The following is a 57,671-nucleotide window of genomic DNA, read 5'->3' as shown; positions in this document are numbered from 1 at the left end:
CCTGTCGCAGACCGCCTACCGGGGTGGTCTCGGCGCGCCGCTGGCCGTCGTGACGCTCGCCAATCCGGTCGCCGCCGCGGCCATCGGCCTCTTCCTGCTCGGCGAGCAGCTCCAGGGCGGCTCCGCGGGCCTGCTGCTGGCGGCGGTCGGCGCGGGGGTGGCGGCCTGGGGCGTGGTGACACTGTCCCGTTCGGTGCCGGAACCCGCGCTGCCACAGCCCGTGGTGGACGACGAGCACCCGGTCGCCGCGGTGCTGGCGCTGGAGCCCGGATGGGCGGCGTACGAACCCTCGTTGCTGCCGAAGCAGCCCAACCCGGGGCATCTGACGCGCCTGTAGAGAACCCGCGTATGGAGAAGGGCGGTTGCGGAGATCCGCAACCGCCCTTCCTCATGTCACTTCTTGTCGCTGTCAGCCCAGTCCTCGGGAGTCCTGCTTGAGCGCCGTGTCGACGGTCAGCGCCGTCGCGACGACGAGGCTCAGCAGCGGCTCGGGGAGCTGGTAGTGGATCTGCAGGACGTAGTTGTCCGCAGTGGTGAACATCGTCTTGGCGAGGCCTTCCCAGGTCTTGGTGATCCGTGCGACCTCGTTGTCCGCGTGGTCGACGATGGCGAAGTTCCAGGCGCGCCAGTTCTCCGCCTTGATCGCGCCGACCTGCTGGCCGTTGACGTTGATCGCGAAGTTGATCTTCCCGATCATGTTCTGCTGCACTATCTCGCCGACCGGCTGTCCGTCCGGACGCTCCACGATGACCCGCGACTTGATGAGCTTCGCGGGACGCGTGAGCCGCAGCACCGGCTGCCCGTAGGCGTCACGGATCTCCAGCTTGTGCGTCATGTACTGGTCGAGGCTGGAGACGAAGCGGAGCACCTTCTTCAGGCCGCTCTGGCCGACCTCGACGACCGCGCCGAGCTGGTTGCCCTGCTGGTCCATGACCTTGTACTCGTTGGTCAACTCGATCAGCTTGGCCTTCTGGTTCACCACCAGGACCGGCTCGGTAAACAGGGTGCCACCGCCCGCGCCACCGCCCGCGACACCCGCCTGCTGCTGCACCTGCTTCTGCACGCGCGGGTCGGGGCCGGCCGTCGGCTGTCCGTACGGCTGCTGGGCCTGCTGCGGAACCGTCTGCCCGGCCGGGGCCGCCTGGTCCGCATTGGTGTGCTCGGTCCACTGCGAGCCGTCCCAATAACGCAACGTCTGGGGCGCCCCGTGCGGATCCGGGTACCAACCTGCAGGAGTGTTCGAATGCGTGGTCACCGGGGCACACTACCGTGAGCCGGCTGGAAATTGACCAGAGGTGAGATATCCATCAGCCGGTGACGATCGCCGGGTCGCTCACACCCGGCCGGCCGTTCTCGACATGTCCGGCGAACCGGCGCAGGAAGCCCGCGTCCGCCGCGGACTCGACGGTCAGGTCGTACCAGCGTCGGCTCGTCCGCAGGTCCACCATGTGCCGCACGGTCGCGCCCGCCCGCACCTGGAACGAAATCGGCCGCCCTCCATAGCCGTTGGTGAGCTTGAGCTCGACCGTGCCGGAGCCCTTGTTGGTGAAGGTCAGCTCCACGTTCCCGCCGACGTGCCGAGCGGTGACCTCGGGACCCGCGGTCTTCCCGGGGCCCTTGAAGACACGCAGGAAGCCGTTGGGACCGTGCACCGTCAGGTCGTACGAGCCGCTGGAGTACGCCGAGTTCCAGGCGTCCGAGACGGTCTTGCCGGCCTCGGTGGTGTAGGTCCAGGGACCGTCGGTGCGGTTGCCGGAGGTGACGAAGAAGGCGGCACCGGCCTTGGCCCCCGAGCCGAAGGTGAGCGTGAACTTCCCGGCCGCCGCGCCCGCCGAACCGTCCACCAGGGGCGCGTACTTGAGCGGGCGGGCCGGACGCTGGCCGCGCTCCTGCTTGGGCAGGACGGGGTTCGCGGGCGGGGTCGGCACATAGTCGGGGTGGCGGTCGTGGTCCGGCGGCCGGTAGCCGTCGGTGTCCGGCAGCGCGACCGGCTTGGTGTCCTTGCAGGAGAAGTCGAACGCGGCGGTGAGATCGCCGCTGATCGCACGCCGCCAGGGCGAGATGTTGGGCTCGTGCACCCCGAAGCGGGCTTCCATGAACCGGATGATCGAGGTGTGGTCGAGGGTCTCGGAGCAGACGAAACCGCCCTTGCTCCAGGGCGAGACGACGAGCATCGGCACCCGCTGGCCGAGTCCGTACGGTCCGGCGGCGCGGCTCGCGTCACCCTTGTAGAGGTCCGGGCCGACGTCGACCGTGGACTTGCCCTGCGCGGCGGACTGCGGCGGGAACGGCGGCACGAGGTGGTCGAAGAAGCCGTCGTTCTCGTCGTACGTGACGAACAGCGCCGTCTTCGCCCACACCTCGGGGTTGGAGGTGAGCGCGTCCAGGACCTGCGCGATGTACCAGGCACCGTAGTTCGCGGGCCAGTTGGGGTGCTCGGTGAAGGCCTCGGGCGCGACGACCCAGGAGATCTTCGGCAGCTTCTTGCCCTGCACATCGGCCTTCAGCTGGTCGAAGAAGCCCTCGCCCTTGCGGGCGTCGGTGCCGGTGCGGGCCTTGTCGTAGAGCGGGTCGCCGGGCTTGGCATTGCGGTACTGGTTGAAGTACAGCAGCGAGTTGTCCCCGTAGTTTCCGCGGTAGGCGTCCGGGATCCAGCCCCAGGAGCCGTTCGCGTCGAGGCCGTCGCCGACGTCCTGGTAGATCTTCCAGGAGACCCCGGCCGCCTCCAGCCGCTCCGGATACGTCGTCCAGTCGTAGCCCACCTCGTCGTTGCCGAGGACCGGGCCGCCGCCCTTGCCGTCGTTGCCCGTGTATCCCGTCCACATGTAGTAGCGGTTCGGGTCGGTGGAGCCGATGAACGAGCAGTGGTACGCGTCGCAGATGGTGAACGCGTCGGCGAGCGCGTAGTGGAACGGGATGTCCTCACGCGTCAGATACGCCATCGTCGTCGACGACTTGGCGGGCACCCACTTGTCGTACTTGCCCTGGTTGAAGGCGGTGTGGCCGTCGCTCCAGCCGTGCGGGAGGTCCTGGATGAACTGCAGGCCCAGGTTGTCGGCGGCGGGCCGGAAGGGCAGCACCTCCTTGGTGCCGTCCGACTGGTGCCAGACCGACTTGCCGCTGGGCAGGGTCGACGGGCGCGGGTCGCCGAAGCCGCGGACGCCTCTGAGTGAGCCGAAGTAGTGGTCGAAGGACCGGTTCTCCTGCATCAGCACGACGATGTGCTCGACGTCGTCGATCGTGCCCGACCGGTGGTGCGCGGGCAGTGCGGCGGCACGCTCGATGCTGTTCGACAGGGCGGTGAACGCCGCGGTACCACCGGCGAGTTGGAGGAAGCGGCGTCGGTTCACTTGAGGCATGGCTGGGTGACCTCTTGTCCTGACGTGGTGCTGTGGATGGGACCTGCGCGGGGGGAGTGTTCCAAGAGGACCGAATGCCGGGGAAGACCCCGTGGCGTGGGTATGACGGACAGGCGTCTGTGACGCGAACAGAACCGGCCGTGGTTCCCGCGCCGAGTGCGCCGCTCAAGCACCCTTGCGGAGCACGGCGGTGATCTCCAGGCCGGTCTCCCGGTCCAGCCTGCCCGGGCCGTCCACGCCCAGCGCGAGCGCCAGCTCTCGGCCGGGAGGTCCACCGCGGACTCGACCAGCAAGGCGAAGGTGTCCATCGCGGCCCGGCCCCGACGCAGGCCGACGCCCGCAAGCCCCAGCGCGATCAGGGGTTACGCCCCGGCCTCGCCTCAGCCTCATCGAGTCTCCTGAAGCCAATCACTGTGCTGCTGAGTACCCTGCGGTGGCGCACCCGGGCTTACACCGCGCGGGCGTACGACGAGCAGGTCGACTACGTCCTGCATGTCAAGGACCAGGTCCTGACGCCGGCGCAGGTCGCCGCCAAGGTGGCGGCGTACCGCAGCGCGGGCACCACGTTCGAGGACACCGTCCCCAGCGGCTGAACCCCGCCAAGGGCCGGGGTCGGTAGTGACGCCCGCAGGCCGGCGTCACTACCGACCCCGGCCGGCGGATCAGCTCGGTTCCAGCCCCGACGCCCGCACCGTCCAAGCTCCGGGCCATGCGCGTATCGGTCTTGGAGGACGATCCCGAGCTGGGGCCCTCGCTGGACTTCACCACGACGGCACTGCTCGCCTTCGCACTGACCGCACAGGCCGACGGCGAGTAGCCGAGCCTCTGAGACTGCTCAAGTCGCTTGGCTTACATGGAACATGACGGTCAGGCTGATCCACATGACAGGAATCGCGGGACTGAGCAAGAAGAACAACTTCGTGTTGGCCATCCGGGACGCCGACGTGGTCGCGGCTGCCCTGCGTCAGGCACTGGCCGGGGCCTCGCCGGAGGAGCGCCCGGGCCTGGAACGCGCCGCCGCACTCGTCGAGTGCACCGCCGCCGCCACCGAAACCCAGCTGCGCGCCCGCTGGGTCCGCTACCGGCTGACCGCCGTCGGCTTCACCGGGGATATCACCTCGGTCGCGGCGGTGCGGGCACTGCGCCAGGCGGAACCGAAACTGAGTCTGCTGGCGGCGGTGCAACTGCAGAAGGAGGCTGTGGCCCATACGGAGTGATCCGGCAGCCCCCGAACACGCGGGGACGGAGGCTGCCGGAGGCGTTGCGCTGCTCAGGACGTGAGGTAGCAGGTCTTGCTCACGCCGGGCAGCGGATCGGTGCCGAACGCCGCCGTCGTGCAGCCGGTGCCACCGGTGAACGACTTGTAGAGGAAGCGGCCCCGTGCGCCGTAGGCGACTGTCTGCTGTCCGCTGAAGGCGCACGTGCCGCCTTCAGCGGAGCAGGCGGTGGCGTAGCCGGTCGGACCGCCGGTGGCGGTGTAGCAGGCCTTCGACTCGCCGGGGATCGGGTCGCCGAACGTGGCGTCGGTGCACGGGGTGTCGCCGGTGGCGGTGAGCGTGGTGAACGCTCCGAAGGCGCCGTACATCACCGGCTGTCCCGCGGCGGCCGAGCAAGTGCCGTTCTGGGAAGCGCACTTGGTCCAGCCCCCGGCCGGGGCTCCGTCGGGTGGCAGGTAGCAGGACTTGGCGACGCCGTCGATGGGATCGCCGAAGTGGGCGTTGGTGCAGGCGACGGAGCCGTTGGTGACCTGGTGGACGAAGTTGCCGTTGGCGCCGTAGGCGACGTCGCGGTTGTAGCCGGGCACGGCGCAGGTGCCGCCCTCGGCCGCGCAGGCGGTGTATCCGGGCGGGCCGCCCGCGTCGGCGACGTAGCAGGACTTGACGAGGTTCGACGCCGGGTCGCCGCCGAAGGAGTCGTTGGTGCAGGCAGTGCTGCCGGTCACCGTCTTGTACGTGTACGTTCCGGCGCCGTAGGCCACCGAGCGGGTACCGCTGAAGGAGCAGGTGCCGCCCTCGCCGGCGCATCGGGTGAAGCCGGCTCGCAGGGCACCGGTTCCGGGATCGGCGGGTGCCGACGGGTTGCCCAGTCCGGTGGCGGACACGGTGTAGCTGCCGGGGGCGACGCCGGTGAGGTAGACGTAGGTGTCGTCCTGGCTCGCGCCGGTGATGCCGGAGGTGGGTGTGAAGGTTCCGTTGCTCCAGACGGTGGTGCCGTTCACGGACACCGAGATGTTGCCTCCGCCGAGCTTCGGGACGCCGATGCGGCCGGTGGTGCCGGACGGGCTGGTCAGGTGCGCCGCGTAGGTGCCTGCGGCGGGGTCGCGGGACCAGGACGCGTTGATGGCGCCCTGTGGCATGGTGATGCGGCCCTCGGCGCTGGTCAGGTCGCCGGGGTGCGGGACGAAGCGGTAGGTGCCGTTCGCCGACTCCGGTGCGGTGCCCAGCACGTCGAAGGTGAGCGTGGAGGTGGGCGCGGTGGACCAGCCGTGGGCCAGGCTCATGAACGAACCGCCGTAGGCGAGGCCGCCGTCGGACTTGACGCCTTCCCAGAAGGTGCTCTTGGTGCCGATGTCGCTGTCGAGCATGTGGCCCCAGGTGCGGCGGATCTGGTCCAGGGCGGTGTAGTCGTCATTGGCGGTGAAGCGGGCGTTCAGCTCCATGCCGCCCGCGAAGGGCGACACGTTGCCGCCCCATTCGGGGGTGGTGGGGCCGTAGATGCCCCAGTTCTTCCCGAGCCCGGCGATGACGCTCTTCGACCTGGCCGTGGAATCGGTCAACCCATACCAGACGGCGAGGGAGTTGCCGTCCTGCGGGTAGAGCCCGCTGGTGGGGTTGTCCTTGTACATGCCCTTCGAGGCGTCCCACAGCAGTGAGTTGGCCGCGGCCTTGATGGCGGCCGCCTTGCCGTTCCAGCTCGCGGCGAGCGCGCTGTCGCCCTCGGCCGTGGCCAGGGTGGCGCCGCCCTTGAGCGCCGCGTACAGCAACGCGTTGGCGGAGACGTTCTCGCCGCCCTGACCGACCCGGGCCCAGTCCTGGGTGCGGGTCACGTTGAGCAGGTTGTTGCCGTCGATCTTGTTGGTGATGAAGGCCATCCCGCGCTTGTAGTTGGCCCATTCGGAGTCCAGCCACGCCCGGTCGGCCGAGTAGGTGTAGTACGTGGACGTACCCAGCAGCGTCCAGGTGTGGTAAGTGTCCGAGCCGGTGAGGTTGAACGGCGGTCCCGACCAGGGGATCTCACCCTGCGCCGACTGCGCGTTGTACATCGTGGTGAGCGCGTTGCGGGTCGAGGTCAGGTCGTTGGAGTACGCGTACTGCGTGGGTACGGCGATGCCCATGTCGCCGGGCCACACCGTACGGTCGCGCTTGGCCCCGTCGACCAGGACGGAGTCACCGACACCGACGGCGGCGCTGTTGTCCCACGCCGAGGCCGGCGGGGGCCAGGCGCGGCCCTGGTCGGAGGCGATCGTGTTGAGCTGCACGGTGTACGCCCCGGCGTACCAGATGCGGTTGAGCAGATCGTCGCTGGAGGAGAAGTAGTTGGCGTAGTCGGCCGGGTCGGCCTTCCCCGGAGCCGCGGTGAAGTCGAGGCTGACGCCGTTGAGGTCCACCCAGCCCGAGGTGTCGAGGAAGACGGTGAGGTAGCGGAAGCCGCCACGCAGTTGCGCCGTGGGCATCGTGTAGGTGCCGTTGGCGGAGGCCGTGGCGTACAGGGCCCCGTCCTCGCCGTCGCGGCCGCTGCTGCGGTCGCTGTTGTTGCCGACGTACAGGGACGACTCGCTGAAGGCCAGGCCGACCCGTTGGCCGTTGTCGCTGGTACTGCCGAAGGACAACGTTGCCAGGCCGCCGACCTCCTTGCCGAAGTCGAGGGTGATGGCCGACTGCGAGCCGGAGATCCGTGTCGACTGCCCGCTGAGGACGTTCTGCGGGTTCGCGACGCTGCCCGACGTCCGGTAGACGGCGGTCGGCTTGAGGGTGCGTGAGGTTGGCGAGTAGTTCGAGGCAGCAAGATCCGCCAGAGGTCTGGACGTTGTGGCAGCCGACGCCGCCTCGGACGAGGGAGAGGCTGCACTGGCAGACGGCGCGGGAGCCACGGCCAGCGCGGCGGCCACGAGCACGGCGAGGCCAAGTAGGCGCCCTGGACAGGGCATTCGGTTCAGCGGGGGCCGGCGGCGGCGCATGAGTACCTCCCGGATCGGATACGGAAATTGACTGCTCGAATCGGCGACCAGCCGCTTGAATCGATTCAAAAAGATCGCCCGAGAAGGCCTGGGATTGAAGGGGCAGCGGGTGTGCGAGATGACTCGCCGAAGTTCGCACCGATGATGGGCGCACGAAAAGCGGGTGTCAACCCATCGCGACATCTGTCAACTCCATTGAAAAAGCTGCCCCTTGCGGCATTGACAGAGCATCGCCAAGCCAGTTCACTGCCTCGGGGAGAGGTATGGACCAGTGCTCGATTCCCGCCCGGCTCGGCGAGAGCCGACGGCCCCAGCCGCCACGTCCTTCAACCGGCGTCCCCCATCGTGAAATCGAGGCGAGTTCCGGTGTCCTTACGAAGCTCCGACATCGTTGTCAGATCACGGCTTCTCAGCTTCCTGCTGACGGCCGCTCTCGCGTTCGTGGCACTGGTCCCGGCCGCCACGCCGGCGACCGCGGCCGCCGCCACCCAGGTGTGCGTACTGGCCTGTGACACGCTGGACCCCTCACAGGCCCGGCAGGAGAGCTTCCCCGTGCCGAACAAGGACCTCAACGGCCGTCGCCTCGAACTCCACGTGTCCGACGCGGACGACATGGCCTGGGCCAGCATCGACAACGGCGTCACCGGCGACTCGGTGTGGCTGGACCGCTCCTGGGACGGCGGCGCCACCTGGGAAGGACTGCTCGGCAAGGCGAGCATCCCGAGCACCTGGACCGGCACCAGGACACTGATGTACAACATCACCGACCCCCGCAACCACAGACGCGGGCTCGTGCGGGCCTGCGGCGACGCCGCCGGCGTCGGCTGCACGAACTGGGTCTACCCCACCGTCTGCGACACGCTCTGCGACGGCACCGACGCCGGCCAGGCGGCCGGCGACGACCAGCCGGTGCCGTCGACCACCCTCTACGGCCGCACGATCCGGCTGCACGTCGACCAGAAGAACTCCATGGCCTGGGCGAGCATCGACACCGGTGGCGCCGGCGACGAGATCTGGCTCGACCGCTCCTGGGACGGCGGCGCGACCTGGCCGGACGGCTCCTCACTCGGCCGCACCAGCACCCCGTCCGGGGCCACCACCACCCGGACCGCGATGTACGCCACCCGCGACCCGCGCGGCCTCCTCCACGGCGGCGCGGTCCGCGCCTGCGGCCGCGAGGCCGGCCACAACGAGGGCAGTTGCACCGCGTGGGTCAGGTCCACGCCGACCAGAGCGCGGGCCGCGGCGGACGCGCTGATGTCCTCGTACGACCCCTACAACGGCTGGTGGCCCAGCAGTTGGTGGAACTCCGCCGCCACCCTCACCTCCCTCATCGACTTCGCGAAGACCACCGGCACGCACGACTACGACTGGGTCATCGCGCGCACCTTCGACCAGAACAAGGGCACCTTCGCCGCCGGCGTGCGCAGTTCGGACGCGATCGAGGGCGACTTCATCAGCCGTTCCATCGACGACTCGGGCTGGTGGGCCATCGCGTGGATCGACGCGTACGACTACACCGGCGACTCCCGCTACCTCAACGAGGCCGTCACCATCGCCAACTACGTCCAGCAGTACTGGGACACCGGCACCTGCGGCGGCGGCGTGTGGTGGGACCGCGAGCGCACCTACAAGAACGCCGTGACGAACGGGCAGTACCTCTGGCTGACCACCGCGCTGCACCAGCGCATCCCGGGCGACACCGTGTGGCTCCAGCGGGCCAAGACGTCCGCCGCCTGGTACCGGTCCAGCGGGATGATCAACGCCTCGGGGCTGGTGAACGACGGGCTGACCTCGGCCTGCGCCAACAACGGCAGCACCGTGTGGAGTTACAATCAGGGACTGGCCATCGGCGGCTTCACCGAACTGTGGAGGACGACCGGGGACAGTTCGCTGCTGGCCACCGCGCGGACCCTGGCCGACGCCGCCGTCAGCAGCCCGACGCTGACCGCCGGCGGAGTGCTCACGGAGTCCTGCGACGTCGGCTCGGCCTCCTGCGACGACAACCAGAAGCAGTTCAAGGGCATCTTCATGCGGAACTTCGCCGACCTCGCGAAGGTCACCGGCTCCAGCACCTACCAGAGTTACGTCCAGAAGCAGGCGGACACACTGTGGGCGAAGGACCGCAACTCCCTCAACGCGCTCGGTGAACGCTGGGCCGGCACCAGCCCCAACCAGACCGACTGGCGTACCCAGGCCGGCGCCCTCGGAGCGCTCACCGCCGCCGCGGGCTGACTACCGGTTCCGGGAGCTGACGGCACGCGCACCCGACCCGGGTGGGAGCGGGTGCTCGGGCCGTCCGTGCCGCTCGCCGCGCACTGGCCGAGCCACAGCCAGGAGGGACCGTCGCCGGATTCGCCCCGAAGCCGCTCACCACGGTAACGATCACGCTTGATCTGCGACGATGCGACTTCTGCCGCTGACGATGCGAACCAACAAAACGGGACGGCGGCCGCCATCGCCTGCTCCAGCATGTCGATGGCCTGCTCGGGCTCGGTGGCGAAGCCGACCTGGTCGGGCACCCCGGCTTCACGGCACCGCTCGCGGTCGGAGGTCCATTCCTCGGGCAGGTATAGACGGCGGTCGATGAAGGCGTGTCCGGCGGCGGTGGCGTAGGTGAGCATCACCAAGGTCTGGCAGTTGCGCACGTCCCCGGTCAGTCCGCAGTGCTGGAAGGCCACCCCGACCGACCTGGTGCCCTTCTTCTGAGCCTGGGTGTCGTCGATGACCAGCGAGGCGTCCGCATCGCCCAGGTGCGTGATCACGTAGTCGCGGACCGCGTCGCGCAGCCGGTCGCCGTCCCACACCGAGCCGTTGAGCAGCCACTGCATCCGGTCCGCGGTCACGTGACCGGCCCGCTCCGCCAGCGTCCAGCCGTTCTTCTTCGGCAGCTCCGCCAGCGGTCCCCCGATGAACTGCGCGAACACCACCCGCGGCTCCGGCCGGTTGAACAAGAACCCCAACGAACCGGTCAGCACGGGCAGTTCGGCATCCCACTCGGCTATCTGCTCAGCCGTCACACCCATCATCATGCCCGGTCAACGACACTCCGCAGGCCCCGTCACAAGATCTCCGGCTGTAGTACATGGGCAGTCCGTCTCTCAAGCGGTGAGTTGAGAGACTCCCGTCATGGGATCTTGGGGAACTTTGAGGCTGGCGCTGTTGTCTGTGGAAGGTGTTGCGCTCGGCGGGCCGGTCGCTGTTTGGCCAGTACCTGGTGTCGCGAGCGAGCACCCGCCAGCTTGAGATACAGGAGTCGGCCGCGCACCGTGCGGAGCTGAAGAACGTGATCCTGAAGTTCCTGTGCATCGCGTCGCAGGTGGAGAAGGCGGCGCTGAACTTTGCTGCATAGTTCGCGGATGTCCACATAGCGGGACGAATTCCACGTCGGATGTCCCCAGCCGACTGGACGCGTTGCTGCGGACTTCGGTAGGCGTCGGATGCCCGGGGGGAAGCCGAGTTGACCGACGGCTGGTTCAACACGGCCTACCGCGTCCTGCTCGACGACGGCCAGGTCGCCGTCGTCTGCATGAAAACCATCCCTGCCCCGCTCGCGCGACCCCATCCTCGCGAACGACCGGGCCACGCGAAAGAAGGTAGGGCGGCATGAACTGCACGGTACGCCCCTTCCGACGGCGGCGAACGTCTTCCCGCTCGCCCATCCGACTATCATCAACTCATCCTGGGTGTACGAAGTCCGGAACAGCTGGCGCGGAACGTGGAACTCCACCGTCGACACATCCCCGAAGGTCTCTGGGACGATCTTCGCGCCCAAGGACTCATCAGGTCGGACGCGCCGACGCAGAACGGTCACGCAAGGAGTTCTCGGTGTCCCTGACCGACAAGGCGATTGAGCAGATCCGCGAGCTGATCCGCACCGGTGCGCTGCCCCCCGGCTCGAAGCTGCCGCCCGAACAGGACCTGGCAGCCCAGCTGGGTCTGTCCCGCAACCTGGCCCGTGAAGCCGTAAAGGCACTGGCCGTCGCGCGCGTCCTGGAGGTACGACGGGGCGACGGCACGTACGTGACCAGCCTGCAGCCGAGCCTGCTCCTGGAGGGGCTGGGCGGAGCAGTGGAGCTGCTGCAGGGCGACTCGGCCGCCCTGCAAGACCTCATGGAGGTACGGCGGCTTCTCGAGCCGGTCGCCACCGCGCTCGCCGCCACCCGGATCACCGACGCTCAGCTGGCCGAGGTGAAACGGCATCTGGACGCCATGCGCGAGGCACGCGAGGACGTCGAGCGCCTCAATGCCCACGATGCCGCCTTCCACCGCGCCGTCGTCTCCGCCACGGGGAACGAGTCGCTGCTCACCCTGCTGGAGGGCATTTCCGGCCGCACGCTGCGCGCCCGTATCTGGCGCGGCCTGGTCGACACCCATGCCGCGGGCCGGACCCTCGCCGAGCACGAAGCGATCTTCTCGGCGCTCGCCACCCGCGACGCCACGCTCAGCCACGCCGCCGCGTTGCTGCATGTGAGCAACACTGAACAGTGGCTGCGTCGGCACCTGCAGTCCACGGAACTCACTCGCTGACAGGGCCCACATCACGTACCGCAGTCAGGCGCACCCGACCGTGGAGCGCGGGATCCGCCGGGATCCGGCCCTCGGCTCTGCCGAGCGGGACGACCCCGGCGGTCGCGCACCGCGTCAGCGGGTCACGAAAGTGGCGGGTAGGCGTTCTGCATCAGCTGCTGGAACTGGGCGGAGAACCAGTGCCCTGCCAGCGGCGCGTTCGGCAGTGCGCCCGTGGGGTTGTTGCCGTTGCGCGCGTTGCCTCCGTACGTCGGGTCGCACATCCGGTCGAAGCCCTTGCCCTCGTCGTTGGAGACGGCGGAGCTTGGGTGTGCCGTCGTAGGCGGAGATCAGGGAGGGTCCGGAGGAGCAGTCCCAGGTGTTCCAGGTCCAGCCCAGGTAGGACAGGTTGTGGTCGTCGAACCACTTCATGACCTGGTCGGCGAAGGAGTGCGAGCAGGTGTTCTCGCCGATCTCCCCGGCGACCAGCGGTACCTGGGCGGCAACCGGAGCGAGGGTGGAGTTCCAGCAGTCGGCACTCACGCAGGCGTTGAAGTTGTAGACGTGGTACGCGGCGGCGAGATTGCCCGCAGGGTCGGTGGGCTTGTACGCCGACCACTGGCTGAGATCGTTGGAGTAGGCGAGCCCGCCGGCCATGACGACGTTCTTCGCACCGGCCCCGCGTACGGCGCCGACCAGGTCCTGCATACCGGCGACCTCGTAGGAGATCCCCGGGCAGGTGCCGCCGTCCCGCCAGCACTTCCAGGCGTCCGTCGCGCTGGAGGTCGCCCGGTCCGGGTAGGGCTCGTTGAACAGGTCGAACACGACCGCCTGGTCGTCCTTGAAGGTGCCCGCGACCGAGGACCAGAAGGACGGCGCGTACCGCGCGTCCGGCATGGGCTTCTGGCAGCTGGCGTGGACGTCGGAGCAGCCGGCCGAGTTACCGGTGTACTGACCGTACGTCCAGTGCAGGTCGAGAATCGGGGTCAGGCCGTGCGCCTCGGCGCGAGTGACCAGGTCCTTGACGGCGCCTATGTAGTTGGCGCCCGCGTATTCGGGCTTGATGTCGGAAAGTCCCAGCCAGCACTCCTCGTTGAGCGGGATGCGGATCGTGTTGGCCTTCCAGTCGGCGATCGCCTTGATCGCCGCGTCGTCCACCGGGCCGTCCCAGATGCCGCGGCCCTGCACGCACATGAACTCGCCGCCGGAGCGGTTCACGCCGAGCAGCCGGCGCGACCTGCCCTCGGCGTCCACGAGCTCGGTGCCCGACACGTGCAGCGCGGGCGCGTTGCCGCTCGAGGGCGGCGGATCGGTCGGCGGCGGTGTCGTGGGACCGGTGTCGATGTTGCAGGTCGTACCGTTGAGCTTGAACGCCGTCGGCACGGCGTTGCTCCCCGACCAGGAGCCGACGAAGCCTGCGCTGACGCTCGCGCCGGAGCCGAGGGAGCCGTTCCAGCTCTCGTCGGCGGCGGTCACGGTGGTGCCGGACTGGGACCACTTGGCGTTCCAGCCCTGAGTGACCTTCTGGCCGCCCCCGAAGTCGAACGTGAGCTTCCAGCCGCTCAGCGCGGCCTGGTTGTTGGTGATCTTCACGGAGCCCTGGAAACCGCTGTCCCACTGGCTGGTGACGGCGTACTCCACCGTGCAGGCGGGTGTGGCTCCCTCGGCCGTGACCACCGGGACGATCGCACCCGAGACGAGCGCAACCGCACCGACGACGGCTAAAAGTACTGAACGCGGGGGGTGTCGCATGAGCGACGCCGACTGGACGCGTTGCTGCGAAGTTCCGTAGGTGTCGGATGCCGGGCGGAAGCCGAGTTGACCGACGGCTGGTTCAACACGGCCTACCGCGTCCTGCTCGACGACGACCGGGCCGCTCACCACGGAAGCCGTGGTCTACCGGCGGATCGCGGCGCTCCCCGGCGGTGGCGTGCCGACGCCCGCGCTGCTGTACACGGGTGAGGATGATGGTGGCAGGGTCAGTGTCGTGTGAACTGGACTCGTGTGGGTTGTATGACGTCCGGGCGCAAGGCGATCTGGTTGATGGTGAGTTGTTGTCCGTAGATGTCGGTGAGTCTGATGGCACCGCCGCATCCGCTGCCATTGGGGGAGAGGAAGTAGTTGTAGTCGGTGCGGGCCAGTGGGCGCCAACTGCCGCCGCTGCGGACCTCCAGCCGTGCGAGGGGGTTGCGGTGGCCGATGGCCTGGATGCCGCACCAGTAGGGGCTGGATCCGTTCTTGTAGCGGATCGAGATGGTGCCCGTTGTGTCGGGGCTGAGCAGGCTCCAGGTGATCGCGAGCCGGCCGGTCGAGACGGGGGCCAGTTTGGCGAAGGCCTGTTCGCTGAGGTCGAGTTGGCCGGGTGCGCAGGGCAGGGGGCATTCGTTGGTGATCCGGACCGTGACGGAAGCGCCGTTCGCCGCGTGGACACGCACGTATGCCCCGCAGGCCCTGGAGGTCTCGTAGTCGGTGGTGTTCATCGCCGCGATCATCATGTCGCTGCTCGGGCCGTAGGAGCAGGCGCCGTCCCCGACCCCGGCCTTGTAGACCGTGGCGACGCCCGGGTAGGTGACCTTGGGCCTGATCCGCCCAGCCAGGGAGGCCGTGGTGGGAGCCTTCCCCGGGGAGGCCGAGGACGGCGCCGCCGAGCTGGATGGGGAAGCCTTCTCCGTGGCCGCACCGGCTGACGGTGTCGCGGAGGTCGCGGACGGGGACGGGGACGCCGAGGACGGCTTGTGTCCTGGTGAGGCGGGCGGGAGAGTCTCCTGGGAGTTGGCGACGGCCGTGGCCGCGGCCGACCCGGCATCCGCCTTGCGGTCTGGTTGCATCGTCATGACCAGGCAGACGAGAAGTCCTGTGACGATCAGCCCCGTGGTGGTGCCCACCATCAGCCGGCGTCTGCGCCTGCGCTGCCGCGCCGCCTGACGTGTTGTCTCGTGCATGTCCATCCGTTCGAAAGAGCGAGTCGGTGTCGTACTGCTCAGTGGTCACAGGTGGCGAAAAGGTTGCCGCCGATTTTTCGGCGGGTCGGGTCCCGGCGCGTGAGCAGCCGGACAGAAGTGCCAGGCACGGTCTTTGTTGTTGCCGTGCTCCCACCCTTGTGTCCTCAGGTGGGAGCACTACCTGCTTCGGGCGCGGGTCACTGCCTCTGCGGGGTGGTGATGCCGGGTGAACCGGGGTGGCGGGCGGGTGCAGGGCACGCCACCCCGGGACCGCTCAGCCGATCTTGGTCATGTTCCACTGCTGGGGAGAGCCCCCGTTGGGGGTCCACTGGATGACCTGGCTGTCCGCGTCGGTGTTGCCATTGTCCAGTGCCTTTCCGCTATGGCGGTTGATGAGCCGGTACCCGCCGCCGCCCAGCGAGGTGATGGCCCACTGCTGCTGGTAGCTGCCGTTGTCGGTCCTCTGCACCATTCCACCGCCGTCGCCGGTGTTGTTGTTGTCGTCGAGGGCCTTGCCGCTCCGGGCGCAGATGAGCTTGTAGTAGCCGTGGCCCAGGTCGGTGACCGTCCACTGCTGGGGGGTGCCGCCGTTGGAGGTCCACTGGATGACCTGGTTGCCTTCGGCGGTGGTGTTGTAGTTGTCGAGGGCCTTGCCGCTCCGGGCGCAGATGAGCCGGTAGACGCCGCCCGCGAGGACGGCCGGCATGCCGTTGACCTCGACGCAGACGACGGAGTCGGTCGCGTTGGGCGCATTGGCCGGCACCTGGATGTTGATCTGCCCGCCGCTGATCCAGTAGTTGAGGTTGGTGGAGGGGTTGTTCATCAGGTAGATGCGGTTGATGGTGTTGTACACCTCCGGGATCTGCAGGATGCCGTTGGTGGGCCAGTTGAAGACGTGGCCGAAGAGCTTGCCGTACTTCTTGGTGATCCTGCCCCAGGACGGCTCGGTGGCGAAGGGGCTGCCGCTGGTGCCGTGGACGCTGTCGGAGTAGGTGGCCATCCACGTGGCCAGACCCTGCAGAATCCCTGTCGCCCCGGGTGTGACGTGGCCGTCGTTCGCGGTGCCGTCGCTGTTGAAGCCGCCGTCGGGACCGATGTTGAGCAGGTAGTTGCCGTCCCGGGAGACGACGGTGACCATCTCCTGGACGATGTCCTTCACGGACCGGTAGGAGTTCTCGGCCCAGTTGGTGTAGCCCCAATTGCCGTTCATGGTGGCGCAGGTCTCCCACGGCCGGTCCAGCGGCGCGGAGGGCACGGACTGCTCGGGGCAGGCGAAGTCGCCGAGGCCACGGTCCCGCTTGACGCGTTCGTTGACGACGAGGCTCGGCTTGCGGGCCATCAGCCAGTCGTACAGGCCCTGGCCGTCGGACTGGCTCCACCAGTCGCACCAGTCGCCGTCGAACCACAGGACGGCCGGGTCGTACCTGTTCAGCAGTTCCTGCAGCTGGCCCTTCATGTCGTTGACGTAGGCGGCGCGGGCCGTGTCGGAGGACATGACGGAGTCGTAGTTGCCGGGCCTGCAGGTCTGCGAGGGGTGGTTCCAGTCCATGATCGAGTAGTAGAGGCCGAACTTGATGCCCCGGCTCTCGCACGCGGTCTTCAACTCGCCCAGCAGGTCACGCTGGAAGCCGTTGTAGTCGTGCAGGTTGTACAGCTTGGTGCCGGTGGTGTCGGTGAAGCCCGGGACGTCGGAGTCCCACATCGCGTAGCCCTCGTGGTGCTTGGAGGTGATCACGAGGTACTTCATGCCGGCGTTCTTGGCCAGCTCGGCGATGGTGTCGGCGTTGAAGCTGGTCGGGTTGAACCCCTTGGTCACCTGGCTCTGGTAGTCGGCCTTGGACCACTTCTCGGCACTGAACGCCCACTCGCCGTGGCCGAGGTGGGAGTAGGACCCGAAGTGGATGAACATCCCGAACCGGGCCTGGTACCACCAGTCCAGCTTCGAGGAGACGGAGTACGCCTCGGCGGTGGTGGGCCACAGCACCTGCGGCAGACCGAACGTCACGGCGCCGCCGGCCAGGGCGGCGGCCTTGATGAGGGAGCGTCTGCTGAGGGGAGCGGAGGACATCGTGCGGCTCCTGGAGGGGTGAGGGACACAGGGTGTCGGTGACTGCTTGTCCGCGACACCGCACAGACGGCGGAGTGCGGCGGCTCGTGTCCGGCCGGGACTCAAGCAACTCCCACGGACATCGGATGTATTAACAGACACGGCCGCACCCCCTGTCTAGAGTGACGACAGAGAATTCAGAAACTCCCAGTTCATGATCCCGCGGCTGGAATTCGAAGAAAGAAGACATAGGATCTATAGCGAGGTTCGGTCAGCGGTGGAAAAGAGCACGGCTACGCGTCCCCCACCACGACGATGTCCAGCGTCCTGGGCCCGTGCACGCCCTCGACCCGGTCCAGCTCGATGTCGCTGGTCGCCGACGGGCCGGAGATCAGGGTCAGCGGCCGGTACGGATCGAGCAGGCGCAGCGCCTCGGGCACGTCGGGAGCGATCTGGTCCTCGCGGACCACACAGATGTGCTGGTCCGGCAGCAGGGTCAGGACCCGACGCCCCTGGCCTGGACCGTGGTCCAGGGTCACCGTGCCGGTGACGGCGATGGCGAGGGCGACGGTGGTGATCACGGCGTCAGCCGCGTCGAGTTGTCCGACGGTCAGCGGCGGAACGTCCGCCAGCCGCGACCAGGGTCCCTCCGGAACCAGGTCCTCGGGAGGCCCGGGCGGCACCACCAGGGACCGTGCTCCGGTGCGGGCCAGCGCACGAGCGACGGCCGCCGCGGCACCGTTCGCCGGCACACGGACCACCGTGGCGCGGTACTCGGCGGCGCGCTCGGCGAACAGCCCGATGACGTCCGGTCCCGCGTGGTCGGCGCGGCGACCGGGCGACAGGGGTACGTCGTGGGGGAGTTCGGAACGGGGAACGCCGGACAGTGCTCCCCGAACCGCGCTCAGCACGCTCTCGCGGCCGTTCATCGTCGTTCCTTCCCCTCCGCCGTCGTACGACGGTCCCCGCTCATGGGTGTTCTCGTACGACGCCACCAGGCGCGCAGGGACTCCCGGGCCGGCGCCGGGGTGTCCCTGGTGCCGGACCAGCGGGCGAACGGACCGGGCAGGGCGCCGATCCGGCCGTCCCGGGCCACCAGCCGGGCGCCCGCGGCCGCCAGCCACGGAATCTAGGTGATGACCGCGTCGGCGACCGAGGCCCAACTGCCGTTGGATGCGCTGTTCTTGGTACCGGTGACCGCCACTTTGAGAGTGTGGGTCGCCGTCGGATCGAGCCCGTCGGCGGTGAGGACCGGCGCGGTCACGCCCTGACTGGAGTTGCGGTACAGGTCCACGGAGGTCGCAGCGCCGCCGTCGACCGAGACCGTCACGATCCCCTGGCTGTTGTAGACGATGGAGTCCAGGGTCACCCCGTTTCCCTTGAAGGTCAGAGTGGCGGTGTTGCCCGCGGTGTTGGACCAGGTGTTGCCACCGCCGCTGGACCAGGACCCGGAGTACTGCCACTGGTCGACACCGCTGCCGGTGGTGCTGTAGGGAACGGTCACCGTCTGTGGCGTGCCGCCCGAGAGCGGCGTGACCGACAGGTTGGCGAACTGGTCGCCGGCTGTGTAGTGGCCGGTGAAGAGGGCGACTTTGCCGGCGCTGTAGGCGGTGTCGGTGACCGTGCCGACCTTCGTGCCGTCGATGGAGGCCGTGATCGTCGTACCGCTGAAGCCCAGCGCGAGGTGGTGCCAGCTGCCCAGTCCCGCCGCGCCCGGTGCGGTGCCGCTCGCGAGCGTCACCACGTTGTCCGAGAAGTCGGAACGCGTGACGGACCACGCGCCGGTATCGCTCAGCGAGAACCAGTAGCCCTTTACGTGGGTCGGGTCCTCTCCCGCGTTCCACTGCTCGCCGGCGCTCTGTTGACGACCTGCGATGCCCACTGATCCGGCGGCCTTGTTCATCACGTCCGCGGAGACCTGGTAGTTGGTCCAGTTACCGTTGCCGCCGGCGCTGTAGGGACGCGTGTCGCCGTTGAAGTTGCCCCATTCCAGCGGCCGGGCCGGTGTCTCCTGCTGGACGCAGTTCCCGGAGCGCCCCACACACGGCTGCACGTCGAACGCGCCCTCCATCGTGCCGAGATAACGGGGCTGGCTGCCGACCGCTTCAGAGCCGAAGTCGTCGCTGTACGGCAGCGGCAGGTCCGCCGCCGACGGGCTGACCGCGGTCCCCTTGCCCTGGCCGGTCGTGGTGGTGAAGGAATAGGACCGGTCCGGCTGCAAGGTCACCGTGAAGTTCCCCGAGCCGTCCGGCGTGACATCCGGATTCCCGACGAACCACGTTGACGAATCACTCGACGCCAGGTCGGTCGACCAGATGTGTACCGTTCCCGTCGACAGCCCGCCGCCCACGTTGAACGTCACCGTCTGCGGGCCGGAAGCCCTCGTGGTCTCGACGATGGTGGACCAGTCGTGGTTGTTCGGCGACTTCAGCGATACGTAGCTGCCCTGCGTATAGGACGATCCGCCCAGGTATCCGGAGCCGCTGTCGAGGTACCGCCAGCCCGGCTGCGCGAACTGGGTGGTGTGTGCCATCGCCCAGGTCGACAGACCCACGTCGTAGGTGCCCGACCAGGGCCGGTCCGCCCTGATCAGTCCCTGACCCACGAAGGACACATCGGGGTAGGCGCTTGCCACGATCGGCCAGTTGATGTTCGCGACCATCTTGCCCTGGAGGTAGACCAGGTTGTCCGTGCGCGCCATCGGCGCTCCGCCCGCCTGGTAGTCCAGCGTTCCGTTCTCGCTGGCCCAGAGCGGCAGTCCGAGCCCCTGGGCCGTCGGGGTGCTGGTGCACTGGGTGTAGGAGCTGGACCCGTTGTACGGGGTGCACGGGTAGTGGTTGCCGACCTTCGCGGTGGCCGCCTTGAATGCCGGGTTGTTGGCCAGCCCGTCCGCGGTCGACCAGCCGGAGTCGTTCGCGTCGGCGGCCACGATCTGCACGCTGCCGTAGCCGTTGTTGTCGAGGGCGCTGCGCAGCTGCGGGAACCAGTTCGCGTCGTAGCCGTGCTCGTTCCAGCCTCCCATGTAACTGATCGTCAGGCCGTGCTGCTTCGCGCACCCCAGCCAGTCCAGGACGTACTGGATCCCGTTGGCGGTGTAGAAAGTGGATCCCACCCACGCGGGGGCGGACCAGGTCAGCCCGTACAGTTTGATGGCGGGATTACGCTGCACCGCTTGCTGAGCCAGCCAGAATTCATATCCGGCGTCGCAGTTGACGTTGCCCTTGGTCTCCTCGATGGACGGTTCCGCGCCGGAGGTCGAGTTTCCCGAACCGCCGGTTTCCAGTTTGAGGATCTGCACCTGCGCCCCGTACCCGGGTTTGAACAGGTAGTCCAGAATCTGACTCTGCTGGGCCGGCGGGTAGTCCGCCAGCAGACGGCTGTTCCCTCCGCCTCCGCTGATCGCGCCTTCACCGTCGAACGTCATTCCCGACGACGACCCGTTCACCGTGATGGTCGTGGTGGATGCGGCCACCGCTTGCGTCGCGGACGTTCCGACCAGGAGCGCGGCCGCCAGTGCCATGACGGTCAGCGCGGCCGGCCAGCGGTGCCGCGCCGGTCTGGGCCAACGGCTTCTTGCCATCAACTTCCCCCTGCTGGTCGCGGCGCTCGCCGCAGGCGCCCACAGCAGACCGGCGAGGGACAGGGCGGCGGCCACCAAGACCGTTCTGGGGCGCAGGAACAGTGATGATCTGGACATGATGGCGTCCCTCAGTTGTAGGTGTGGCCGCGAGCGGACGTGCGGCACGTTCCGTCTGCGGAGAAGGCGAGACGGGCCCCGTCGGACGCACCCCGCCCTGCCGTCGGCTGTTCAGCTCGGTGCCACCTCGCGGCACGACCGGTCGACCTCATCACCATGACCACCGCACCCAACCAAGATGACGCACAATCAAACGCGAGCATCAGGGAACTGCTTCAGAACTGAACAGTCAAGGGTCTCGACAGACCTCTCCCCAGCTCGGCACAGACATGTGGCCACGGCCGCCTGACTGAGCGACACATCCCATGTGTTTCCCAGTAGTTGTGTGCGTCGCCTCTTGACCGCCTGATGCGATCAGGGCAAGCTCTCCCAGTGCTCCAGCAAGCCGATACGGGGGCAACACCGCGAGAGCCTCCGGGGCACCCTTCGCGAAATTCATCCCATGTATTGCATTCACGATCGCCGCCGTCATCGGCGAGCGTTCCGCCGACAGACGCGGTGGCGCGACAGACAGAATCGAACATAAGGCAACACTGCAGCTGAAGGACGAGGGGCGTCGACGAGGGACTCACCGCCGGAATCGACCGTCCCGCGCAGAACAGGAGTTTCAACGTTCGAGTCAGTCCGGCGGCCCGGAGTCCTGAAGTGGGTCCGGGCCGGACAGAGCAGCACGGCACTGCCGAAGAGGCGAGCGGTGCGGCAAGCGCCCGCGAGGATGCCACACCGTCGCCTCCACAGCTCCGAATAGGCCCATGGGTTCGGGCGTCCCCTCTTCCACGATCTTCTACGTGAATCGACGAAGGGTTCCGCTATGACGATCAGCAGGCGTGTGTTCCTGTCGAGTGCCGCCGGTGTCGTCGCCGCCGTGACGGCGGATCTCACGCTCGGTACGACGAGGGCGCTGGCGGCTCCGTCGTCGTACTCGCCCACGTGGGCGTCGGTGGACCAGCACCCGGCGGCGCCGGAGTGGTTCCAGGACGCGAAGTTCGGGATCTACTTCCACTGGGGTGCCTTCAGCGTCCCGGCCTACGACAACGAGTGGTACCCGCGGAACATGTACATCTCGGGCATGGCCGCCAACAGCCACCACGTCGCCACCTACGGCGACCCCTCGGTGTGGCCGTACAACAATTTCCTCGACGGAGCCCGCGACAAGGCGGGCAACTGGGTGCAGTTCGCGCCAAAGTTGGTCTCCGAAGGCGGCAGATTCGACCCGGACGCCTGGGCGCAGCTGTTCGTGGACGCGGGCGCGAAGTTCGCCGGACCGGTGTCCGAACACCACGACGGATTCTCGATGTGGAACAGCTCGGCCAACGAGTGGAACTCCGTCCGGCACGGGCCGGGTCTGAACCTGCTGGCACTGTTCCGCGACGCCATCCGGGGCAAGGGCCTGAAACTGCTGGTGGCCATGCACCACGCGTTCAACTTCAACGGCTACTACGACCACGTGCCCGCCCAGCCGACCACCAGTCTGAAGAAGCTGTTCGGGCAGCTCGACACCGCCGCGGAGAACCAGCTGTGGTTCGACAAGCTCAAAGAGGTCGTCGATCTGGCCCAGCCGGACATCCTGTGGGAGGACTTCGACCTGAGTCTGGTCGACGAGACCCAGCGGCTGAACTTCCTGTCGTACTACTACAACCAGGCCATCTCCTGGGGCGAAGACGTCGTGGCCACCTACAAGGACGGCTACAACACCAACGGCGAGATGTTCGACTACGAACGCGGCGGACCGGCCGACATCACCAGCCCGTACTGGCTGACCGACGACAGCGTCAGCGACTCCAGTTGGTGCTACACCGTCGGCATCGGCTACTACTCCACCGCCCAGATGCTGCACTCGCTGATCGACCGGATCAGCAAGAACGGCAACATGCTGCTCAACATCGCCCCCATGGCCGACGGCACCATCCCCCAGGGCCAGAAGGACGTCCTGCTCGGCATCGGCGACTACCTCAAGCGGTTCGGCGAATCCCTGTACGCCACCCGCGCCTGGACCGCCTACGGCGAAGGCCCGACCAAGATGGGCGGAGGCTCCTTCACCGCCCCGGTGGCCGGGACGAACAAGGACTTCCGGTTCACCCGCAACAAGGCCGACAACGTCCTGTACGCGACGGTCCTGGGCTGGCCCGGCAGCTCCGCGACCATCACCACCCTGGCGAGCGGACGCATCGACCTCAGATCACTGACGTCCGTGCAGTTGCTGGATGCCAACAGCGGCACGTACGTCAACCTGCCCACGCCCACGCAGAGCAGCGACGGCCTGCACATCAGCCTTCCGTCGTCCTCGGCGCCGTTCAACGCCCTCGCGTACGTGCTGAAGTTCACCTTCTCCGGCCAGATTCCCGTCCTCAGCGGCAACGGCGTCGCCACCGCGTACAGCGATGTCTCGTACGGGGGCACGGCGGCCAGGCTCGTGCTGGGTGGCTACACCGCCGCACAGCTGCAGAGTGCCGGCCTTGCGGCGCGCACGGTCTCCTCCCTCCGGATACCCGCCGGCTACCAGGTGACCGGCTACTCAGGAGACAACTTCTCGGGCACGGCCTGGACCTTCACCGCCGACAACGCCGACCTGCGCGACACCGGCAACAACGACGCCATCGCCTCTCTGAAGGTGATCTTCAACCCCGCCAAGTACTTCCGCGTCACCAACGTCGCCGACGGCCTGGTCCTGGACAGCGGCGGCAACGTCGCCTCCGGCAGCAACCTCAAGCAGTGGACCGCGGGCGACAGCCCGAACCTCCAGTGGCAGGCCGTCGAACTGGGCAACGGCTACTACCGTCTGGTCAACCGCACCAACGGCATGGTCGCCGACGGCTGGGGCGCCACCACCAACGGGGCGCCGGCCCAGCAGGCCCCCTGGAACGGCGGCACCAACCAGCAGTGGCAGATCACCGACCGCGGCAACGGCCAGTACAGCATCGCCAACCGCACCACCGGCCTCGTCCTCGACGGCGGCGGCCAGGTCACCTCCGGCTCCGTCACCAAACAATGGACCTGGAACGGCAGCACCAACCTCCAATGGACCTTCACCGTCCAGTGACCTGCGCGGCCGGGAGCGGACCGTGAGGCTCGCCCCGGCCCCGTCACCGCGCGAGGCCGCACCACAGGCGCTCCGGATCGGCCCGCTCCTCGGCACCCACGAGCGCACCGACACCAGCAGCGGCGAGATCGGCCAGGAGGTCTGCGTCTCCGGCGCGACCGTCCCGAACCAGGGAGGCACGACCCCTCGGGCCGACGCCACGACCGCGGCGCCGGCCGGACGAACCTCTCCGCGACCGCACGGCAAGGCGGCCCCCCACTCGCGGAGAAGGCATCAGCGCCAACACACCGTGGGCCGCCGTGGGTTCAACAGTTAGGGAAATGAGATGAGAAGAGCATCGACGGACGACCCCTTGGCGTCCGAACGCCGCAGCGTCCGTCAGGGAATCACGGCAGCGTGGCTGCGTATCAGGCCGACCACGGCACAGGACCCGACCCGCGGCCTCCCCTACGCGGGCCCGCACGTCCGCCCGACGGAGCGATGGGTACGCGTCGGGGCCGCAGCCGTGCTCGTCGGTGGTGCGCTGGTCGGCGCCACGACGGCTACCGGGACAGCACAGGCAGCGGGTTCGCTTCCTTGTGACCTGTACGCCGCGGGCGGCACGCCCTGTGTGGCCGCGCACAGCACCACACGCGCCCTGTCCTCCTCCTACAACGGGCCGCTGTACCAGGTCCAGCGCGCCTCGGACAACGCCACCCGGGACATCGGCGTCCTGTCCACGGGCGGATACGCCGACGCGGCCGCGCAGGACTCGTTCTGCGCCGGTACGAGTTGCGAGATCAGCGTCATCTACGACCAGTCCGGCCGCGGCAACCACCTCACCCGGGCTCCCCTCGGCTCGTTCAACGGCCCGGGCCCCGGCGGATCGGACGCCCTCGCGGACGCCACCGCCGCCCCGATCACCGTCGCCGGGCACAAGGCCTACGGCGTCTACGTCAGCCCCGGCACCGGCTACCGCAACAACCACACCAACGGGATCGCCACCGGCGACCAACCCGAGGGCATGTACGCCATCTTCGACGGCACCCACTACAACGGCGGCTGCTGCTTCGACTACGGCAACGCCGAGACCACCAACCACGACGACGGCAACGGCACCATGGAGGCCATCTACTTCGGCAGCATCCGGGCCTGGGGCACCGGCGCCGGCAGCGGCCCGTGGATCATGGCCGACATGGAGAACGGCCTGTTCTCCGGGGTGAACACGGGCTACAACGCGGGCGACCCGACGATCAGCCACCGGTTCACCACCGCGATCGTCAAGGGCGAGTCCAATCACTGGGCGATCCGCGGCGGCGACGCCCAGTCCGGCAACCTGTCGACCTTCTACGACGGCGTACGCCCCAACGCCGACGGCTACAACCCGATGAAGAAGCAGGGCGCCGTCCTCCTCGGCATCGGCGGCGACAACAGCAACAGCTCCGCCGGCACCTTCTACGAAGGCGTCATGACCTCCGGCTACCCCTCGAACGCCACCGAGGACGCCGTCCAGTCCAACATCACCTCCGTCGGCTACGCCGCCTCCTCCAGCGGGACGAACACGGGCGAGTTGCACGCGGTGGGCGCGGGCAAGTGCCTTGACGTGCCGGGATGGTCCACCGCGGTGGGCACCCAACTGCAGACGTATGACTGCAACGGTGGGGCGAACCAGATCTTCACGCACACACCATCGAACGAGTTGACGGTTTATTCGGGCTCGTCGCAGGTGTGTCTGGACGCCGCCGGCTACGGGAGCTCCGCGGGCACCAAGGTGCAGACGTACACGTGCAACGGACAGGCCAACCAGCAGTGGAAGCTCAACTCCGACGGCACCGTCACAGGAGTCGCATCCGGGCTCTGCCTGGACGTCACCGGAGCCTCCACCGCCAACGGCGCCCTGGCCGAACTGTGGACCTGCAACGGCGGCAGCAACCAGAAATGGACTCTGGGCTGATCCCACGGTATTCCGCAGGGAAAAGCGGGTGGTGCCGCTCTCCGGACCATGCGGCGGCACCACCCGTGACGGGCACCGGCGTGGTGCTGACAGACGCCGAAAAGCGATTTCCCCCCAACCTCGCAAGGAGAACTTCGTGAACAGCACGACAAAGGGCCTGCTTCGCCACCGCGAACGTCCAGGGACCGGTGAGCAGGCGAACGCTCCCGCCGGCCCGGAAAGCCGTCAGGGCGTCGGCAGACGCCTCCGTACCGCCCAGCGCCTGATCGCCGGCTCGGCGGCCACAACCCTGGCGCTGCTGGGACTACTGACCGGCGGCACGGCCCATGCCGCGTCACCGACGCAGGCCGCCGCGGCGGCCTCGGGCACCAGCCAGTTCCGCGGAGTGAACTGGGCAGATCCCAACGACAACTTCATCACCGGCCCCAACATCCCCGTCGGCCTCTCGGAGTCGGACGACTACGCCACCGTGTACACGAAGTCCACAGCCATCCTCAAGGGCTTCCAGAGCCTGGGGGCCAACACCGTCCGCATGGGATTCAACGCGGCGACCACCTCGGGAACCTGGTGGGGCAGCTACACCGCGACGCTGGACGCCGCCACCGCGCTGGGCATGAAGGTCATCGTCGCCCCGTGGCTGCAGAACGGGAAGGTCAGCGACACCGCGTCCTTCTACCAGATGTGGGACACGATGATCAACAAGTACGGCTCGAAGAGCAACTTCTACTTCGACATCATGAACGAGCCCTGGGCGTACAGCTCCACCGACCTGACCAACTTCGAGGCCGACTGGCTGGCGCACTACCCCAGCCTGCCCCGTGACCACGTGATCGTCCCCGGCCTGTGGGGCGACGCGAGTCTGTGCGGCGTGGGCTCCGACTCCCGGCTGTCCGGCACCCTGCTGTCCATCCACACGTACAGCATGTTCGGCGTCTCCCACAGCACCGAGGCCGACTGGGTCAAGGAGTTCACCGACAACCTGTGCGGCTACGCCGACCGCGCCGTGGTGACCGAGTTCGGCGACCCGATGACCACCGGCGTCGACTACAACGGCCCCAAGGACGGCACCAACAACATCTCCTTCCTCTACGCCATCACCGACACCGCACGCAGCCTCGGCATCGGTACGGTCCTGTGGACCGGCGTCAAGGAAGCCAACCAGACCCAGGGCCCCGGGCCCTGCGACAACGCCTCCTGTGCCATCACCTCCCTGAACGGCAGCGGCACCAACCTGTCCCTCACCGTCACCAACCAGTCCGGCCTCGACCGCCTCCAGTGGGGCTGGGGTACCGGCACCAACCCCGGCGGCGGAAGCGGCACGGGCAACGGCAACGTACTGCGCGGCGCCGGCTCCAACCGCTGCCTGGACGTGCCCGGAGCGAGCACCACCAACGGCGTGCAGACCGAGATCTGGGACTGCAACAGCGGCACCAACCAGCAGTGGAACCTCACCTCCGCCAAGGAGCTGCGGGTCTACGGAAACAAGTGCCTGGATGCCGACCAATGGGGGACCTCCCCAGGGACCAAGGTCGTGATCTGGGACTGCACCGGCGGCAGCAACCAGCAGTGGAACCTCAACAGCGACGGCACCGTCACCAGCGCCCAGTCCGGCCTGTGCCTGGACGTCAAGGACGCCTCCACCGCCAACAGCGCCCTAGTCCAGCTGTGGACCTGCAACGGCGGCACCAACCAGAAATGGAGCCGGCAGTAACGAGGAAGCAGTCGTGCTGGGGGCCCGGTGAAGCCCCCAGCACGGTTGTGCCGACGGACTCGCTCACGGACACGGCGCCGGAGCGTCGGCAGCAGATCCGTAGGAATCATGGGAGGCCTTCGGCGCGCGCCTGCGCCGGCCGGCGTTCTCGAACGCAGCTGCCGACAACGGCACCCTTGAGCAGGGGGCCGGTCAATCCCTGACCGGAAGCACCAGGCGGAACGTGCACCCGGCACCCGCTCCGGTGTCGAGTTCGAGGCGGCCTCCGTGGCCCCGGGCGATCGCCGTGGCGATGGCGAGGCCGAGGCCGCTGCCGCCGTGGTCACGGGAGCGGGAAGGGTCGACGCGGTAGAAGCGCTCGAAGACCCGCTCGGCCTCCTCCAAAGGCAACCCCGGCCCCTGGTCGCCGACTTCGATCACGCAGATCGGCGTGCCCGTGGTCAGCGGTGGTGAGCCGCTGGTCCGGCCGGGGCGGTCGGTACCTCCTGTCGTCGCCCCCGCGCGGGCCGTTCCCACGCGTACGTCGACTGCAGTGCCCGGCGGCGTGTGGACGAGCGCGTTGGACAGAAGGTTGTTCACCACCTGGAGCGAGGTGGTGCTCGCGCGCACCGGACGAACGCTGACCGTTCCCGCGGACGTCTCCGTCCTCGACACCGTGCGGGGCGCGGGCGTCGAGGTGCTCTTCTCCTGCACCGAGGGCACCTGCGGGACCTGTGAGACGGACGTCGTCGAAGGGACCCCGGACCACCGGGACTCGGTGCTCACGGACGAGGAGCGGGAGGCGGGCGAGACCATGCTCATCTGCGTCTCCCGGTGCCTCGGGAAGCGACTCGTGCTGGACTTGTGAGCCCGCAGGTCCGCCTCGACGCGGTCCAAGACCCTGACCACCTCGCCGTCCCGGTACCGCACCGGGGCGGCGATCGTGCGTGATCGTCCCGATGCATAACTGTCAACAATATTGTTAGCCAAAGTCATTGACCCCGCCGTACGGGGGCTCTACCTTCCCGCTGAGCACCATTTCGCGGTGTGCGCACAACCTGTCGGAACAATGTCGTCTGCACAGGAGGAGCCATGCGTCGTCTGCTCGCCGGTCTCGCGGTCGGATCCTTTCTGGTCGCCGCGTCGGCCTGCGGTTCATCCGGCGGCGGTGGCGCCTCGGACAAGAACGCATCGTCCGGCGGTACCACCACGGTCAAGGTCGGGGTCATCCCCATCGTCGATGTCGCGCCCCTCTACCTGGGCCAGGAAAAGGGCTTCTTCAGCAAGCGCGGCCTGAAGCTGTCCATGACGACCGCGCAGGGCGGCGCGGCGATCGTGCCGGGGGTGGTCAGCGGCCAGTTCCAGTTCGGGTTCTCCAACGTGACCTCGCTGATGATCGCCCAGAGCCAGAACATTCCCGTGAAGGCCGTGGTCAACGGCGTCGCCTCGACGGGCGTGGCGGGCAGGGACTTCGGTGCCATCACGGTGAAGAAGGGCAGCCCGATCAAGTCCGCCAAGGACCTGGAGGGGAAGAAGGTCGCCGTCAACACCCTCAAGAACATCAACGAGACCGCGGTGCGCGAGTCGGTGCGCAAGGCCGGCGGCGACCCGTCCAAGGTGAAGTTCGTCGAGCTGGCCTTCGATCAGATGCCCGCCACCCTCGACAGCGGACAGATCGACGCCGCCATGGTGGTCGAGCCCGCGCTCGCCACCGTCAAGAGCCAGGGCGCCACGGAGATCGCCTCGTCCCTGGTCGACGTCGCCAAGGACCTCACCGTGGCGATGTACTTCACGTCGACGCAGTACGAGCAGAAGAGCCCCGACGTGGTGAAGAAGTTCCGGGAGGCGACCGCGGAGTCCCTCGCCTACGCCGACGCCCACCCGGACGAGGTCCGCCAGGTGGTCACCACGTACACGAAGATCCCGGCGGCGACCCTCGCGAACGTGACCCTGCCGAAGTGGCCGGCCGAGCCGAACCGCGCCTCGATCGAGGCGCTGGAGAAGCTGGGCGAGCAGGACGGGCTCTTCAAGTCGACGCCCGATCTCGACAAGCTGCTGCCGTGAGGGGCGCCAACGCCGCCCTGGGCGCTGCCGGGCTCGCGGCCTTCCTCGCGCTGGGCGAGGCGGTGCCGCGGCTCGGTCTCGTCAAGGAGGCGTACTTCCCGCCGACCAGCCGCATCGCCGACGCGCTCGGGCAGGAGGTCGGCGACCACGCCTTCTGGACGGCGCTCGGTGACACCCTCAGCGGCTGGGCACTGGGCCTGGCGATCGCGGTCGGCGCGGGCGTCGTCGTGGGGCTGGTCGTCTCGATCGTGCCGTATCTGCGCGCGGCCACCGCCTCCGCGATCGAGTTCCTGCGCCCGATCCCCTCCGTCGCCCTGATCCCCCTCGCCGTGCTCCTCTACGGCACCGAACTCCGCTCCGTCCTCCTCCTCGTCGTGTACGCCTCCTTCTGGCAGGTCCTCGTCCAGGTCCTGTACGGCGTCCAGGACGTCGACCCGGTGGCGGAGGAGACGGCCCGCTCGTACGGCCTCGGCCCGTGGGCGCGCGTCCGGCACGTCCTGTGGCCCACGGCGCTGCCGTACGTCATGACGGGCGTCCGCCTCGCCGCCGCCGTCGCCCTCATCCTCGCCGTGACCGCCGAACTCGTCATCGGTGCACCGGGGTTGGGCGCGCGCATCGCGGTCGCCCAGTCCTCGCAGGCCGTCCCCGACATGTACGCACTGGTGGTGGTCACCGGTCTCCTCGGGCTCCTGATCAACGTGGGCGCCCGCACGGTGGAGCGCCGGGCGCTGGCCTGGCACCAGTCGGTGCGCGGGGAGGTGGCGGTGTGAGGCCGTTCCTGTTGCGGTCGCTGTTCGTCGTCGCGCTCCCGGCGCTGCTCGTCGCGGGCTGGTGGCTGGCGTCCGACGGCAGTACGAACGTGTACTGGCCGCCGCTCCGCACGATCGTCAAGACCTTCCCGGACGTCTGGACGGGCGAGCGGCTGCGTTCCGACCTCCTGCCGAGCGTGCTGCGCCTCCTCGCCGGTTACGCCTCGGCCGCCGTCGTGGGCGTGGCACTGGGCACGGTCATCGGCTCCTATCGGCGGGTGCGAGCCTTCTGCGAACCGGTCCTCGAATTCCTGCGCGCGGTGCCACCGCCCGTCCTCGTCCCCGTCATCATGCTGTTCGCGGGCATTGGCGACACGATGAAGATCGTCGTGATCGCGAGCGGCTGCGTCTGGCCGATCCTGCTCAACACCGTCGAGGGCGTGCGGGCGGTCGACTCGGTGATGGCGGAGACGGCGCGTTCGTACGGCATCACGGGCGCCGCCCGGCTGCGCAGCGTGGTCCTGCGCGCGGCGAGCCCACAGATCTTCGCGGGCCTGCGCCAGGCGCTCTCCATCGGGATCATCCTGATGGTCATCAGCGAGATGTTCGCGGCCAGCAACGGCCTCGGCTTCACCATCGTCCAGTTCCAGCGGAGCTTCGCGATCCCCGACATGTGGACCGGAATCCTCGTCCTGGGCCTGCTCGGTTTCCTTCTCTCGGTCGTCTTCCAACTGGTCGAGCGCCGGGTGCTCGGTTGGTACCACGGTCTGCGCGCGGTGTCCCGGCGGTCCCCGTGAAGCTCGCGAAAGGGCGGTCCATGCACGCGTCTCTTGTCGTATCCGGCCTGAACAAGGTCTACGAGGGTTCCGGTCGCCGGGTGGAGGCGGTACGGGACCTCACCTTCACCGTCGAGGCGGGCGAGCTCGTCTGTCTCGTCGGCCCGTCGGGATGCGGCAAGACCACACTCCTGAAGTGCATGGGCGGGCTGCTGACTCCGACGGCGGGTGAGGTACGGCTGAACGACCGTCCGGTGAGCGGGCCGCCGCCCGGGATGGCGTTCGTGTTCCAGGAGTACGGACGCAGTCTGTTCCCCTGGATGCGGGTGCGGGAGAACGTCGAACTGCCCCTCAAACAGAAGCCGTTGAGCAAGGGTCGGCGCCGGGAGCTGGTCGCGGACGCGCTGGAGTCCGTCGGGCTCACGGATGCCGCGGGCGCGTACCCGTGGCAGCTGTCCGGCGGGATGCAGCAGCGTGTCGCCATCGCCCGGGCGCTCGCGTACGAGCCGGAAGTGCTGCTGATGGACGAGCCGTTCGCGGCGGTCGACGCGCAGACCCGCGCCGATCTGGAGGATCTGGTGCGCGGCCTTTGGCGGGAGCGCGGCATCACCATCCTGTTCGTCACCCACGACATCGACGAGGCGGTGTACCTCGGCGAACGGGTCCTGATCCTCTCCGCCTCCCCCACTGTCGTACAGGAGCAGTTGAAGGTCGATCTCCCGGACGAGCGGGACCAGTTGCACACCCGGGTCGCCCCGCGCTTCGCCGAGCTGCGGACCCATGTGTACGAGCAGATCCAGGCGGCGAAGCGCGGGGTGCCCTTCGATGTCAGGACAGATACGCCTCCACTTCACTGAACTGGGCGGCGGGCCGACCGGTGTTGGCGGTGACGTTGAGCCGGAGATAGCGCAGGTTCGTGCCACTGGGGAGGGTTACGGTCACGGTGTTTCCCGTCGCCAGGTCGAAGCGGTAGTCCTTCGAGGCGACGACCGTCGAGTACGCGGAGCCGTCGGTGCTGCCGAGGACCGACAGGGTCTGCGTGCGCGCCTGCCGGACCGAGGCCGGCGGGAGTTTCAGCACGAGGCGGCGGGCGGGCTGGGTCGAGCCGAGCTCCACCGTCCAGGCCTGCGGGAAGGCGTTGTTGGTGGACTCCCAGTAGCTGTTCGCGTCGCCCAGGTGGAGTCCCAGCCCGCGTTGCCGCCGCCGTCGGTGAGGGTGAAGGTTCCCGAGCCGGTCGGGTAGGGGCAGTTGTATATGCCCGCTGCCCCGACTCCGGTGGCCTGGACGTTGCTGAACCTGGCCGCGCCCTGCGACTCGGCCTGGACGACGACCGTGCCTGCCTTTGTGACAGTCGCCCCATCGACTGTCACATTCCTGACCGCATACCGGTGTCCGCCGCCCGACACGAACTCGAAGGCGCTGTACGGGCTGTCGGTGATCGTCGTACCGGTGATGTTGACGGTCGCCTCGGTCGAGGCGGTGTCAGCCGCGCAGCCAGACCGCCGTGTCCTTCGGCAGTCGCCCCTGCCGGTCCAAGGGGCCGCTGCCGAGGACGAGTCGGGAGTGTGCGGGGAGGTCGGCGGGGGCATCGGCGAGGTTCACGACGCACAGCAGACGTTCCTCCTGCCGTGGTCGGGCGAAGGCCAGAACGCCCTCGGGTGCGGGCAGCCAGGTGAGCGGGCCGTCACCGAACTCCGGCCTGATCTTCAGGGCCGCGCGGTAGAGGGAGAGCATCGAGCCAGGGTCGGCGGCCTGGAGGTCGGCGGCGTACGCGGACCAGCCGCTCGGCTGCGGCAGCCAGGGCTCGCCCCCGAAGCCCGCGTAGGGCGCGTCGGCCGTCCACGGGAGTGGGACCCGGCAGCCGTCCCGCCCCGGGTCGGTGCCGCCGGAGCGGAAGTGCATCGGGTCCTGGATGCGGTCGCGGGGTATCTCGGCCTCGGGCAGGCCCAGTTCCTCGCCCTGGTAGAGGTAGACGGCGCCGGGCAGGGCGAGGGAGAGCAGCGCGGCGGCGCGGGCGCGGCGGGTGCCGAGCGCGAGGTCGGTAGGGGTGCCGAAGGCCTTGGTGGCGAAGTCGAAGCCGGTGTCGGTGCGGCCGTAGCGGGTGACCGTGCGGGTCACGTCGTGGTTGCACAGCACCCAGGTGGCGGGCGCGCCGACCGGTGCGTGCTCGGCGAGGGTCTCGTCGATCGACGTACGCAGGCGTCCGGCGTCCCAAGGGCAGGACAGGAAGGAGAAGTTGAAGGCGGTGTGCAGTTCGTCGGGGCGCAGATAGCGGGCGAAGCGCTCGGTGTCCGGGAGCCAGACCTCGCCGACGAAGATGCCGTCGTAGGCGTCGGCGACCGTGCGCCAGGAGCGGTAGATGTCATGGAGTTCGTCGCGGTCGACGTACGGATGCGGATCGCGGCCCTCGACGAAGTCGGGGAGGTCCGGGTCCTTGGCGAGCAGGGCGGCCGAGTCGATGCGGACGCCGGCCACGCCGCGCTCGAACCAGAACCGCAGGATCTCCTCGTGCTCCTGCCGGACGGCCGGGCGCGCCCAGTTGAGGTCGGGCTGCTCGGGGGTGAACAGGTGGAGGTACCAGGTGCCGTCGGGCAGCCGGGTCCAGACGGGTTCGGCGGAGCCGGCGAACTGGGACGGCCAGTCGTTGGGCGGGAATTCACCGTGTGTGCCGCGTCCGGGACGGAAGTGGAAGAGTTCGCGCTCGGGCCCTCCGGCCAAGGCCGCCTGGAACCACGGGTGTTGGTCGGATACGTGGTTGGGCACGATGTCGACGAGGGTGCGGATGCCCAGCTCCTTCGCCTCGGCGATGAGCTTCTCGGCCTCGGCGAGCGTCCCGAAGGCCGGGTCGATGACACGGTAGTCGGCGACGTCGTAGCCGCCGTCCTTCATCGGGGACAGGTACCAGGGGTTGAACCACAGGGCGTCGACGCCGAGTTCGGCGAGGTACGGGAGTTTGGCGCGGACGCCCGCGAGGTCGCCGGTGCCGTCGCCGTCGCCGTCCGCGAAGCTGCGGACGTACACCTGGTAGATGACGGCGGAGCGCCACCAGTTCTGGGCATGGGTGGGCTGTCCCACGGTGCCTGCCTTTCTGTTGCGGGGTCGGTGTCAGCCCTTGGTGCTGCCCGCGCCGATCCCGGCGATGATGTGCCGCTGGAACACCAGGAACATCAGGACCATGGGGATGCTGGCGATCACCATCGCGGCGATGAGCACGGTCAGCTGGATGTTCTGCGACAGCTGGACGAGCGCCACGCTGATCGGCTGCTTGTCGGTGTCGGAGAAGACCATCAACGGCCAGAGGAAGTCCTGCCAGACGGCGACCAGGGCGAAGATCGACACGACGCCGAGGACGGGGCGGGACATGGGCAGCACGATGGACCAGAGGGTGCGCAGCCGTCCGGCGCCGTCGATCTCGGCGGCCTCCAGGACATCGCGCGGGATCTGGTCGAAGAAGCGCTTGAGGAGATAGAGGTTGAAGGCGTTGGCCACGGCGGGCAGCCAGATGCCGAGCGGGTCGTTGAGCAGGCTGGTGTGGATCAGTGGGAGGTCGGCGACGGTCAGGTACTTCGGTACGACCAGCGCCTGCGCCGGGACCATCAGGGTGGCGAGGATGCCGCCGAGGATCAGCTTGCCGAAGGCCGGCTTCAGCTTGGAGAGGGCGTACGCGGCGGCCGTGCAGAACACGAGCTGCAGCAGCCAGGCGCCGGCGGCCTGCACCACCGTGTTCCACAGATGGGTCGGCAGGTCCATCAGGTCCCAGGCGTCGGTGTAGCCGCTGATGTGCCATGCCTTGGGCACGAGGGTCGGCGGGGTCCGCGTCACCTCGTCCGGGGACTTCATGGCGCCGGTGACCATCCAGTAGACCGGGAAGAGGAAGGCGAGCGCGAAGAGCAGGACGACGGCCGTGAAGACGGTCCAGTAGAGGGCCTTGCCGCGGGGGCGGGCGAGGGTGAGCGGGGAGACCAGGGTGCGAGTGCCGCTGCTCATACGTACTCCTCCCCCGCCGAGCGGGTCAGCCGCAGGTACATCGCGGAGAAGAGGCCGAGCAGCACCAGGAGCATGACGCTCAGCGCGCACGCGCCGCCGAAGTCGTTGTAGAGGAACGCGTACTTATAGATGAGGTAGAGGACGGTGACCGTGGCGTTCTCGGGGCCGCCGCCGGTGATGACGAACGGCTCGGTGAAGACCTGCATCGTGGCGATGATCTGAAGGAGCATCAGCATGAGCACGATGAACCGGGTCTGCGGGATCGTCACGTGCCGGATGCGCTGAAGGATGTTCGCGCCGTCCAGCTCCGCCGCCTCGTACAGCTCCCCTGGGATGCCCTGGAGCGCGGCCAGATAGATCAGGACCGTGCCGCCCATGTTGGCCCAGGTGGCCACGATGACCAGGGAGACGAGCGCGGTGTCGGCGCCGTTGGACCAGTTCGAGGTGGGCAGGTGCAGGAAGCGCAGCGCCTCGTTGGCGAGGCCCGCTCCGGGATCGTAGAACCACTTCCACAGCAGGGCGCTGACCACCGGCGGGATCATCACCGGCAGGTACACCACGACCCTGAAGAAGGCCTTCGCGTGCCGGAGCTCGTTGAGGACCAGGGCCATCACGAACGGGACGGCGAAGCCGATGAGCAGGGCGAGGAGCGTGAAGGTGAACGTGTTGCGCCAGGCCGCGGTGAACTCCGGGTCGTGGAAGACGCGGGTGAAGTTGGCGGTGCCGACCCACTGGGGCGGTGAGCCCGGCGTGTACTTCTGGAAGGCGATCACGACCGCGCGGATCGCCGGGTACCAGGAGAACAGCGCGAAGCAGAGCAGGCCGCCGATGAGGAAGGCGTACGCGCGGGACTGGTCGGCCAGGCGCCGGCGCCACGGGCCCCCTGCCCGGCGCCCGGCCGACCGCGGTACCTCCGGCGCGCCGACGGCGGCCGGAGGGAGCACCACGGGCTTCGATGCGGTCTTCATACGCGTGGTCAGCCCCGGGCCAGGATGGAGTCGATCTTCCCGGACGCATCCTTGAGAAGCTGGTCGATGTCGGCGTCCTTCTTGGTGAGGACCGCGGAGACGGTGCCGTCGAGGACCGAGTAGATCTGCTGGGCGTTCGGCGGCTCGATCTTCATCTGCAGGCTCTGGTTGCCGTCCAGGAAGGCCTGGTAGTTCTCCACGGGCACATTGGCGTTGGCCTTCTTGACCTGCTGGTCCTTGGCGTCGGCGGCGCCGGTGAAGAGCCGGGGTTCGGGCAGGCCGACGGGGGCGTCGTGCTGCTTGGCGCGGGCGTAGTCGCCGAGGAAGCCCTTGCCGGGCGTGAGGAACATGTGGTCCAGCCACTTCAGGCCGGCCTTGATCTGCTCGGGGCTGTCCTTCTTGTTGAACATGTAGCCGTCGCCGCCGATGAGCGTGCCCTTGCCGCCGGGCATGGGCGCGAGGGCGAGGTCCTTGTAGTTGCCGCCCTTCTCCTTCACGAGGATCGGGATGTTGTCGGGCGCGGAGAGGTACATGCCGAGCTTCCCGGAGCCCATCAGCTGCTGGACGTCGTTGATGACGAGGAGCTGCTTGCTGCCCATGGAGTCGTCGCTCCAGCGCATGTCGTGCAGGTTCTGCAGGACGGCCTTGCCCTCCGGGGTGTCGATGGTGGCCTTCTTGCCGTCCGGCGAGACGACGTCGCCGCCCTGCGAGTACATTTCGGCGGTGAAGTGCCAGCCGCCCTGGTTCTGGGCGCTGTAGTCGGCGTAACCGACGGTGCCGCCGCCGAGCGCCGCTATCCTCTTGGCGTCCGCGCGCACTTCTTCCCAGGTCGCCGGTGGCTTGTCGGGGTCGAGGCCGGCCTTCTGGAAGAGCTTGCGGTTGTAGATGAGTCCCATCGAGTAGCCGGTGCGCGGGACTCCGTAGATCTTGCCGTCGACGGTGTAGATGTCGCGCAGCTGTTGCTGGATGGTGCCGTAGCTCTTGAGATCCTTGACGTACGACGTGATGTCGGCGGCCTGGTTGATATCGGCGACATGCCGGGCGTCGGTGAAGTACGTGTAGAAGACGTCCTCCATCTGGCCGCCGGCGAGCTTGGCGTCGAACGTCTTGGGGTCCTGGCAGGGGAACGCGTCGTGCGCGACGACGTCGATGTCCGGGTTCTGCTGCTCGAACGCCTTGACGTCGGCCTCGAAGAACGAGCGGTCGACCTTGGCGCTCTTCGGCGGCATGCAGTTGACCGTGATGCGGGTCTTGCCACCCGCGGAGCCGTTGTCGCTGCCACCGCAGGCGGTGGCGGTGAGCGCGAGGGCGGACGCCGTGAGCACGACGACAGTACGGCGGAAGCCGGGACTTCTCATCGGTGGACCCCTTTGGGCAGGAGCGAGGAAGGCCCACGGGGGTGCGCCACCGTGTTCTGGCGCACCGCCGTGTGCTGGCGCCGCACACTCAAGCACCGCCGACAACGGTCCGCAAGATGTTACGCAGAATCTGGAATTATTTGACAGCAGAGTGGATCTCGGTGGTGGATCTCAGTGGCGGGGCGCTTGCGCGGTGGACCCCCGGACCACCAACTCCGGCTCGAACAGCAGCTCTTCGGCGGTGACGCTGCCCCCGCCGATCTGGGTGTTCAGCAGCTCGACGGCCGCCCGGCCCATCGCCTCGATGGGCTGGCGGACGGTGGTCAGGGGCGGCTCGGTGCAGTTCATCAGCGCGGAGTCGTCGTAGCCGACGACGGAGACCTGTGACGGCACGGCAAGCCCCTTGCGGCGGGCGGCCCGTACGACACCGAGGGCGAGTGGGTCGCTGGCGCAGATGAAGCCGGTGACACCGCGGTCGATGAGGCGGGAGGCCGCCGCGTGGCCGCCCTCGACGGAGAACATGGCCCGGGCGACGTGCTCTTCGGGCAGCTCGGGGGCGAGCGCCCGCGCCGCCGCCAGCTTGCGGCCCGAGGGGATGTGGTCGGCGGGCCCGAGCACCAGGCCGATCCGCTCGTGGCCGAGCGAGACGAGGTGCCGCCAGGCCTGTTCGACCGCGACGGCGTCGTCGCAGGAGACGCCCGGGAAACCGAGGTGCTCGATGGCCGCGTTGACCAGCACCACCGGGATGTTGCGGTCCGCCAGCTGCCGGTAGTGCTCGTGCGGTGCGTCGGCCTGCGCGTACAGTCCGCCCGCGAACACCACACCGGACACCTGCTGTTGGAGCAGCAGCGCCACATAGTCCGCCTCGGAGACGCCGCCCTTGGTCTGGGTGCAGAGCACCGGCGTCAGTCCGAGCTGCGCGAGCGCCCCGCCGATCACTTCGGCGAACGCCGGGAAGATCGGGTTCTGCAGCTCGGGCAGGACGAGCCCGACAAGCCGCGCGCGCTCCCCGCGCAGCTGGGTGGGCCGCTCGTAGCCGAGCACGTCGAGCGCCGAAAGCACCGCCTGCCGGGTGGAGTCGGAGACACCGGGCTTGCCATTGAGCACCCGGCTGACCGTGGCCTCACTGACCCCGACCTTCTTCGCCACCTGAGCAAGTCGTCGCGTCATGCGCGCAAGAATAGCGCAAGAAATGCAAGCTGCTTGCGTAACCCGGTTGAACCTAGTGGGCCGCCCACAGGCCCCGGACGTGGCCCAGGTGTCGGGTCATGACCCTTCGTACGGCCTCGGGGTCGCGGTCGAGGAGGGTGTCGAGGAGTTCGAGGTGCTCCTCGGCGGAGTCCTGGAGGCGGCCCGTCTCGGCGAGGGCGTTGAGGCCGTAGAGGCGGGAGCGCTTGCGGAGGTCGCCGACGACCTCGACCAGGTGGGCGTTGCCGGCGAGGGCGAGCAGGCCCAGGTGGAAGCGGATGTCGGCCTCGACGTAGGCGATGAGGTCACCGGCCGCCGCCGCGGTCACGATCTCCCGGGCGGCCGGACGCAGCGCCTCCAGGGAGACCGGGTCCGCGGTTTGGTGCTCACGGTCGAGCCCGGCCTCTACTTCCAGCCGGACGACCTGACCGTGCCCGAGGAGTGGCGCGGCATCGGCGTCCGGATCGAGGACGACCTCCTCGTCACAGCGGACGGCTACGAGAACCTGTCGGGCGGGCTACCCCGTTCGGCGGACGAAGTCGAGGCGTGGATGCGGAAGTTCGCGGGGTGAGAGGCCGCTAGGGTCTGTCGTTTGGATCAGGTCGTGTCAGGAGGCGGCGCTTGACCGGTGCCGGTGAGCGGGGTCCCGTGCGTGCGGCCGCAAGGCGGAGGAGGCGGTCATGGCGGAGCCATGGCGACCGACGACAACGCGGCAGATGCGCGTGCCGGACCCCGCTCACCGGCCTGATCCACACGACAGGCCCTACACCCTGCTCCCGGACGCCGTGTCGGCCGAGAGTCGCTGGGCGGCGTAGATCGGCAGCACGGAGAGCAGGACGAGCACCGCCGCCACGACGTTCACGACCGGTGCCTGCTGGGGCCGTGTCATGTTGTTGAAGATCCAGATCGGCAGGGTCTCGATACCGGGCCCGGCCGTGAACGTCGTCACCACGATCTCGTCGAAGGACAGCGCGAAGGCGAGCAGGCCGCCCGCCAGCAGCGCCGAGCGCACCAGCGGGAAGGTGACGTCGACGAAGACCCGGAAGGTGTCCGCACCCAGGTCCATCGCCGCTTCCTCGTACGAACCGGAGGTACGGCGCAGCCGTGCGACGACGTTGTTGAAGACGACGACGATACAGAAGGTGGCGTGCCCGACGATCACGGTGAACATGCCGAGGCCGACGCCGAGCGGCTCAAGTACCGTACTGAACGCCGAGTTGAGCGCGATGCCCGTGACGATGCCGGGCAGCGCGATCGGCAGGACGACCACGAACGAGATGGCGTCCCGGCCGAAGAAGCGGTGCCGGGCCACCGCGAAGGCGATCAGCGTGCCGAGCACCAGCGCGATGGCGGTGGCACCGACGCCCGCCTTGACCGACACCCAGAGCGCGGCGCGGGCGCCCTCGTTCTCCCAGGCGACCGACCACCAGTGGAAGGTCAGACTCGACGGCGGCCAGCTCGCACTGCGGTCCGGGTTGAAGGAGTTGACCAGGACGAGCGCGAGCGGGACGTAGATGACCGCGAAGCCGAGCCCGGCGGCGACACGGAGCGCGATGCGCGCGGAACGGGAGAGTTGCACGGCAAAGGCTCCTCAGAGACTGCTCAGGGCGCCCGTACGGCGCATCGCGAGCAGGTACACCACGATCACCACGACGGGGACCGTGCCGAGCGCGGCGGCCATGGGCAGGTTGAGTTCGATGTTGGAGTAGACGAGGTTGCCGATGAGCTGGGTCTTGCCGCCGACGATCTGCACGGTGATGTAGTCGCCGAGGCTGAGCGAGAAGGTGAAGACCGAGCCCGCGGCGACGGACGGCAGCACCATCGGCAGCACGACCGAACGGAAGGTTCGCCCGGCCCGGGCGCCCAGGTCGGCCGACGCGTCGAGCAGGTTGGCGGGCAGCTGTTCCAGTGCCGTATGGATCGGCAGGATCATGTACGGCAGCCAGAGGTACGTCAGTGTCAGGATCGCCGCGAACAGTCCGAACCCGGGGCCGCTGAGCCCGAACGGCTTCAGCATCCAGTCGGCGAGGCCTCCCTGAGAGAGGATCAGCCGCCAGGCGTACACCTTGACCAGGTAACTCGCCCACAGCGGCGTGAGGATGGCGACCACCAGCAGGGGGCGCCATCGCGGCCTGGCAATGCGGGCCGTGTAGAAGGCGACCGGGAAGGCGATCACCGCGCACAGGGCGGTGACGGCGAGCGCGACGCCGATGCTGCGCAGGATCACCTGCCGGTAGACGGGCGTGGTGAACAGCGCGTGGAAGTTGTCGGTCGACCAGACCTTCACGACTTCGGAGGTGAAGGAGTCGGTCGTCCAGAACGCCGAGATGAACAGCACGCTCAGCGAGCCGAGATAGAGCACGGCCAGCCACAGCAGTGGCGCGGTCAGCAGCAGGGACAGCCTGAGCCGCGGCCGGCGGTGCAGGGTCCCGGCGAGCCGCCCGACGGGGGAGCGTCCGGCGGCCTGCGCGGTGGAGGTCATCGGTGTCTCTCAGCCCTTGATCTCGGTCCAGGCCTGGACCCACTTGGCGTAGGGCACGCACTTCACGTCGGTGCGGCCGTCGAGGCACTGCTCGATGGGCGTGTTCCAGAAGGCGGTGTTCTTCCAGTAGCCCTCGTCGGCGGCGTGGAAGGTGTCGCAGAAGGACTTGTCGCTGGTCTGTGCGCACGCCTTGGCGTTGGCCGGGGCCTCACCGAAGTACTCGGCGACCTGGGCGTTCACCTTCGGCGAGATGATCCAGTCCATCCACTTGTACGCGCAGTTGGGGTGCTTGGCCTTCGCCGACAGCATCCAGGTGTCGGACCAGCCGGTGGAGCCCTCCTTCGGTACGATCGCCTTCACCTTGACGCCCTCGCTCTGCGTGAGGTTGGCGATGACCTGCCAGGTGGTGCCGACCACCGAGTCGCCGCTCTTGAAGGCGGAGATCTCCTTGAGGTAGTCGCTCCAGTACTCCCCCACGTTCGCGTTCTGCCTCTTGAGCAGGGCGACAGCGGCGTCGAACTGCTTCTGGTCCAGCGCGTAGGGGTCCTTGATCTTCAGCTCCGGCTTGGTCGCCTTCAGATACAGCGCTGCGTCGGCGATGTAGATCGGGGAGTCGTACGCGGTGACGTGCCCCTTGTACTTCGAGGCGTCGTCGAAGACCGCGGACCAGGAGGTGGGCGCGGGCGAGACCTTCTGTGTGTCGTACATCAGGAGGTTGGCGCCGCGGCCGTGCGGAATGCCGTACATCTTGCCGTCGACGGAGTTCCAGGCCTTCTGCTTCAGACCGCTGAAGACGTCCTTGTAGTTCGGCACCAGGCCGGTGTTGACGGGGGCCGCGTCGCCGGAGGCTATGAGGCGCAGGGAGGCGTCGCCGGACGCGGAAACGGCGTCGTACTGGCCGGTCTTCATCAGTTTGACCATCTCGTCGGAGCTGGCCGCGACCTTCGAGTTGACCTGGCAGCCGGTCTGCTTCTCGAAGTCGCTGACCCAGTCGACCTTGGGGTCGTTGGAGCCGTCCTCCACATAGCCGGCCCAGGCGATGAGGTTGACCTGCCCCTCGGTCTTGCCGAGCTTCGACTGCGCCTTGAGGTCAGGGGGGTTGAGTCCGGTGGAGGAGGAGCCCGAGTCGGAGGATCCGCAGGCGGACGCCGCGAGGAACACCGTGACGGCGGCCGCGGCTTGGAGGGTTCTGGTGAGGCGCACGACGTTCTCCATGGGTGAGGGGGCCTGGCGTGGGGGTCAGCGGGCGTCCGGGACCTCGAAGGTGTGGCGGCGGTGCCACTGGAGCCGGACCCGGGTGCCGCGGTAGGCGGCGACGTCCTCGGACGAGGTCTCCAGGTTCTGCTGGAGCGCGGTCAGGCGTCCGCCCGCGTCGAGATCCACGAGGAAACGGGTGGCGTCGCCGAGATAGACGACCTCGACGACGGTGCCGGTGGCGGTGGAGTGCTCGGGCTCGTCGGCCTCGGCGGACTCCTTGAGGACCCGGATCTTCTCGGGCCTGATGCTGTACGTGCCGGTGGCGCCGAGGACCTGTTGCGCGGCGTCCCCTTCGAGCAGGTTGGAGGTGCCGACGAAGCCCGCGACGAAGGGGGTGGCGGGGCGTTCGTAGATCTCGGCGGGGGTGCCGACCTGTTCGATGCGGCCCCGGTTGAAGACGGCGATGCGGTCGCTCATCGTCAGGGCCTCCTCCTGGTCGTGCGTGACGAAGACGAAGGTGATGCCGACCTCGCGCTGGATCGCCTTGAGCTCGACCTGCATCTGCTCGCGCAGCTTGAGGTCGAGGGCGCCGAGCGGCTCGTCGAGGAGCAGTACCCGGGGGCGCCCGACGAGGGCGCGGGCCAGCGCGACACGCTGGCGCTGACCACCGGAGAGCTGGAAGGGACGGCGGGCGCCGAAGTCTTCGAGACGTACGCCGGCGAGCGCCTCGCGGGCCTGCTGGAGCCGCTGGGCCTTGGGCACCCCGCGGACCTTGAGGGCGTAGGCGACGTTCTGCTCCACGGTCATGTGCGGGAAGAGCGCGTAGTCCTGGAAGACGGTGTGCACGTCCCGCTCGAAGGGGGCGAGCCCGGTCACCTCCTGGCCCGCCAGCTCGATCCGGCCCGCGGTCGGGCTCTCGAAGCCGGCGATCATCCGCAGGACGGTCGTCTTGCCCGAGCCGGACGGGCCGAGCATCGAGAAGAACTCGCCGTCGGGTATGTCCAGGTCGACCCCGGCCACGGCGGTCGTCTCGCCGAACGCCTTCCGCAGGCCCTGGAGCCGGATCGCCATTCCCTCCATGGGCAGGGAACCTTTCTGGTGCATTGAAACGTTGAACGTCTGCCGGAAAGATATGAAGTCATAGTTCAAAGCTCAAGACCCCCTTAGAGTAAAGGTTGAGTCAACGCACAAGGTGGTGGTCGTGAACCGGCACGCGAAGAGCAACGCCGACAGTGTCCGCAGAGCCGTTTTCACCCCCGTGGACAACCGCGCCCGGGTCGACACGGTCGTCCACAGGCTCGGCGACGCCATCGAGCTCGGGCTGCTCGCCGACGGGGAGCAGCTGCCCGGCGAGATGGAGCTGGCCGGGCAGCTCGGCGTGTCCACGGTGACGCTGCGCGAGGCGCTCATGGCGCTGCGCCAGCAGGGCCTGGTCACCACCCGCCGAGGACGCGGCGGCGGCAGTTTCGTGTCCCTGCCCGAGGAGCCCGGCGAGGAGCGGCTCAGGGCCCGGCTGGCCGGCTGGAGCACCGAGGAGCTGCGCGACCTGGGCGACCACTGGGCCGCCGTGTCGGGCGCGTCCGCCCGGCTCGCGGCGGAGCGCACGGAGCCGGACGACCTTCAGCAGCTGCGGCGCACGCTCGATGAGTTGGGAACCGCCGGGGACGCGGCGGCGCGCAGCCGTATGTACGGCCGGTTCCATGTCGAGCTCGCCGCGGCCGCGCAGTCCGCCCGGCTGACCCGCGAACAGGTCGCGCTGCAGACGGAGGTGGGGGCGCTGCTCTGCCTCGTGCTCGGCGACGACGAATATCGTGGAGAAGTCGCGGACCGTCACCGCGCCGTGATCTCGGCGGTGCAGGATGGGGCCCACGAATCGGCCAGAGCGCTGGCCGAGGAGTGTGTCCAGAAATCGACGGCTCGGCTTATCGCGCTGCGCCTCGCGATGCCGCACACCGTGTCCGGTCCCCGTCCGCTGGAGAGCACCCATGAGCAGGAGCCCCGGCCCGGTCGGCGCCGCGGCGACGCTTGACGCGACACCCGAGGCGGCCGTCGCCGCGCAGGTCCGCTCCACCCTGGAGACCGTGTTCGAGGCGGTGGCCGAGACCCGGGCGGACACGGCGGCGCTGCTCACCCGGGTCGTCGCGCAGGACCGTCGCCCCGCGACCGTGGACCTGGCCGCGCTCCGCCCGGGGCTTCATCTCCGGCTCGCCCGGCAGGAGCTGGTGTCGGGTGTGGGGTTCGTCGCGGCGCCGGGACTGCTGAGTGACGTTCCCGCGTGGCTGGAGTGGTGGCAGACGGGCTCCGACGGGGACGTACGACCGCTGCTGCTCGACCTCGACCCGCAGTACTCCGCGTACTCCGACTACACGCACTGGGACTGGTTCGCCCTCCCCCGCGACACCGGGCAGCGTGCCGTCGCCGGGCCCTATGTGGACTACCTCTGCTCCGACGAATACAGCCTGACGCTGTCCGCGCCCGTGCACGTGGAGGGCCGGTTCGTGGGCGTCGCCGCGGCCGACGTCTATCTGCGGCACTTCGAGGCGACGGTGATCCCGCTGCTCCAAAGGCTGCCGGGGGCCGCCCACTTGGTGAACGCCCGCGGACGGGTGGCCGCCTCCGCGGACCCGGCGCATCTGGCCGGATCGCTCACCAAGGGGCCGGACTTCGGTGCGGCGCTGGCGGGAGCACGGGGCGCGCACTTCGGCGGGATGCGGCTGGTCCCGTGCGACGGAGTTCCGCTCGTGCTGGTGGTGCTGGACAGCTGAACCGGCTCAGACCGCTCGCAGCTCCGCCGCGCCGTTGCGCGTCGTGCGCGCCGTCCGCGGTCCGGCGGTCGCCTGCCGTGTCTCGCGCAGGACCAGGGTCATCCGCGTATAGCCCATGTCCTCAAGGGTCTTGGGGGTCTCGCCGACGATCCGGCAGTCCGTGCGGCCCCAGCGGGGGTCGGGGTGCGTCAGCGGCCGTACGGCGCCGTCGTGCTCGACGGCGTCCGGGCCGACCGCGCGGATCCAGTGCGGCAGGCCGTGCCGGTAGGCGGCCTCCATGATCGGGTCCTGGGCGATGTCCCGGCGGATCGACTGCAGTCCGCGGTCCTTGCCGTCGCGCTCCACCGCGGCGGCGAAGTGGGCCAGCATCGGCAGGCACCAGCTCGACTCGTGCTCGCCGAGGACCGTGGCCGCGTCCGGATGGAACAGGACGAACCGGAGGAAGTTGTCGCCCGGCATCGCCGTCGGGTGGGGCCCGACGCCGCGAAAAAGTGTCTCGAACCCGGCGTTGGACAGCACGACGTCCCAGCGGCGATCGAAGACGACGGAGGGGAACGGAACGGACTCTAGGAGCGTGGCGTAATCCTGGAGATACGCCCGCGCCTCGGGACTCTCGGGGACAGGTCGCGGCTGGGACCGCTGCCTTCCTGCCTGATACGCCATCGGGAGGTCACCCCTCTTGCCTCTGCGGCCTTCACGCGGCGCCCCGATCCTGCTTCCCGGAGCTCAGCCGTGTCAACTATCGTGGCATTTGGCGCTTGTTGACGGCTGGATCTCGCCACAGTTGTGGCGACACCTGGATGTGAGTTCGAGCGAACGGCTAGTCTCCGGTTGGTCCCTGACCATGGTGAGAGAGACCTGAGAAAACCGGGGGCCGGAATGATGTACCTGAGAGAGACGTAGGAGATCTGTCGGTGACCGATGGCTTCGAAGTTCCGGGCGCCACGGCGACGGTTCTGCTGCCGGCCGTCGTGGCCCGGGTCACCGCACTCGCCGACCGGCTCGATGTGCAGCACTCCGAGGTCTTCGACGTCCAGCGCCTGTCGGCCGAGTCCGGCGTCCCCGAACCCGTGGTGCGGGCCCTGCTCGGCGGCCGCCCCGCCGGTGAACCCGATCTGCAGGCCCGCTTCCTCCAGCGCCTGGACCTGCTGCGCCGCACCCGGCTCAAGCCCAACGGGCGCAAATACACCCAGCAGGAGATCGCCGACGGCGCGGGCATGTCGCGTCAACAGGCGGGCGCCCTGATCAATGGCGACCGGCGCCCCACGATGGAGCACTGCGACGCCATCCAACGCTTCTTCCGGGTGCACGCGGGCTTCCTCACGGCCGAGGACTCCGAGGCGCTCGTGGGCGCCCTGCAGCGCTCGGAACAGGAACTGCTGCAACAGCTCGCCGACCGCGAGCGCGAGGCGGCCGCGGCCGCCGACGACCCGCTCGAGCGGCTGCTGCAGAACCACGGCGTCCGCGGAATCGCCTGGCGGGCCGCACAGCTGCCCACCGACCAGCACCGCGACAAGGTCGCCGAGTGGCTGGACATGCTCCTGGAAAGCGTCAAGCGGCCCGAGTCGTGATCCGGGGGAGAACTGTGGGCATCGGAATCGGCAGGGAAATGCGCCGTCTGTGCGGCGAGTTGGTAGCGGAGCTGCAGCTCCCGGCACCGGCGGAGCCCGCCGCCCTGTACGGCGCCCTGTGCGACACGATGAGCAGGCGCCGCGGCCGGCCCGTCCGGTTCCGTACGGCCGCGTTCCCGCTCGGCACCGCCAGCGGGCTGTGGCTCGACATGCCCGATCAGGACCTCGTCGTCATCGAGGAACGCACCGCGCCCGACCACCAGTTGGTGATCCTCGGCCACGAGCTGTGGCACATGGAGGCCGGGCACCGCAGCCACCACGTCGAGGGCGCCGCCGTCGCGGCCCGCCTGCTCAGCGACCACACCGATCTGCAGGCGACCGTCCTGAAGGTCGCCGCGCGCACCCGCTTCGACGTCGCGGACGAGCAGCAGGCCGAGAGTTTCGGCCTGCTGCTCGCCAGCAAGTGCCGTACGTGGCTGGCTGGTTCCTCGCTGCGCGGGCCGAAGAGCCGGGACGGTCTGGCCGGCCGGATCGAGGCGTCCCTGGGCTACCGCGGACCGCGGGGCTGAGGGCACCTTCCCCGACATGGACGGATCCAGCTACTATGTCCCGGCCGTCGCCATGGGCGTCGCCCTCGCCATCAAGGCACCCGCCCTGATCCGCGGCTGGCGCGACCCGCTGCTGCGGTCCGTGGGCGTCCTGCTGACGCTGGCCTGCCTGGTGTTCCTCTTCGCGGCCCCGCCGACCATCACCGCGGTCAACGCCCTCACCGGAATCCCCAACATCTCGGCGCCACTGGTCTACTGCCTGCTGAGCGCCTTCAGCGCCTCCTGTCTGGTGCTGATCATCAACTGGCGCGGCGGGCCGCCCGAGGTGACCCGCAGGCTCTCCCGCCGCTGGATCACCGGGTACGGCGTGGTCAGTGCGGCGCTGATCGTGCTGCACCTGCTCGGGAACTGCCCCGACGAGCGGCTGCGGGACTTCGACACCTACTACGCCAACACACCGTTCATCCGCGAGATGATCCTGCTCTACCTCGTCGCACTGACCGTCGCCGGTGTCGCGATGAACGTCATGTGCTGGCGCTGGGCCCTGCAGGTGGGCGGCCGGCTGCGGGCCGGGCTGCTGACGATCGCGGTCGGCTTCCTCTTCAACGTCCCTTACGCGGTCACCAAGTTCATCGCCGTGATCGCCCGCTGGAACGGCGCGAACCTGGACGGTCTGAGCACCGACCTGGCCCCCGCGCTGGCCTCCGCCGGTGCCGAGGTCAGCGCGGTCGGCTTCCTGATCCCGCTGGCCTGCCAGCGCATCGGCGACAGCTGGGCCACCTGGTCGACGTACCGCCGGCTCGGGCCGCTGTGGCACGAGCTGAAGTCGGTCTCGGCGCACGAGGAGCACGCGGTGCGGATCTCCTGGTGGTCCCCCGCCGAACTCCAGGTCACCCAGCGGGAGTCCGACATCCACGACGGCATGCTGAGCTTGTACCCCTACTTCGACTCCGAGGTGCGCTCTCTCGCCTACGACGCGGCCGTTGCGGCGGGTTCCGAGCCCGCCCAGGCACAGGCCGAGGCCGACGCGGCGATGGTGACGGCGGCGGTACGGGCCAGGACGGCCGACCCGGAGGGCAGGGCCATCGGCGCGGCGGAGGCCGCCACCGCCCCGGCCGCTTCCGCTTCCGCTGCCGCTTCCGCCGAGGGTCCACGCGACCTCGTACGGATGTCGCTGGCACTGCGTCAGTCACCCGTCGTCGCGGCCGTCCGAGGACGAGCCGCCATCAGGTCAGAGAGCGACTTCCATGAGCAATCCCGCTAGCGCCCCCCGGAGCGCGGCAGCCGCCGGCCGTGCCGAGGCCTCCCGTCGGGCCGTCGTCGTCGGTGCGGGGCCGGCCGGTCTGCTGGCCGCCGCCGCCCTGCACACGTACGCCGACGTCACCGTCGTCGAGCGCGATGTCCTGCCCGCCGGGCCCGAGCCGCGCAGGGGCCTCCCGCAGGCCCGCCACGCCCATCTGCTGTGGTCCGGCGGCGCCCGTGCGATGGAGGAGCTGCTGCCCGGCGTGACCGCTGCCTGGCTCGCCGCGGGCGCCCGCCGCATCCCGCTGCCGACCGGTCTCGTCTCCCTGTCGGCGCAGGGCTGGCTGCGGCGCTGGCCCGAGACGGAGTTCATGATCACGTGCAGCCGTGACCTGCTCGACTCGGTGCTGCGCGACCAGGTCGCCCGGCACGAGCGGGTGACCGTCCTGGACGGCACGGAACTGCTCGGTCTGGAGGGCGACGCCTCCCGGGTGACGGGCGTGCGGGTGCGGACGCGGGCGGGCGAGGAGCGCGTCCTGGCGGCCGATCTGGTGGTGGACGCCTCGGGGCGCGGCTCGCGGTCCACCGCCTGGCTGGACGCGCTGGGCGTCCCGCAGGCGCCGATGGACGAGATCGACTCCGGGCTCGTCTGCGCCAGCCGGATCTTCCGGGCACCGGCGGGCACCGAGGACCACCCCGTGGTCTCCGTGCAGCCCGACCCGGCGCGGCCCGTGCCGGGCCGGTCCGCGACCCTCGTACCCGTCGAGGGCGGGCGCTGGCTGGTGACGCTGTCGGGCACGCGCGAAGGACAGCCGACCGCCTCGGCCGACGAGTTCGAGCCGTTCGCGCGCGGCCTGCGGCACCCCGTGGTGGGCGAGCTCATCGCACGCGCGCAGCCGCTGACGGACGTGGTGCTCAGCCGCAGCACGATCAACCGGCGGCGCCGCTTCGAGAAGGTCCAGGACTGGCCGGAAGGGTTCGTCGCGCTCGGCGACGCCGTCGCCACGTACAACCCGGTCTACGGCCACGGCATGTCGGTGGCCGCGCAGGGCGCGCTGACGCTGCGCGAGCAGGTGGCCGAGCACGGGGTCACGGCGCCGGGGCTCGCACGGCGGGTGCAGCGCGCGGTGGCGCTTCCGGTGGCGATCGCCTGGGAGCTGGCCACCGGGACGGACATCCGCTACCCGGGGGCGATCGGCGAGCAGCCCGGCGGCGTGCGGAAGCTGCTGAACCGCTATATGGCGCGGCTGGCACGCACCGCGGCGGAACGGCAGCCGGTCGCCCGGGCGTTCCTCGCCGTGACCACGCTCTCCGCACCGCTGTCCACCCTCGTCAAGCCCGAGGTCGTCCTCGCGGCCCTGCGCGGCCGACGCCTCCCCCCGCTCACCGAGCCGCCCCTCACGGCCGAGGAACGAGAAGCGGTACTGAACGCGCCGGAACTGTCAGGAACCCCGACACGCGGCTGAGCGGAGGGGCGGGGCCGGAAGGCGGGCGCAGGGCGTGTGGCTCGGCCGAGGCGGACGTCACGTCGCGCTGCGTTCGCTCGCCTCTCTCAGGTCGCGTTCCATCGCACGGTTGTGCGCGGTATCCGGCCGGCCCGCGGTCGTGCCGGGGCGGCCCGCGCGCAGCAGTTCCCGCCAGTGCTCGCGGCTCCAGTCGGCCGGGCTGGTGGTGCTGGTGAACTCCTCGACGAGGGCGAGGAAGCGCGCCGGGTCGCTGTGGAAGGGGAAGTGACCCGCGCCCTCGAAGATCTCCAGCCGGCTTCCCGGCATCGCCTGGTGCGCCCCGTACGCGTGCCGCACCGGCACCACGCTGTCCCGGTCGCCCCAGAGCAGCATCGTGGGCATGCCCTCGGTCAGATAGCAGCGGTCGAGCATGGTCACCGCCTGCCCGCGCCAGTCGACGACGGCCCGCAGGGTGCGGATGAACGCGCTGCGGGAGGTCGCGTCGGGCAGCGCGTCGACGAGGTTCAGCAACTCCGGCGCGTCCTGGCCCAGATCGGTGTCCAGAAGGCTCATCAGGCGTAGGAACAGGCCGACTTGGAGCCGCATGCCGGGCAGTCGCAGCGTGGAGAGCATCAGGTGGGCGCCCGGCAGCGAGACGGCCCGCAGCACGGGGTTGACCTCGCCGCCGACGCCGCCCGCGCTGACCAGGATGAGTCGTTCGGTGCGCTCGGGGAACTGGTAGGCGAACTGCATCGCGACGCCGCCGCCGAGCGAGTGCCCGACCAGGGTGGCGGACTCGATGTCGAGCGTGGTGAGCAGATCGCGCACCCCGTTGGCGTACGCGGCCACCGAGTAGTCGGCGCGCGGCTTGTCGGAGGAGCCGTGGCCGAGCAGGTCGGGCGCGATCACCGTGTGGGAGCGGGCCAGGTCGGGGATCAGCTCGGCCCAGGTCGCCGAGGAGTCGCCGATGCCGTGGATGAGGACGAGCGCCGGGCCCTCGCCCGCCACCCGGTAAGCACGACGGTAGCCGTGCACGACGCGGTGCTGCAGGCGCAGCTCCCCGTCGCCCACCGAGCGCAGCCGCGGGCCATGCCGCGGACGCCGAGGCGGTACGTCGACCACGGGCTCACCTCCTGTTCCCAGGCCGCCGCGAGGGCAGCTTCCATGCTGCCGTGCGGGCAGCTCTCAGGCCGCCGTGGAGGCGGCTTCCCCGCCACCGAGAAGGCTCCTCCCGGCTCTTCTTCCCAGCCTAGAGGCCCTGTTCCACAAGGGATTTCCGGGAGGTTTCGCCTCCGCTAAGCGGGCGAACCTCCGCCCATCGAAAGGGGATTGTCAGTGGCGGACGGCAAGCTGGAGACACGTACCGCCATGTACCGCTTCGACCAGCCGACCCGGGGAGAGCCGTCCGATGCCGACCGCCGTACTGACCGACCACGAACGCGCCGCCGTACAGGCCTATCTGCGTCTCCTCCAGACCGTACGAGCGGCCTTCGACAGACCGCCGGACGGGCAGCGACCACCCGCGGTGCCGCCCTCCGCCCTCGCCGAGGCGGAGCGGGCACTCGAGGCGGCCGGCCTCGCGGGCAACGAGGAGGCGTTCTTCCATCTGCTGCACAGCTGGTGCCCGGAGCCGGGAGGCCGCCTGTCCTAGGCCTTGCCGACGCCCGCCCTCAGGCCTTGCCGACGCCCGCGTGGGGCACGGTGACGGCCGTGGCCACCAGGTCCCGCCGGACCGTCCAGCGCCCGTCGAAGGACTCGATCCGCCGGCCGCCCACCAGCGGTCCCGGCACGAGGAGTGCGGCGCGGAAGCGACCGGACCGGACGGTGCCGTCGGCCTCCGCGCCCCGCGCCTCGGAATTCCGGGGCGCGGGGCCGCCGTCCGCGAAGATCTCGATGTCCGCCTCGAGGAAGTCCAGCCACTCGCCGGTGAGGGGGAACCACGCCTTGTAGACGGACTCCTTGGCGCTGAACAGCAGCCGGTCCCAGTGCACGGCCGGGTTCCGCGCCGCCAGCTCGCGTACCCGGTCCTGCTCCGTGGACAGGGCCACGGCGGTGATGACGTCGGGCGGGAGCTCCTCGTGAGGTTCGGCGTCGATGCCGAGGGAGGCCAGATCGGTGGCGCGGGCGAGAGACGCGGCGCAGTAGCCCTCGCAGTGCGTCATGCTGCCGATCAGCCCGGCGGGCCACACGGGCGCCCCGTGCTCGCCGCGCAGGACGGGCTGCGCGGGCACGCCGAGCTTCTCCATGGCCCGGCGTGCGCAGGCACGCACGGCGGCGAACTCACGGCGCCGCTTCTCCACGGACCGCGCCACGAGCTGCTGCTCCCCGGGGTACAGCGGCGCGCCCCAGACGTGGTCGTCACCGTGTGCTTCCACGGTCACGACCGAATCCGGGAGCAGCTCCTCGATCACCGGTTCCGACCTCCATCGGCAGTATGAGGCGCAGGGTGTCCGGTGGGCCCGGGCGGGGGCGCCACTCGCGGGGGTATCCCACCGAGACCTCTTCGAAGCGGACGCCCTCGTGATGGGTGGTCCGCGGGATGTGCAGATGACCGTAGACCATGACCTCGACGCGGAAGCGGCGGTGCCAGTCGGCGGTCAGCCGGGTCCCGCACCACATCGCGAATTCGGGGTAGCGCAGGATGTCGGTCGGGTGGCGGTCCAGGGGGTAGTGGTTGACCAGGACCGTGGGCAGGTCCTCGGGCAGCTCGGCGAGCCTGCGCTCGGTCTCGGCGACCCGCGCCCGGCACCAGGCCTCGCGGCTCGGGTAGGGGTCGGGGTGCAGGACGTGCTCGTCGGTGCAGATCACCCCGGTCTTCTCGGCGTACGCCATGCCCTCGTCCTTGGTCGCGCAGCCCGGCGGCAGGAACGAGTAGTCGTAGAGCAGGAAGAGCGGTGCGACGACCGCGGGGCCGCCCGGCCCGTCCCAGACCGGGTAGGGGTCCTCGGGGGTGATGACGCCCAACTCCCGGCACAGCGCGACGAGATGCTCGTAGCGGGCGACACCGCGGAGCTTCACGGTGTCCTTGGGATGGGTCCACAGTTCATGGTTGCCGGGCGCCCAGAGGACCTTGCGGAAGCGTCCGCCGAGCGTTTCGAGGGCCCAGTGGATGTCGGCCACGGACTCCGAGACGTCACCGGCCACGAGGAGCCAGTCGTCGTCCGTGTGGGGGCGCATCTTCTCGACCAGGGCGCGATTCTCCGCGTACCCGATGTGCAGGTCGCTGATGGCCAGCAGGTTTCCGTGTCCGCCGGCCGTCGACCGCACCCTCGCCACCTCCGAGAAAAAGACTGGAAACACAAGAACACATTCGCCCGCGCGGGACAAGAACGGCCCGCGCGCCAGGTCCTGTCGTCACCTTCCCGTCGTCCGCCCGAAGGGCGGGCCCCGGCGTACCGGAGCTCATGTTCGGGGTCTCGGGAAATCCGTAACACGCCCGTAGCGTCATACCGGGCTCGCGCCCCTTATGATCGCCCCAACACATCCGTCACCAGCCTTCCTCGGCGTATGGCGGTTTGCTGTTCCTCCCTCTCCCCTGGCCGGGCACGGCCTGCTCCGCCGTGCCCGGAAACCGTGAAAGGCGGCCTGAATGGGTTCTCGCGTACGCGTCTGGCTCAACCGCACGTACGCGGAGAACGTGTTCTTCATGGATCAGCTGCGAAGTAATCCGCAGCTCCGTCCGGTCGAGATCCATGCCACGCACGGCGATCCCGACTCCCCCGTGCTGGCCGCCGCCGACACCGCCGCCATGGAGCCGGAGGGCCTCTCCCCCGCCGCGTACGTCGAGTACGCGCTCGACCAGTGCGCCCGCCACTCCATCGACGTGTTCGTGCCGGTCCTGCACCAGGCCGCGCTCGTGGCGCACCGCGCGGAGTTCGCCGCGCTCGGTACGGCCCTGCTGGCGCCGCCCGCCGAGGCCGTGGCCGTCTTCCAGGACAAGGCCACCGCCTACCAGGCGGTGCAGGCGGTGGGCGTGCCGGTGCCGCCGTGGTGGCGGGTGCGCACCGAGGAGGAGCTCCTCGTGGCGGTCGAGACACTGGAGGCCGAGGGCCACAAGGCCTGCTTCAAGCCGGCGGCGGGGGCGGGCGGAGTGGGCTTCCGCGTCATCACGCGCACCCCCTTCTCCCTCGTGCACCTCAACGGATTTCCGAGCCCGTACGTCCCGCTCGACCTGGTCGCGGCGGCGCTGCGCGAGGCCGACGAGCCGGTCGACTGGCTGGTCATGCCGCTCCTGGGGCAGCCGGAGGTGTCCGTCGACTGCCTCACGGCGCCGGACGGCCGGGTCCGTATGGCGGTGGGCCGCACCAAGAACGGACGGCGCCGCGGTTTCACGCTGCACCCTTCGTTCATCGAGCCCGCGCGGCTGCTCGCGGAGGCGTTCGGACTGCACTATCTGACGAACATTCAGTTCCGTATGTTCGGCGACGATCCGGTCCTCATGGACGTCAACACCCGTCCGGCGGGCGGCCTGCACCAGCTCTCACAGTGCGGCGTCAACGCCCCTTGGGCGGCTGTGCAGTTGGCGCTCGGCGAGGAGACCGGCGAGCTGGTTCCGCCGCTGCTCGGGCAGGACTACACGGTGATCGCGGGACCCCGTCCGGTACGCCCGGTGTCGCTGCCGCAGCAGCGCGCCGAGGCGCCCGCGCCGATGCTGCCGGCGCCGCCCACCCCGACCCCCGCGCCGCAGGTCGCCCCGGCACCGACATCGACACCGGTGTCGGCACCGGCCGCGGAAACCACCCCCACCGGAGCGCCCACGGCGGCCATCGCCCCCGCCTGACCCCACACCCCGCATCCCGCTCACGCACCCACCCACTCGCCCCACCGGTCTGGACCAATTCCGCGCAATGCCTTGACAGCGAGATTGGTCCATACCAACTTGGTTGCGCACCTCTCAGCACTCCCGAACACCCCCATTTCTTCAGGGAGATCGCGTGCGCATCACCGACCTCAGAACAGACCTCAGGCGATCCAGACATCGTCTCCTCGCTCTGCTCGGCACCGCCGCCCTGGCCCTGGCCGGGGCGGTCGCCCTGCCCACCACGGCCCAGGCGGCCAACATCCTGTCCAACCCCGGCTTCGAGTCGGGCAGCCTCTCCCCCTGGTCATGCACCGGGAACCTCGGCTCGGTCGTCTCCAGCCCCGTGCACGGCGGCTCCAAGGCCCTTGCCGGGGCGGCGAGTTCGAGCGACAACGCCCAGTGCAGCCAGACCGTCTCGGTCCAGCCGAACACCACGTACAGCCTCTCGGGCTGGGTGCGCGGCAGCTATGTCTACCTGGGCGTGGACGGCGGTGCCTCGACCTGGACGACGTCCCCGTCGGCGTACAGCCAGCTCACCGTGTCCTTCACGACCGGTGCCTCACAGACCAGCGCCAACATCTACGTCCACGGCTGGTACGCGCAGGGCACCTACTACGCCGACGACATCAGCCTGGACGGTCCGGGCGGCGGCGGAGGCGGCTCCGACACCCAGGCGCCGACCGCGCCGACGAACCTGACCTCCACCGGCAAGACCTCCTCCAGCGTGTCCCTGTCGTGGGGCGCGTCCAGCGACAACGTGGGCGTCACCGCGTACGACATCTACAGTGGCTCGAACCAGGTGCTGAGCGTCTCGGGGACGAGTGCGACGGTCAGCGGTCTGTCGTCGAGCACCGCCTACACGTTCACGGTGAAGGCGCGGGACGCGGCCGGGAACACCTCCGGGGCCTCCAACTCCGTGTCCGTGACCACGGACGCGGGCACCGGCGGCGGCACCGGCTTCAAGCAGGCGGCACCGTACCTCTACCTCGGCTGGGGCGATCCGCCGAGCGCGACCTCGGTGATGAGCTCGACCGGGATCAAGTCGTTCACGATGGCGTTCATGCTGGACTCGGGCGGCTGCAACCCCGCCTGGGACGGCAGCAGGGCGCTCACCGGCGGCACCGACCAGACCGTCATCAACCAGATCCGCTCCGCGGGCGGTGACGTCGTCCCGTCGTTCGGTGGCTGGCAGGGCAGCAAGCTCGGCGCCAACTGCTCCTCGGCGAGCGCGCTCGCCGGTGCGCTGCAGAAGGTCATCGACGCCTATGGCCTCAAGGCGATCGACATGGACATCGAGAACACGGACGAGTTCGAGAACGAGGCCGTCCAGGCGAAGATCCTGACCGCGCTGAAGACCGTCAAGGCCAACAACGCGGGCCTGCGGACGATCGTCACCTTCGGCACCTCGACGACCGGCCCGACCTACTACGGCAACCGGCTCATCGAGCAGGCGCAGTCGCTGAACGCGGGCATCGACGTCTTCACGATCATGCCGTTCGACTTCGGCGGCGGCTCCGACATGTACGGCAACACCGTCAATGCCGCCGAGGGGCTGAAGGCCAAGCTGAAGTCCACCTTCGGCTGGGACGACGCCACGGCCTACTCCCACATCGGCATCTCCGGCATGAACGGTCTGTCCGACCAGCAGGAGAACACCACCCCGGCGATCTGGACCCAGATCCGCGACTGGGCGAACTCGCACCACATCGCCCGCCTCGCCTACTGGGCGGTCAACCGTGACCGGCCCTGCCCCGGCGGCGGCGTGGTGAGCAACTGCTCCGGTATCAGCCAGAACAACTGGCAGTTCACGTCGATCACGGCCGGATTCACGGGCTGAGAGGCGTTCGAGGACGAAAGAGCCCGTACGAGGCCCCCGCATCGGGAAGAATCATCCGCGCGCATGCGCAGCCCGCTGCGGGGGCTGCCGCACGTTCGAGGGGCGGTCATGGGGGACACGGAAACGGCTCGCGGCAGCAACATGCCCGCGAAAGGCGGAACCCGCTCCCATGGCCCGTGGGGTGTCCTTCTCGCCCTGGGCCTCCTCGTCACCCTCTCCACGCTCAGCGGCTGCGGCACACCCGGCTCGCCGATCCATGATCAGGCCTCGTTCCAGGACACGGTGGCCAACGACCGGAAGCAGCTCTTCGACGGCCGTCTCGACTACCGCTCCCGGCTCGCGACGCCGGTCGGCGAACCCCGCACCTTCCGGATCGTCCTCACCGCTCTGAGTGACGAGGCCTCCCACCGGTCCAGGTCGGCGCGGCCCCACATGGAGACCCGGTCGTTCCAAGTGGGCGGCGTGGAAAGTGCGTCCCTGACCTCCACGAGCCCTGACGTGCGGATCGAGCCCATCGCCGAGGCCCGCGGGAAACAGGTCATCGCCCGGCCCGGGGACCGTGCCGATTGGTGGTGGAGCGTGTCCGCGAGCGAGCCGGGTGACTACGACCTCTTCCTCGTCCTCACCACGTACCAGGAGGACTCCGACCGTGCGCTGTACACGCTGACACCACCGATCACCGTGCGTCTTCGCGTCGACGAGACGTGGTCGCACCGCGTCGACTCGCTGCTGAACACGATCCTCGCCTGGGGCGGGGCCGCGGTCGCCCTGACGGCACTGCTGGCCTTCCGCGCCCCGCTGGTGGCGTTCGTACGGACGCGCAGGAACGCCCGGCAGGAGCGAATCCGTGACAGCAACCGGGACGGATACCTCTGAGATGAGGGGCGGGCCGCGCCGGCCCGCCCCCTGCTCCTACCGGCCGACGGCCAGCCGCAGCGTCTGCACCTCGAACGGCCGCAGCGACACCGCCACCGCGTTCCCGTCCGCGTCCGCCGTCGCCAGCGGGCGCTCCAGGAGGTCGGTCACCTGGGCCCCCGCGAGCGGGAAGCCCGTGCGCAGGGTGCCGGTGGCGCGGCCGCCCCGGGACTCGTAGAGGCGTACGACGACATCGCCCGAGGCGTCGTCGGCGAGCTTGACCGCCTCGATGGTCACGCCCTCCCCGTCGACGGAGACGACAGGCTCGGCGGGACCGGCCGAATCCGCCACCCGCAACGGCAGGTTGAGCGCGTAGCCCTCCGCGATCGCGTCCTCGACGCTCGCCCCCGGCAGCAGCGCGTACGTGAAGCGGTGCTTGCCCTG

General features: G+C 69.2%; 47 protein-coding genes and 5 pseudogenes (2 of these 52 cut by a window edge). 26 read left to right on the top strand and 26 right to left on the bottom strand.

Annotation, left to right across the window (positions count from 1 at the left end):
- Window positions 1-337 carry the end of a DMT family transporter gene (locus OG747_RS39710; RefSeq protein ID WP_405884185.1) on the top strand. The gene continues 617 nt to the left of window position 1, outside the view, so 337 of the gene's 954 nt are visible here — the last part of the coding sequence; its start codon lies off the left edge, out of view; the stop codon is at window positions 335-337.
- A gap of 72 nt (window positions 338-409) precedes the next feature.
- Here OG747_RS39710 and OG747_RS39705 read toward each other — a convergent pair whose 3' ends face one another.
- Window positions 410-1,255, bottom strand: coding sequence for a phospholipid scramblase-related protein (locus tag OG747_RS39705; protein ID WP_405884183.1), 846 nt, complete (start codon window positions 1,253-1,255; stop codon window positions 410-412).
- A gap of 52 nt (window positions 1,256-1,307) precedes the next feature.
- A complete protein-coding gene (locus tag OG747_RS39700) occupies window positions 1,308-3,359 on the bottom strand; it encodes a phosphocholine-specific phospholipase C (protein ID WP_405884182.1) in 2,052 nt (683 codons plus the stop codon).
- A 413-nt stretch (window positions 3,360-3,772) separates the two neighbouring features.
- On the opposite strand from OG747_RS39700, the gene OG747_RS39695 reads away from it, so the two are divergent.
- Together OG747_RS39695 and OG747_RS39690 are read left to right on the top strand one after the other, a co-directional pair.
- On the top strand, window positions 3,773-3,952 hold the full coding sequence (locus OG747_RS39695) for a hypothetical protein (protein WP_405886117.1): 180 nt from the start codon (window positions 3,773-3,775) through the stop codon (window positions 3,950-3,952).
- Window positions 3,953-4,240: 288 nt separating this feature from the next.
- Window positions 4,241-4,576, top strand: coding sequence for a hypothetical protein (locus OG747_RS39690; protein WP_405884181.1), 336 nt, complete (start codon window positions 4,241-4,243; stop codon window positions 4,574-4,576).
- Between the two features lie 53 nt (window positions 4,577-4,629).
- On the opposite strand, the gene OG747_RS39685 is transcribed toward OG747_RS39690, so the two are convergent.
- Window positions 4,630-7,506: an MGH1-like glycoside hydrolase domain-containing protein gene (locus tag OG747_RS39685; protein WP_405884180.1), complete on the bottom strand. Its 2,877-nt coding sequence runs from the start codon at window positions 7,504-7,506 to the stop codon at window positions 4,630-4,632.
- 396 nt (window positions 7,507-7,902) lie between these two features.
- Between OG747_RS39685 and OG747_RS39680 the strand changes: the two genes are divergently transcribed.
- Window positions 7,903-9,771, top strand: a complete 1,869-nt coding sequence (locus tag OG747_RS39680) for a glycoside hydrolase family 76 protein (RefSeq protein WP_405884179.1) — start codon at window positions 7,903-7,905, stop codon at window positions 9,769-9,771.
- A 200-nt stretch (window positions 9,772-9,971) separates the two neighbouring features.
- On the opposite strand, the pseudogene OG747_RS39675 reads toward OG747_RS39680, so the two are convergent.
- Window positions 9,972-10,562, bottom strand: a pseudogene (locus tag OG747_RS39675) (IS701 family transposase); the annotation flags it as partial.
- Window positions 10,563-10,711: 149 nt separating this feature from the next.
- Here OG747_RS39675 and OG747_RS39670 point away from each other — a divergent pair.
- Together OG747_RS39670 and OG747_RS39665 are read left to right on the top strand one after the other, a co-directional pair.
- Window positions 10,712-10,888 carry a hypothetical protein gene (locus tag OG747_RS39670; RefSeq protein ID WP_405884178.1) on the top strand — a complete coding sequence of 59 codons (177 nt, stop codon included), beginning with the start codon at window positions 10,712-10,714 and terminating at the stop codon, window positions 10,886-10,888.
- 476 nt (window positions 10,889-11,364) lie between these two features.
- Entirely contained in the window at window positions 11,365-12,066 is a 702-nt protein-coding gene (locus tag OG747_RS39665; protein ID WP_405884177.1) for a FadR/GntR family transcriptional regulator, read from the top strand.
- 114 nt (window positions 12,067-12,180) lie between these two features.
- Here OG747_RS39665 and OG747_RS39660 read toward each other — a convergent pair whose 3' ends face one another.
- From OG747_RS39660 to OG747_RS39640, 5 genes are all read right to left on the bottom strand, one after another.
- Window positions 12,181-13,797, bottom strand: coding sequence for a cellulase family glycosylhydrolase (locus OG747_RS39660; protein ID WP_405885947.1), 1,617 nt, complete (start codon window positions 13,795-13,797; stop codon window positions 12,181-12,183).
- A gap of 227 nt (window positions 13,798-14,024) precedes the next feature.
- Window positions 14,025-14,987, bottom strand: a complete 963-nt coding sequence (locus tag OG747_RS39655; protein WP_405884176.1) for an expansin EXLX1 family cellulose-binding protein — start codon at window positions 14,985-14,987, stop codon at window positions 14,025-14,027.
- 274 nt (window positions 14,988-15,261) lie between these two features.
- Window positions 15,262-17,055: an alpha-L-fucosidase gene (locus OG747_RS39650; protein ID WP_405884175.1), complete on the bottom strand. Its 1,794-nt coding sequence runs from the start codon at window positions 17,053-17,055 to the stop codon at window positions 15,262-15,264.
- 272 nt (window positions 17,056-17,327) lie between these two features.
- Window positions 17,328-17,963 carry a lactate utilization protein C gene (locus tag OG747_RS39645; RefSeq protein ID WP_405884174.1) on the bottom strand — a complete coding sequence of 212 codons (636 nt, stop codon included), beginning with the start codon at window positions 17,961-17,963 and terminating at the stop codon, window positions 17,328-17,330.
- Between the two features lie 200 nt (window positions 17,964-18,163).
- The gene (locus OG747_RS39640) at window positions 18,164-20,731 is read right to left on the bottom strand and encodes a galactosylceramidase (protein WP_405884173.1); all 2,568 of its coding nucleotides are present in this window, start codon (window positions 20,729-20,731) and stop codon (window positions 18,164-18,166) included.
- A gap of 811 nt (window positions 20,732-21,542) precedes the next feature.
- Between OG747_RS39640 and OG747_RS39635 the strand changes: the two genes are divergently transcribed.
- From OG747_RS39635 to OG747_RS39620, 4 genes are all read left to right on the top strand, one after another.
- Window positions 21,543-23,771 (top strand): alpha-L-fucosidase, encoded by a 2,229-nt coding sequence (locus OG747_RS39635; protein ID WP_405884172.1) that lies wholly within the window; start codon window positions 21,543-21,545, stop codon window positions 23,769-23,771.
- A 22-nt stretch (window positions 23,772-23,793) separates the two neighbouring features.
- On the top strand, window positions 23,794-24,087 hold the full coding sequence (locus OG747_RS39630; protein ID WP_405884171.1) for a hypothetical protein: 294 nt from the start codon (window positions 23,794-23,796) through the stop codon (window positions 24,085-24,087).
- Between the two features lie 9 nt (window positions 24,088-24,096).
- Window positions 24,097-25,704, top strand: a complete 1,608-nt coding sequence (locus tag OG747_RS39625) for an arabinofuranosidase catalytic domain-containing protein (protein WP_405884170.1) — start codon at window positions 24,097-24,099, stop codon at window positions 25,702-25,704.
- 136 nt (window positions 25,705-25,840) lie between these two features.
- A complete protein-coding gene (locus tag OG747_RS39620; protein ID WP_405884169.1) occupies window positions 25,841-27,415 on the top strand; it encodes a ricin-type beta-trefoil lectin domain protein in 1,575 nt (524 codons plus the stop codon).
- Between the two features lie 192 nt (window positions 27,416-27,607).
- Here OG747_RS39620 and OG747_RS39615 read toward each other — a convergent pair.
- Window positions 27,608-28,000, bottom strand: a pseudogene (locus OG747_RS39615) (sensor histidine kinase); the annotation flags it as partial.
- Between the two features lie 4 nt (window positions 28,001-28,004).
- Here OG747_RS39615 and OG747_RS39610 point away from each other — a divergent pair.
- The 5 genes and pseudogenes from OG747_RS39610 to OG747_RS39590 all read left to right on the top strand — a co-directional run.
- Window positions 28,005-28,262, top strand: a pseudogene (locus tag OG747_RS39610) (2Fe-2S iron-sulfur cluster-binding protein); the annotation flags it as partial.
- A 224-nt stretch (window positions 28,263-28,486) separates the two neighbouring features.
- Window positions 28,487-29,458 carry an ABC transporter substrate-binding protein gene (locus tag OG747_RS39605; protein ID WP_405884168.1) on the top strand — a complete coding sequence of 324 codons (972 nt, stop codon included), beginning with the start codon at window positions 28,487-28,489 and terminating at the stop codon, window positions 29,456-29,458.
- Window positions 29,455-30,228, top strand: coding sequence for an ABC transporter permease (locus OG747_RS39600; protein WP_405884167.1), 774 nt, complete (start codon window positions 29,455-29,457; stop codon window positions 30,226-30,228). Before OG747_RS39605 ends, OG747_RS39600 begins: the two co-directional genes overlap by 4 nt.
- Entirely contained in the window at window positions 30,225-31,004 is a 780-nt protein-coding gene (locus OG747_RS39595) for an ABC transporter permease (protein WP_405884166.1), read from the top strand. Before OG747_RS39600 ends, OG747_RS39595 begins: the two co-directional genes overlap by 4 nt.
- A 20-nt stretch (window positions 31,005-31,024) precedes the next feature.
- The gene (locus OG747_RS39590; RefSeq protein WP_405884165.1) at window positions 31,025-31,840 is read left to right on the top strand and encodes an ABC transporter ATP-binding protein; all 816 of its coding nucleotides are present in this window, start codon (window positions 31,025-31,027) and stop codon (window positions 31,838-31,840) included.
- On the opposite strand, the pseudogene OG747_RS39585 reads toward OG747_RS39590, so the two are convergent.
- From OG747_RS39585 to OG747_RS39555, 7 genes and pseudogenes are all read right to left on the bottom strand, one after another.
- A pseudogene (locus tag OG747_RS39585) lies at window positions 31,812-32,461 on the bottom strand (discoidin domain-containing protein); the annotation flags it as partial. The gene OG747_RS39590 and the pseudogene OG747_RS39585 sit on opposite strands and share 29 nt — an antisense overlap.
- Before the next feature lie 4 nt (window positions 32,462-32,465).
- Window positions 32,466-34,058 (bottom strand): glycoside hydrolase family 13 protein, encoded by a 1,593-nt coding sequence (locus tag OG747_RS39580; protein WP_405884164.1) that lies wholly within the window; start codon window positions 34,056-34,058, stop codon window positions 32,466-32,468.
- 30 nt (window positions 34,059-34,088) lie between these two features.
- Window positions 34,089-34,970: a carbohydrate ABC transporter permease gene (locus OG747_RS39575; protein ID WP_405884163.1), complete on the bottom strand. Its 882-nt coding sequence runs from the start codon at window positions 34,968-34,970 to the stop codon at window positions 34,089-34,091.
- On the bottom strand, window positions 34,967-35,938 hold the full coding sequence (locus OG747_RS39570) for a carbohydrate ABC transporter permease (protein ID WP_405884162.1): 972 nt from the start codon (window positions 35,936-35,938) through the stop codon (window positions 34,967-34,969). Before OG747_RS39570 ends, OG747_RS39575 begins: the two co-directional genes overlap by 4 nt.
- Window positions 35,939-35,946: 8 nt before the next feature.
- Complete coding sequence (locus OG747_RS39565; RefSeq protein WP_405884161.1) at window positions 35,947-37,296, bottom strand: ABC transporter substrate-binding protein; 1,350 nt, start codon at window positions 37,294-37,296, stop codon at window positions 35,947-35,949.
- A gap of 171 nt (window positions 37,297-37,467) precedes the next feature.
- The gene (locus tag OG747_RS39560; protein WP_405884160.1) at window positions 37,468-38,466 is read right to left on the bottom strand and encodes a LacI family DNA-binding transcriptional regulator; all 999 of its coding nucleotides are present in this window, start codon (window positions 38,464-38,466) and stop codon (window positions 37,468-37,470) included.
- A 52-nt stretch (window positions 38,467-38,518) separates the two neighbouring features.
- Window positions 38,519-38,866 (bottom strand): annotated as a pseudogene (locus OG747_RS39555) (GntR family transcriptional regulator); the annotation flags it as partial.
- On the opposite strand from OG747_RS39555, the gene OG747_RS39550 reads away from it, so the two are divergent.
- Window positions 38,753-39,055: a M24 family metallopeptidase gene (locus OG747_RS39550; RefSeq protein WP_405884159.1), complete on the top strand. Its 303-nt coding sequence runs from the start codon at window positions 38,753-38,755 to the stop codon at window positions 39,053-39,055. The pseudogene OG747_RS39555 and the gene OG747_RS39550 overlap by 114 nt on opposite strands.
- Before the next feature lie 192 nt (window positions 39,056-39,247).
- On the opposite strand, the gene OG747_RS39545 is transcribed toward OG747_RS39550, so the two are convergent.
- From OG747_RS39545 to OG747_RS39530, 4 genes are read right to left on the bottom strand one after another with little or no spacing between them, the layout of a single operon-like run.
- Window positions 39,248-40,063 carry an ABC transporter permease gene (locus OG747_RS39545; protein WP_405884158.1) on the bottom strand — a complete coding sequence of 272 codons (816 nt, stop codon included), beginning with the start codon at window positions 40,061-40,063 and terminating at the stop codon, window positions 39,248-39,250.
- A 12-nt stretch (window positions 40,064-40,075) separates the two neighbouring features.
- A complete protein-coding gene (locus tag OG747_RS39540; RefSeq protein WP_405884156.1) occupies window positions 40,076-40,966 on the bottom strand; it encodes an ABC transporter permease in 891 nt (296 codons plus the stop codon).
- A gap of 9 nt (window positions 40,967-40,975) precedes the next feature.
- Window positions 40,976-42,169, bottom strand: coding sequence for an ABC transporter substrate-binding protein (locus OG747_RS39535; RefSeq protein ID WP_405884155.1), 1,194 nt, complete (start codon window positions 42,167-42,169; stop codon window positions 40,976-40,978).
- Between the two features lie 36 nt (window positions 42,170-42,205).
- Window positions 42,206-43,243 (bottom strand): ABC transporter ATP-binding protein, encoded by a 1,038-nt coding sequence (locus OG747_RS39530; protein ID WP_405884153.1) that lies wholly within the window; start codon window positions 43,241-43,243, stop codon window positions 42,206-42,208.
- Between the two features lie 121 nt (window positions 43,244-43,364).
- Here OG747_RS39530 and OG747_RS39525 point away from each other — a divergent pair, with 121 nt between their 5' ends.
- A complete protein-coding gene (locus OG747_RS39525; RefSeq protein ID WP_405884152.1) occupies window positions 43,365-44,192 on the top strand; it encodes a FadR/GntR family transcriptional regulator in 828 nt (275 codons plus the stop codon).
- Window positions 44,149-44,928 (top strand): cache domain-containing protein, encoded by a 780-nt coding sequence (locus tag OG747_RS39520; protein WP_405884151.1) that lies wholly within the window; start codon window positions 44,149-44,151, stop codon window positions 44,926-44,928. Before OG747_RS39525 ends, OG747_RS39520 begins: the two co-directional genes overlap by 44 nt.
- A gap of 6 nt (window positions 44,929-44,934) precedes the next feature.
- Here the strand turns inward: OG747_RS39520 and OG747_RS39515 are convergent, their stop codons facing one another.
- Window positions 44,935-45,591 carry a hypothetical protein gene (locus tag OG747_RS39515; protein ID WP_405884149.1) on the bottom strand — a complete coding sequence of 219 codons (657 nt, stop codon included), beginning with the start codon at window positions 45,589-45,591 and terminating at the stop codon, window positions 44,935-44,937.
- 251 nt (window positions 45,592-45,842) lie between these two features.
- On the opposite strand from OG747_RS39515, the gene OG747_RS39510 reads away from it, so the two are divergent.
- Genes OG747_RS39510 through OG747_RS39495 form a run of 4 tightly spaced genes read left to right on the top strand, consistent with a single transcriptional unit; the run spans window position 45,843 to window position 49,755 of the window.
- Window positions 45,843-46,499, top strand: coding sequence for a helix-turn-helix domain-containing protein (locus tag OG747_RS39510; RefSeq protein ID WP_405884148.1), 657 nt, complete (start codon window positions 45,843-45,845; stop codon window positions 46,497-46,499).
- A 38-nt stretch (window positions 46,500-46,537) separates the two neighbouring features.
- Window positions 46,538-47,068 (top strand): toxin-antitoxin system, toxin component, encoded by a 531-nt coding sequence (locus OG747_RS39505; RefSeq protein ID WP_405885946.1) that lies wholly within the window; start codon window positions 46,538-46,540, stop codon window positions 47,066-47,068.
- Between the two features lie 16 nt (window positions 47,069-47,084).
- A complete protein-coding gene (locus OG747_RS39500) occupies window positions 47,085-48,311 on the top strand; it encodes an MAB_1171c family putative transporter (protein ID WP_405884147.1) in 1,227 nt (408 codons plus the stop codon).
- Window positions 48,295-49,755, top strand: coding sequence for an FAD-dependent monooxygenase (locus tag OG747_RS39495; RefSeq protein WP_405884146.1), 1,461 nt, complete (start codon window positions 48,295-48,297; stop codon window positions 49,753-49,755). The genes OG747_RS39500 and OG747_RS39495 overlap by 17 nt, the downstream gene beginning before the upstream one ends.
- Window positions 49,756-49,812: 57 nt before the next feature.
- Here the strand turns inward: OG747_RS39495 and OG747_RS39490 are convergent, their stop codons facing one another.
- Entirely contained in the window at window positions 49,813-50,856 is a 1,044-nt protein-coding gene (locus OG747_RS39490) for an alpha/beta fold hydrolase (RefSeq protein WP_405884145.1), read from the bottom strand.
- 286 nt (window positions 50,857-51,142) lie between these two features.
- Between OG747_RS39490 and OG747_RS39485 the strand changes: the two genes are divergently transcribed.
- On the top strand, window positions 51,143-51,385 hold the full coding sequence (locus tag OG747_RS39485; RefSeq protein ID WP_405884144.1) for a hypothetical protein: 243 nt from the start codon (window positions 51,143-51,145) through the stop codon (window positions 51,383-51,385).
- 19 nt (window positions 51,386-51,404) lie between these two features.
- Here OG747_RS39485 and OG747_RS39480 read toward each other — a convergent pair whose 3' ends face one another.
- Window positions 51,405-52,145 carry a 4'-phosphopantetheinyl transferase gene (locus OG747_RS39480; protein ID WP_405884143.1) on the bottom strand — a complete coding sequence of 247 codons (741 nt, stop codon included), beginning with the start codon at window positions 52,143-52,145 and terminating at the stop codon, window positions 51,405-51,407.
- A complete protein-coding gene (locus OG747_RS39475) occupies window positions 52,093-53,001 on the bottom strand; it encodes a metallophosphoesterase family protein (RefSeq protein ID WP_405884142.1) in 909 nt (302 codons plus the stop codon). Before OG747_RS39475 ends, OG747_RS39480 begins: the two co-directional genes overlap by 53 nt.
- Window positions 53,002-53,323: 322 nt before the next feature.
- Here OG747_RS39475 and OG747_RS39470 point away from each other — a divergent pair, with 322 nt between their 5' ends.
- From OG747_RS39470 to OG747_RS39460, 3 genes are all read left to right on the top strand, one after another.
- Window positions 53,324-54,514, top strand: a complete 1,191-nt coding sequence (locus OG747_RS39470; RefSeq protein ID WP_405884140.1) for an ATP-grasp domain-containing protein — start codon at window positions 53,324-53,326, stop codon at window positions 54,512-54,514.
- A 154-nt stretch (window positions 54,515-54,668) separates the two neighbouring features.
- A complete protein-coding gene (locus tag OG747_RS39465) occupies window positions 54,669-56,372 on the top strand; it encodes a carbohydrate binding domain-containing protein (protein ID WP_405884139.1) in 1,704 nt (567 codons plus the stop codon).
- Window positions 56,373-56,480: 108 nt separating this feature from the next.
- Window positions 56,481-57,248 carry a hypothetical protein gene (locus OG747_RS39460; protein ID WP_405884138.1) on the top strand — a complete coding sequence of 256 codons (768 nt, stop codon included), beginning with the start codon at window positions 56,481-56,483 and terminating at the stop codon, window positions 57,246-57,248.
- Window positions 57,249-57,284: 36 nt separating this feature from the next.
- Here OG747_RS39460 and OG747_RS39455 read toward each other — a convergent pair whose 3' ends face one another.
- Window positions 57,285-57,671: the end of an alpha-mannosidase gene (locus OG747_RS39455; protein ID WP_405884137.1), read on the bottom strand. 2,658 nt of this gene lie beyond the right edge of the window; the window shows 387 of its 3,045 coding nt (coding positions 2,659-3,045); the start codon falls outside the window, past its right edge; its stop codon occupies window positions 57,285-57,287.

The sequence above is a fragment of the Streptomyces sp. NBC_01384 genome, from assembly GCF_045040035.1.
Lineage (GTDB): Bacteria > Actinomycetota > Actinomycetes > Streptomycetales > Streptomycetaceae > Streptomyces.
Note: the sequence above shows the minus strand (reverse complement) of the source record. Positions and strands in the feature narration are given on the sequence as shown.

What these genes read in the sequence shown, in the direction of transcription:
- OG747_RS39700 (WP_405884182.1), bottom strand. Translation starts at nt 3,359, where the DNA reads ATGCCTCAAGTGAACCGACGCCGCTTCCTCCAACTCGCCGGTGGTACC.
- OG747_RS39690 (WP_405884181.1), top strand. Translation starts at nt 4,241, where the DNA reads ATGACAGGAATCGCGGGACTGAGCAAGAAGAACAACTTCGTGTTGGCC.
- OG747_RS39685 (WP_405884180.1), bottom strand. Translation starts at nt 7,506, where the DNA reads ATGCCCTGTCCAGGGCGCCTACTTGGCCTCGCCGTGCTCGTGGCCGCC.
- OG747_RS39660 (WP_405885947.1), bottom strand. Translation starts at nt 13,797, where the DNA reads ATGCGACACCCCCCGCGTTCAGTACTTTTAGCCGTCGTCGGTGCGGTT.
- OG747_RS39655 (WP_405884176.1), bottom strand. Translation starts at nt 14,987, where the DNA reads ATGCACGAGACAACACGTCAGGCGGCGCGGCAGCGCAGGCGCAGACGC.
- OG747_RS39650 (WP_405884175.1), bottom strand. Translation starts at nt 17,055, where the DNA reads ATGTCCTCCGCTCCCCTCAGCAGACGCTCCCTCATCAAGGCCGCCGCC.
- OG747_RS39645 (WP_405884174.1), bottom strand. Translation starts at nt 17,963, where the DNA reads ATGAACGGCCGCGAGAGCGTGCTGAGCGCGGTTCGGGGAGCACTGTCC.
- OG747_RS39640 (WP_405884173.1), bottom strand. Translation starts at nt 20,731, where the DNA reads ATGTCCAGATCATCACTGTTCCTGCGCCCCAGAACGGTCTTGGTGGCC.
- OG747_RS39635 (WP_405884172.1), top strand. Translation starts at nt 21,543, where the DNA reads ATGACGATCAGCAGGCGTGTGTTCCTGTCGAGTGCCGCCGGTGTCGTC.
- OG747_RS39625 (WP_405884170.1), top strand. Translation starts at nt 24,097, where the DNA reads ATGAGAAGAGCATCGACGGACGACCCCTTGGCGTCCGAACGCCGCAGC.
- OG747_RS39605 (WP_405884168.1), top strand. Translation starts at nt 28,487, where the DNA reads ATGCGTCGTCTGCTCGCCGGTCTCGCGGTCGGATCCTTTCTGGTCGCC.
- OG747_RS39590 (WP_405884165.1), top strand. Translation starts at nt 31,025, where the DNA reads ATGCACGCGTCTCTTGTCGTATCCGGCCTGAACAAGGTCTACGAGGGT.
- OG747_RS39575 (WP_405884163.1), bottom strand. Translation starts at nt 34,970, where the DNA reads ATGAGCAGCGGCACTCGCACCCTGGTCTCCCCGCTCACCCTCGCCCGC.
- OG747_RS39570 (WP_405884162.1), bottom strand. Translation starts at nt 35,938, where the DNA reads ATGAAGACCGCATCGAAGCCCGTGGTGCTCCCTCCGGCCGCCGTCGGC.
- OG747_RS39565 (WP_405884161.1), bottom strand. Translation starts at nt 37,296, where the DNA reads ATGAGAAGTCCCGGCTTCCGCCGTACTGTCGTCGTGCTCACGGCGTCC.
- OG747_RS39560 (WP_405884160.1), bottom strand. Translation starts at nt 38,466, where the DNA reads ATGACGCGACGACTTGCTCAGGTGGCGAAGAAGGTCGGGGTCAGTGAG.
- OG747_RS39540 (WP_405884156.1), bottom strand. Translation starts at nt 40,966, where the DNA reads ATGACCTCCACCGCGCAGGCCGCCGGACGCTCCCCCGTCGGGCGGCTC.
- OG747_RS39530 (WP_405884153.1), bottom strand. Translation starts at nt 43,243, where the DNA reads ATGGAGGGAATGGCGATCCGGCTCCAGGGCCTGCGGAAGGCGTTCGGC.
- OG747_RS39520 (WP_405884151.1), top strand. Translation starts at nt 44,149, where the DNA reads ATGAGCAGGAGCCCCGGCCCGGTCGGCGCCGCGGCGACGCTTGACGCG.
- OG747_RS39515 (WP_405884149.1), bottom strand. Translation starts at nt 45,591, where the DNA reads ATGGCGTATCAGGCAGGAAGGCAGCGGTCCCAGCCGCGACCTGTCCCC.
- OG747_RS39505 (WP_405885946.1), top strand. Translation starts at nt 46,538, where the DNA reads ATGCGCCGTCTGTGCGGCGAGTTGGTAGCGGAGCTGCAGCTCCCGGCA.
- OG747_RS39500 (WP_405884147.1), top strand. Translation starts at nt 47,085, where the DNA reads ATGGACGGATCCAGCTACTATGTCCCGGCCGTCGCCATGGGCGTCGCC.
- OG747_RS39495 (WP_405884146.1), top strand. Translation starts at nt 48,295, where the DNA reads ATGAGCAATCCCGCTAGCGCCCCCCGGAGCGCGGCAGCCGCCGGCCGT.
- OG747_RS39485 (WP_405884144.1), top strand. Translation starts at nt 51,143, where the DNA reads ATGCCGACCGCCGTACTGACCGACCACGAACGCGCCGCCGTACAGGCC.
- OG747_RS39470 (WP_405884140.1), top strand. Translation starts at nt 53,324, where the DNA reads ATGGGTTCTCGCGTACGCGTCTGGCTCAACCGCACGTACGCGGAGAAC.
- OG747_RS39460 (WP_405884138.1), top strand. Translation starts at nt 56,481, where the DNA reads ATGGGGGACACGGAAACGGCTCGCGGCAGCAACATGCCCGCGAAAGGC.